The sequence below is a fragment of the Phycicoccus sp. Soil803 genome (assembly GCF_001429685.1).
In the GTDB taxonomy this organism is placed as follows: domain Bacteria; phylum Actinomycetota; class Actinomycetes; order Actinomycetales; family Dermatophilaceae; genus Pedococcus.
Genome location: NZ_LMST01000001.1, coordinates 1,431,082 through 1,486,936, shown reverse-complemented (window position 1 = coordinate 1,486,936; position 55,855 = coordinate 1,431,082). Strand labels below are relative to the sequence as shown.

Sequence of the window (55,855 nt, the reverse complement as noted above, 5' to 3'; positions counted from 1 at the left end):
CTCAGCGTCGCGGCCGTGGTGCCCGCCAAGGGTCACGCCGAGCTGCTGGACGCCCTCGCCACCCTGACCGACCGGCCGTGGCGGCTCGTCATCGCCGGCGCGCTCGACCTCGCCCCCGACCACGTCACCCGGCTCCGCGCGACGTGCGCGAGGGCGGGGATCACCGACCGGGTCCGCTTCGCCGGCCCCCTGGGCGGGGCGGCGCTCGACCGGGAGTATGCCGCGGCCGACCTCCTCGTCGTCCCGTCCCGGATCGAGACCTATGGCCTCGTGGTCACCGAGGCGCTGGCCCGGGCGCTGCCGGTGGTGGCCGCAGCCGTCGGCGGGGTCGAGGAAGCCATGGGATCGGTCCCGGACGGCGGCCGACCGGGCCGGCTGGTGCACCTCGGGGGCGCCGAGCTGGCGCTCGCCCTGCGCTCGTGGCTCGAGGACCCGGGTCTGCGCGAGCGCTGGCGGTCGGTGGCCCGGGAGCGCAGGACCACCCTGGAACCCTGGTCGGCCACGGCACGGCAGGTCGCCGACGTGCTCCGCGGGGTGGCCGCCCGGTCCTCGGGGTCGGCCAGCACCGGGCGACCCGCAGGCTCCGACGGCTCCGCCGGAGCACGCTGGTGAACCGCATGCGCACGGCATACGTAGGTCTGGGTGGAGGACCGCACCCCAGCCCACGACGCCACCCCACCCGAGAGGCCCGCACCATGACGGTGACCGAACGACCGGCCGGTCGGCCGCGAGCCGCGGACATGCTGGTCACGGCCGGGCGCCGCCTGGTCCACTCCTCGTCCCTCCGCAGGGTCGGCGGCGCGACCGTCCTCGGCGTCGTGGTCTGGCGGCTGGGCGTGCACCAGTCGCTGCGCGCAGTCGGCGCCATCGACGCCCGCGCGCTGGTCGCCGCCCTCGTCCTGACCGCCCTGACCACCGTCTGCTGCGCGTGGCGGTGGCGCCTCGTGGCCACCGCGATCGGCGCGGAGGTCCGGCTGGGCGCTGCGGTGGCCGCCTGCTACCGCTCGCAGTTCCTCAACACGGCCACCCCGGGTGGTGTGCTCGGGGACGTGCACCGCGGTGTGCAGCACGGTCGACGCACGGGCGATGCCGGCCGGGGCCTGCGCTCGGTGGTCTGGGAGCGCACCGCCGGTCAGGTGGTGCAGGCCGTGCTGGCCGTCGTGGTGCTGTCGGTACTGCCCTCACCGGTGCGCTCCGACCTGCCGTGGGTGTGGGCCGCCGCCCTCGTCGTGCTCGCCGGCCTCGGGCTCGCGCGACGCCGGCACCGGCCGGGCGGTCGGCGCCAGGTGGGCCTTAGGTCAGCCTGGCTGGTCGAGGTCCGTCGAGGGGTCCTGGCCGCTCGCACCTGGCCGCTCGTCGCCCTCGCCTCGGCGCTCGCCATCGCCGGTCACGTCCTCACCTTCCTCGTGGCCGCCCGCACCGCCGGGGTGACCGCCTCGGTGAGCCAGCTCGTGCCGCTCGCCTTCGTCGTCCTCCTCGCGATGGGTGTCCCCGCCAACCTGGCCGGCTGGGGACCACGGGAGGGCGTCGCGGCCTGGGCGTTCGGGGCGGCCGGGCTGGGTGCCGGGACGGGCCTGTCCACGGCCGTCGTCTACGGGGTGCTGGTCCTCGTCGCCGGCCTGCCCGGCGCCGCGGTGCTCGTGGTGGCGCAGGTGCGGGCGCGCCGGGGTCACGCCGACCGGCCGGCCACCACCACGGTCGCCCCACCCGCGGTCACCTCCCTGACGACGGGGGTCGCGCGTGGCTGACCGGCCCTACACCCTGCTCAGCTGCAGCATCTCCATGGACGGCTACCTCGACAGCGCCACGTCCGGTCGGCTCAAGCTCTCGAACGCTGCCGACTTCGACCGGGTCGACGCGGAGCGGGCGCGCTGCGACGCGATTCTCGTCGGCGCGACCACGATCCGCAACGACGACCCCCGACTGCTCGTCCGTTCCGCCGAGCGGCGGGCCGAACGCGTCGCCAGGGGCTGTCCCCCGTCGCCGACCAAGGTCACGGTGACCTCGGGTGCCGACCTCGACCCTGGTGCCGCGTTCTTCGCGATGGGCGACGCGGAGAAGCTGGTCTACTGCCGCAGCGAGGCCGTGGACCAGGCCCGCGGTCGCCTCGGCGGTGTCGCGACGGTGGTCGATGGCGGCGCCCCGGTGACGCTGCGGGCGGTCGGCGTGGACCTGGCCCGACGAGGCGTGCGACGCCTCATGGTCGAGGGTGGTGGGTCGGTGCTCACCCAGCTGCTCAGCAATGACCTCGCCGACGAGCTGCAGCTCGTCGTCGCGCCCCTCTTCGTGGGGGACTCGCGGGCCCGCCGGTTCGTCGACGACGCGGCGTTCCCCTGGTCGCCCGGCCGACGCGCCGACCTCGTCGAGGTGCGTCACATCGGCGACGTCGCCTTGCTGCGTTATGCGCTCTCACCCCGTTTCCACGAGGCCGACGGTGGGCAGGTACCCAACCACGGCCCTGAGCAGCACGGCCACGGGACCCAGTCGGGAGGCACGTCATGACCCTGCGCGACGTCACGGTCCGGGCCCAGGTGAGCCTTCCGCTCACCCTTGCCGACGGCTCCCGCACGACCGCTCGGGTGTTCACCTTCACCGGCCTGCGCGACGGGCGCGAGCACCTCGCGCTCGGACTGGGTGGCTGGGCAGACCGTCCGGTGGCGCCGTCCGCACTCGGGCGACCGCCGCTGACCCGGGTGCACAGCGAGTGCCTGACCGGCGACGTCCTGGGCAGTCGCCGCTGCGACTGCGGCCCGCAGCTCGACGAGGCGCTCCATCGCCTCGCCGAGGAGGGCGGGCTGCTGCTCTACCTGCGACAGGAGGGACGCGACATCGGCCTCTACGCCAAGCTCGACGCCTACGTGCTGCAGGACGAGGGTCTCGACACCTACGAGGCGAACGTCGCCCTCGGGTTCGAGGAGGACGCCCGCGACTACACCGTCGCGGCCCAGATGCTCTCGGCGCTGGGCGTGGACCGGGTGGCGCTGCTGACCAACAACACCGACAAGGTCGCCCAGCTGGAGCGGCTCGGCATCGAGGTGGCCGAGCGGGTGCCGACCGGGCTGCACCGGTCCGACGTCAACGGGCGCTACCTGGCCACCAAGCTGGGCCGGCACACCGCCTCCCCCCTCCCCGGCGACCGGTCGCCCGCGAACCCAGCCGCGTGGTGAATTGGGCCGCTCCCACGCTGGCAGACTGCGGGCATGACGTCGTGGTCCATCCAGGCCCTGGGCTGGGCAGGCTCCGCCCTGCTCATCTTCTCCCTCCTCCAGCAGCGCGTGCTGCGCTTCCGGCTGCTCAACCTCACCGCAAGCTGCACGCTGATCGTGTTCAACGCGATGCTGCACGTCTGGCCGATGGTGGGGATGAACACCGTGACGGCCGGCATCAACATCTGGATGGTCGCCAAGCTGCTCCGTGAGCGCGGCGACGAGTCCGTCTACGAGGTCGTCGCGGTCGGACCGGACGAGTCGTACCTCCAGCACTTCCTCAAGGTGCAGGGTGCCGACATCCGCAAGTACTTCCCGCAGTTCGACGCAGGAGCCCTGGGCGCGGGTCGCAGCGCGTACCTCGTTCAGCGCGGCAACGAGACCGTCGGGGTCGTCGTCGTCCGCGACGCGGGGGACGGAGTGGCCCAGGTGGAGCTCGACTACGTGACGCCGCGGTTCCGCGACTTCTCCCCCGGCGAGTTCGTCTACCGGAGCAGCGGGCTGTTCCGTGGCAAGGGGATCCGCCAGATCGTGACGCCCCCCGGCATGGTCAACCCCTACTACGCCCGGCTCGGCTTCCGCGAGGAGGGCGACCACTGGGTCGCCGACCTGGCCTGACGCACCGTCAGGAAGAGCCGGTGGGCGGTGATGACCGCGGCCGCCCAGCCGAGCCCGAGCGCCCAGCCGGCCACCACGTCGGTCAGCCAGTGGTGCCCGAGGAAGACCCGGGACAGCCCCATCGACAGGACGAACGCAGCGCCGACGACGACCGTCGTGGTCCGCGCCCACGCCGAGTCGAGCCGCCGCAGGAGCAGGTAGACGAGGACCACGGTGATGACGGTCGCGTTGAGGGTGTGGCCGCTCGGGAAGCTGGGCGAGCTCTCGTAGGGCGGCACGGCCTCCGACAGCGGTGGCCGGGCCCGCCCGATCACGGCCTTGCCGGTCGTGGTCATGGCCAGTGACCCGGCCGCTGCGATCAGCACGAGCACCAGCGGCGTCCGCGACCGCCAGCGCCACACCATGAGCAGCGTGAGCACCGTGGCGAGGACCGGCATCCCCACCGGGCCCCCGATGTCCGTGTAGAGCGTGACCCCGTGGTCGAGCCCGGGCGAGCGCCAGGCGATGGCCTGGTCGAGCACCGGCTGGTCGAGCCCGGCGATGCCGTCGGCCTCGGTGACGGCGTCGTAGACCTCGGCAGCCACCGCGGTGAGCGCCACCGCCACCGCGCCCCCGACCACAGCGGTCACGACGAGCACGAGGTGCGCGGCGCTCCACCGCGCGAGCCCGGTGGCGTGCCCCACGACCCAGCCCGCGAGGCGACGGCCAGCAGGGGTGCGCCAGTCGGTCAGGTCGCGGGACCCGATCCGCTCCTCGGCGAGGGTGTCGTCGCGCAGCATGGGGCCCATCCTCGCAAAGCCGGCCCGGCGGCATACCCCTGCGCCTGCGGTAACGCCGGTATGCCGCGTGGCTCGCTCGTCGTGCTGGGCACCACGAAGGCCCGGTCGCGAACGACCGGGCCTCGGTGGCTGAACTGGCGTGTGAACACCGCGGTGGTGGAGGTGGCGGGAATTGAACCCGCGTCCACTGACGGGAATCCAGGACTTCTCCGGGTGCAGTGCGCTGTGGATTTTCTCGGCCCCAGTGCTCGCACGCACACGTCCACTGACAGGCCCAGTCGAGTAAGAGTCCCGCGCAGTCCCCCGACATGACTGCGCAGCAAGTTCTCTAGCTGACGCCAGACACTGAGTCGAGAACTAGCTCAGGCTGACGGACTTCGGAGCTCGCTCAGGCGGCGAGGGCGAAGTCGGTGCGCTTGGAATCGGCACCTATTGGTTTGCCAGGATCGTTAACGAGATAACCGGGCATCCTCGACCCGCTTCCCCTGAAATGCCGACCAATGTCGAAACCGATCACCCCCGTGCTCCTGCGAGTGCAGGGGTGTTCACACGTCCACTGTTCAGTTGGTGCTGCTCCCACAGCCTACCGTCCAACGCCGACGGCCCCGCACGTATTTCCGCCCCGGGGCCCTCTGTCCAAGGTTTGTCCAATCCAGTGGGAGGCCGGCGTCGAACCCCACGCGCAGGGTCCGGACGTGCGGCCAGCGGTGACCGCGCTTCCGGGACCACCACACCGCAGTGGATTCCTGGAGGACAAGCATGTTCGCTCGACGCTTCACGACAGCGATGGTGACCCTCGGCCTCGCCGGCACGGCCGCCCTCGTCAGCGCACCATCCGCCACGGCGCACGGGTGGGACCACGCCGCCACGGGCACCCGCAGCCTCGCGGCGGTGCTCGCCAGGGACGGGTCCGGCTTCGACCGGAACTGGAACGACTTCGACATCGTCGACACCGCGGTCACGGCAGTGCTGACCGCCAAGCCGGGCTCGGCCGTCGGGGTCCTGGCCGACGGGACGGTCGCCCTCACGGCGTTCCTGCCCACCGACCGGGCCTTCCGCCACCTCGCGTCCGACCTCACCGGCAAGCACTACACCTCGGAGTCGGCCGTCTTCGCCGACGTCGCCTCCCTGGGCATCGACACCGTCGAGGCCGTCCTGCTCTACCACGTGGTACCGGGGGCGACGATCACCTACCGCCAGGCCCTGGCCGCCGACGGCGCGACCCTCACCGCGGCGTCCGGTGGCACCGTGCAGGTCGACGTGGTCGGCCGGTTCTTCGTCTCGGTGGTGGACGCCGACCCGAGTGACCGAAACCCCTGGGTCGTGCGGGCCAACCTCAACAAGGGCAACGCGCAGATCGCGCACGGGATCTCCGAGGTGCTGCGACCGCTCGACCTCTGAGCCGGACAGCCGACCGAGCCGCGGGCGCGACAGCGGGCACCCGCGGCTCGGTCAGCCCCCGAAGTCCTGGGTCCAGTAGTGGCCGTACGACCCGCCGGTGGCATGGCCGACGCCGAGGGCCGTGAAGGAGCAGTTGAGGATGTTCGCCCGGTGGCCCGAGCTGGCCATCCACGACCTCATCACGGCTGAGGCGGTGCTCTGCCCGGCGGCGATGTTCTCGCCGATCGTGCTGCCCCGGTAGCCAGCGGCGCGGATGCGGTCGGCGAAGGTGCGGCCGTCCTTGCTGGTGTGCGAGAAGTAGTCCTTCGCCGCCATGTCGGCGCTGTGTCGCTGCGCGGCGGTCTGGAGGGCGGAGTTCGCCCGCACCGCACGGCAGCCCGCCTTCGACCGCTGGGAGTTCACCAGCGCCAGGACCTGCCCCGCGACCCCGCCACTGGACGGCGGCGTGGGTGCGGGCGTGGGCGAAGGTCTGGGTGGCGGCTTCGGTGCCGGCTTGGGTGACGGCTTGGGGGTGGCCCGCGGCGGGCTCGTGGCCGTCCCGGTCCGCGACGCCGCCGGACGAGCCGTGCGGGTGGCCGTGGTCGGGCGGGTGGGCGGGGTGCTCGTGGTCGGCACCGTGGTGGCGGCCGTCCCTGCCGAGCTGGTGGTCGCCCCGGCCCCGGTCGGACCCCCCGCTCGTTCAGCGTCGTCGGCGCAGGCGGCCAGCGAGGTCAGGGCCAGGGCCAACGCAGCCAGGGCCGGGAGGCGGTAGATCGGGCGGTGCGAGATCGGGCGGTGCGGCGAGCGGTGAGTCAGGCGTCGTGCGGTGCCGGTCACGGGGGGATCTCCTCGAGCGGGGAGCGTGGGGCAGCGGCCGCAGCCGCGACCGGTCGCCCAACCTACGCTCCTTGGGCCTCGAAATCGTCCCTGGCGGCCACGATCCGGCCGACGTGGGCCTCGGCCCAGTCGGTGAGCACGGCGATCGGTCCCCCCAGCGAGACCCCGAGGTCGGTGAGCGCGTAGTCCACTCTTGGTGGCACCTGGGCGAACACCGTGCGGGTGAGCAGCCCGTCGCGCTCCATCGCCCGCAGGGTCTGGGTGAGCACCTTGGGGGCCACGCCGCCGACCCGCTGGCGCAGCGCCGTGAAGCGCAGCGGACCGTCGATGAGGGCGCCGATCACCAGGACCGTCCACTTGTCACCGATCCGGTCGAGCACCACCCGGGTGGGGCAGTCGGGGTCGAAGGCGTTGCCCCGCTCGAGCTCGTCGCGCTTGGTAACCATGAGGTACTTATAGCACGTTGAAGTGCTCAGTTACCAATGGTTACTGTCGCAGCGATCCACCATCCCCGCTTCGACACCACCCTTGAACGAGAGGCACCACCATGACGAAGAACACCCAGCTGACGATCGCCCTGTTCGGCGCCAGCGGCATGATCGGCTCGCGGATCGCGACCGAGGCCGTCTCGCGCGGCCACGCGGTCACCGGCTACACCCGCCGCGGCGGCCAGCTGCCGCCCGGTGTCACGGCGGCGACGGGCGACCTCGCCGACGAGACGACCGTCAAGGACGCCGCGACGACCCACGACGTCGTCCTCTCCGCGACCGGTCCGAGCCGCACCGGCGAGAGCCACGAGCCGTGGCTCGAGTCCGTGCAGAACCTCGTCGACCACGCCATCGGGGCCCGGGTGCTCTTCGTCGGTGGTGCCGGCTCGCTGCTCACCCCCGAGGGCACCCGCCTGCTCGACTCCCCCGGCTTCCCGCCGGAGTATGCCGCCGAGGCCACCTCGGGCGCGGCCGCCCTGGACCTCTTCCGCACGGCTCCCGAGGACCTGGACTGGACCTTCGTCTCGCCGGCCCCGGTGATCGCGCCCGGCGAGCGCACCGGCAGCTACCTGGTCGCCCTGGACACCCCGGCCGGCGGCTCCATCAGCGCCGAGGACTACGCCGTCGCGCTGGTCGACGAGCTGGAGCAGCCGCGCCACCGCCGCCAGCGGTTCACCGTCGCGAACTGACGCCCGCACGGCATACCCCTCTCCCGCCCGCCCTGTTGGAAGCGAAACGCCCGGAGATCCGGCAGCTTCGCTTCCAACAGAGCCGGGGAGACGACGAGCCCGTCCGCATCGCGGGCGGGCCGTCTCACTTGTCGGGACCTCACTAGGATCGGAGCCACCCTGCCCGCCCCGTGCTCCTCGAACTTCGCCGGCTCCCACCACCTCCTGGGGGCCGACCACCTGGAGGTCAAGTGTTCAGCAAGGTCCTCGTCGCGAACCGGGGTGAGATCGCGGTCCGCGCGTTCCGCGCCGCCACCGAGCTCAGCGCCAAGACGGTCGCCGTGTTCCCCTACGAGGACCGCAAGTCCGAGCACGTGCTCAAGGCCGACGAGGCCTACCGGATCGGCGAGCAGGGCCACCCGGTCCGCGCCTACCTCGACCCCGAGGCGATCGTGCGGACGGCCGTCGAGGCCGGCGCCGACGCGATCTACCCCGGCTACGGCTTCCTGTCCGAGAACCCCGACCTCGCCGAGGCCTGCGCCAACGCCGGCGTCACGTTCGTCGGCCCGCCGGCCTCGGTCCTGCACCTCACCGGCAACAAGGCGCGAGCCATCGCCGCCGCCAAGCAGGCCGGGCTCCCCACGCTCCAGAGCGCCGAGCCCAGCACCGACATCGACGCCCTCGTGGCCGCAGCCGAGGAGATCGGCTTCCCGATCTTCGCCAAGGCCGTCGCCGGTGGCGGCGGCCGAGGCATGCGACGGGTGGAGCGTCGTGAGGACCTGCGCGAGGCGCTCGAGGCCTGCATGCGCGAGGCCGAGTCGGCCTTCGGTGACCCGACCGTCTTCCTCGAGCAGGCCGTGGTCAAGCCCCGCCACATCGAGGTGCAGATCCTCGCCGACGGCGAGGGCAACGTCATCCACCTGTTCGAGCGCGACTGCTCGGTGCAACGGCGCCACCAGAAGGTCGTCGAGATCGCGCCGGCCCCCAACCTCGACCCCGAGCTGCGCGAGCGGATGTGTGCCCACGCCGTCGCCTTCGCCAAGGAGATCGGCTACGTCAACGCCGGGACGGTCGAGTTCCTGCTCTCCCCCGACGGCCGCTACGTCTTCATCGAGATGAACCCGCGGATCCAGGTCGAGCACACCGTCACCGAGGAGATCACCGACGTCGACCTGGTCAGCTCGCAGCTGCGGATCGCCAGCGGCGAGACGCTGGCCGACCTCGGGCTCTCGCAGGACACCCTGCAGATCCGCGGGGCGGCGCTCCAGTGCCGCATCACCACGGAGGACCCGGCCAACGAGTTCCGGCCCGACACCGGCCGGATCACCACCTACCGCTCCGCCGGCGGCGCGGGTGTCCGGCTCGACGGCGGCACCGTCTTCGTGGGGGCCGAGATCGGCGCCCACTTCGACTCGATGCTGGTCAAGCTCACCTGTCGCGGCCGCGACTTCCCGACGGCGGTCCGGCGCGCCCGCCGGGCCCTGGCCGAGTTCCGGATCCGCGGGGTGTCGACCAACATCCCGTTCCTCCAGGCCCTGTTGGAGGAGCCGGACTTCCAGGCCGGCCGGCTCTCGACGTCGTTCATCGACGAGCGCCCCGACCTGCGCACGGCGCGGATCCCGGCCGACCGTGGGACCAAGCTGCTCACCTACCTCGCCGACGTGACGGTCAACCAGCCGCACGGTCCGGGCCGCACCCGCGTCTCACCGCGCGCCAAGCTGCCGGCCATCGACCGGTCGACTCCCCCGCCGCCCGGTGCCCGCGACCGGCTGCTGCGCGTCGGCCCGCAGGCGTTCGCCGAGGAGCTGCGGGCCCAGGAGGCCGTCGCCGTCACCGAGACCACCTTCCGCGATGCCCACCAGTCGCTGCTGGCCACCCGGGTGCGCACCCGCGACCTGATGCACGTGGCCCCCCACGTCGCCCGGCTCACGCCCCAGCTGCTGTCGGTCGAGGCCTGGGGCGGTGCGACCTACGACGTCGCGTTGCGCTTCCTCGCGGAGGACCCGTGGGACCGGCTCGCGGCCCTGCGCGAGGCGATGCCCAACCTCCCGCTCCAGATGCTGCTGCGCGGGCGCAACACCGTGGGCTACACGCCCTACCCGACCGAGGTCACCGACGCCTTCGTCACCGAGGCGGCCGGCACCGGCATCGACATCTTCCGCATCTTCGACGCCCTCAACGACGTCGACCAGATGCGTCCGGCCATCGAGGCGGTCCGCGCCACCGGCACCGCGGTGGCGGAGGTCGCGCTCTGCTACACCGGCGACCTCACCAGCCCGGACGAGAAGCTCTACACCCTCGACTACTACCTGCACCTCGCCGAACAGATCGCCGAGGCCGGGGCCCACGTCATCGCCATCAAGGACATGGCCGGCCTGCTGCGCGCCCCGGCGGCCCGCACCCTCGTCACCGCACTGCGCGAACGGTTCGACCAGCCGGTGCACCTGCACACCCACGACACCGCCGGTGGCCAGCTGGCCACCCTGCTCGCGGCCATCGACGCCGGAGTGGATGCGGTCGACGTCGCGAGCGCGGCGATGGCCGGCACCACCTCCCAGCCGCCGATGTCGAGCCTGGTCGCCGCCACCGACGGCACCGCGCGGGCCACCGGGCTGGACCTCCGGGCGGTCAACGACCTCGAGCCCTACTGGGAGGCGGTGCGGCAGCTGTACTTCCCGTTCGAGTCCGGCCTGCCCTCCCCCACCGGTCGCGTCTACACGCACGAGATCCCCGGCGGCCAGCTCTCCAACCTGCGCCAGCAGGCCATCGCCCTCGGGCTCGGCGACCACTTCGAGGAGGTCGAGGACATGTATGCCGCGGCCAACCGCATCCTCGGCAACATCGTCAAGGTGACCCCCAGCAGCAAGGTCGTGGGTGACCTCGCGCTGGCCCTGGTCGGGGCCAAGGCCGACCCGGCGGACTTCGAGGCCAACCCCACGAAGTACGACATCCCCGACTCCGTGATCGGCTTCCTCTCGGGCGAGCTGGGTGACCCGCCCGGGGGCTGGCCCGAGCCGTTCCGCACCAAGGCGCTCGAGGGTCGCACCCCGAAGCCGCGCGTGACCGAGCTGGGCGACGACGACCGGGCCGCCCTCCAGGCCGATCCTCGGCACACCCTCAACCGGCTGCTCTTCCCGGGTCCGACGACCGAGTTCGAGAAGTCCCGGGACGCCTACTCCGACCTGGCCGTCCTCGGCACCCGCGAGTTCCTCCACGGGCTCGAGGTCGGGTTCGAGCACGAGATCGACCTCGAGCCCGGCAAGCGCCTGCTGCTCGGCCTCCAGTCGGTGTCGGACGCCGACGACCGCGGCATGCGCACCGTGATGTTCACGATGGGTGGCCAGCTGCGTCCCGTCCAGGTGCGGGACGAGCGGATCGCGGTCGACGTCAAGGCCGCCGAGAAGGCCGATCCCGCAGCGAAGGGCCAGGTGGCTGCGCCGTTCGCCGGGGTCGTCAGCCTCGCGGTCGAGGAGGGCGCGAGCGTCGAGGCCGGTGCCGTCGTGGCGACGATCGAGGCGATGAAGATGGAGGCCAACATCACCGCGCCGGTCGCCGGCTCGGTGCAGCGGCTGGCCATCGGCTCGCAGCAGCAGGTCGAGGGCGGCGACCTCATCCTCGTGATCAGCTCGTAGCCCGCCACCGCCCACACCCCGTTTGGGCCGCGGCAAACCGGGTAGGCCGGACACATCAACCCCTACCCAAAGGAGATTGCCATGGGCGCCGACGACAAGATGAAGAACATGGGTGAGGACCTGTCCGGCAAGGCCAAGGAGGCCACCGGCAAGGTGACGGACAACGAGCGCCTCGAGGCCGAGGGCAAGGCCGACCAGACCGAGGCCGACCTCAAGCAGGCCGGCGAGAAGGTCAAGGACGCGTTCAAGAACTGAGCCCGGTCGTCGGTATGCCGCGTGCGGACCTCCGCACGCGGCGTACCGGTGCGAGGCTGCAGGTTTCGTTCCAATTGGAGGGATACCTGCACGGAGGGCCGGGACATCGCCCTCCAGCGTCGGGCCGCAGGCCCTACCAGGAACCGCCCGAGCTGCCGCCTCCACCGCCGCCGGAGAAGCCGCCGCCCCCGGAGAAGCCGGAGCCTCCCGAGCTGCCGGGCGTGCTCGTGAAGGTGCCCCCAGCGGTGGTCGCGAAGGAGTCCATGTCGCGGGCGATGCCGTCGTAGTCGAACCCGCCCGAGCCGATGTACCAGAGCGGTGCCGCCATCGAGTGTCCGGCGGCCGCGGCCGCCTCGGCCACCTGGCGGAAGGTGGCCGCCCACTGCGAGGCGACCCCGAAGACGATGGCGTAGGGGAGGTAGCGGCTGAAGATGTCCTGCGCCTCCTCCCACTTGATCTGGGTGGCCTCGGCGGTCACGAGGTACTGCTTGAAGCCCTCGGACTGGGCGAGCACCGCGCTGCCCTCGGCGGTGCGGGCGGCCATCCGCTGGCCGAGGAAACCGACGATGAGGCCGGCCAGGACCAGTCCGCCGAGCAGGATGAAGGCCGGCGGGATCGGGAGGCCGGTGCCGGCCCCGAGGTCCGAGAGCGGACCGCCGAGCCACACGAAGAGGAAGAACGAGCCAACCACCAGGATCGCGCCGAGGGCCGTCCAGGTCGCGCGCTGCGACTCCGGCGAGCGACGGAACCAGCCGCGCCGCACCACTTCGTCGTACATCAGCTGCTGGACCCGGCCCAAGGTCGGCTTGAAGTGGTTCTTCAGGCTGGAGAGGGTGCGCGTGGGGCCGCTCTCGAAGAGGCCTACGAGGAGCGCCTCCTCGTAGGGCAGCAGCGCGGTCCGGGACTGCTCGGCCGTCGGGGTGGTGCGGGTCAGCCGCCAGTCCTTCCCCTGGAGGAAGCCGCCCTCCTCCTCGGCGATGGTGAGGTGGCCACGGGCGGCGAGGTCGATGATCGTGGCGGAGACGTCGATCGTGTTGGCGGTCTCGTCGATGACCGTGCCGACCAGCCCGGGCTGCACGCCGTCCGGCGGGGTGAACTGGACCGCGACGGGGCCGCTGCGGCCGCGCACCACGTGCCCCTCCTCCCCCACGACCGGGCTGAGCCCCGGGGTGAGCCCGGCGTACTGCTCGTCGCGCCCGCGGGTGTAGACGAGGGTCCCCATCAGCCCGGCCGCGAGCAGCGGGATGGTGATCCCGGCGCCGGCCGCGAGCGCGCCGAGCGCCTTCGACGTCGTCGAGGTGACGATCACGCCGTCGTCGGAGACCTGCCCTTCGTGGAGCACCGGGTCGAGCGGGCCGAACCCGTCGATCGGCAGCGACGCCAGGATGGAGACGCCCTGGCCGGCCCCGGCCTTGGGCGCGCTGAACTGGGCGCTGGCGCCCGGCGTGGCGGTGCAGCGCTCGGTCGAGCCGAACTCCCCGATGAAGCACTCGGCCCGGTCGCTCGCCCCCGGTCCGGTCACGGTGGCGCTGACGTCCTCGTAGACGTTGTCGTCGGAGGCGTCGACCAGGTTGTAGTAGACCTCCGCGTGGTCGGTGAAGCCGTTGACGTAGGCCCCGAGGTGGTAGCGCACGACGTAGGTCTGCGTGCCGCTCACCGTCTCGTCGGCCCGGCCCACCCGGATCCGCATCGCCGAGCCGTCGGTCGCGTCGGTCACCGAGACGTCGGCCGGCGCCCCCGAGGGTGAGCTGGCCGAGACCTGGGACAGCGGGTACTCGCGGAAGGTGTCCGTGCGGTCCTGGTAGCCCACGCGGACCGTGACGAACCGCTCGATGCCGTGTCGCTCCTCCCCCTGCGGGAAGTGCCAGGTGATGTTCTCGACGACGTCGAGCGAGCCGTCCTCGTTGGCCGTGATGTCGACGTGGAACCGGGTGGCCAGGTCGTCCGGGGCGGCAGCGACGGCGCTCGAGGCGCCGAGGACGAGCGCAGCGGAGGCGAGCAGCAGGGCGAGCCCCGCCCCGGCGGCATACCGGCGTCCGCCCCCGCGCACGCGCATGCCCCTAGCGTCCCTCGCCCGAGGCGCGCCGGGCCTGGCTGAGCGCGCGCTGCGTGTCACGGGTGTCCTGGCGCTCGCGCAGGGCATGCCGCTTGTCGTACTGCTTCTTGCCCTTGGCGATCGCGATCTCGACCTTGGCCCGGCCGTCCTTGAAGTAGAGCTGGAGCGGCACGATGGTGTGGCCGCTCTCGGTCGACTTCTTCATGATCTTGGCCAGCTCCGCGCGGTGCAGCAGCAGCTTGCGGCGGCGCCGCGGGGTGTGGTTGGTCCAGTTGCCGTTGACGTACTCGGGGATGTGCACGCCCTCGAGCCACAGCTCGTCGCCCCGCCAGGTCGCGTAGCCGTCGATGAGCGAGGCGCGACCCATCCGCAGCGACTTGACCTCGGTGCCCATCAGGACGAGCCCGGCCTCGAAGGTGTCCTCGATGAGGTAGTCGTGGCGCGCCTTCTTGTTGCTCGCCACCACCTTGCGACCTTGTTCCTTGGCCACTGCACGTCCTTCGGTCATCGTTGGGTCGCCGTGGTCGACAGCCGACCCCGGCGAGGCAACGCTACCTGCCGGACCGGGTATGCCGGCCAGTCGGTTTCCGTGCGGCGCGCCGGACCACCCGCCAGTCGACGGCCACCGACCTCAGAGCCAGCGTCGCGGGTCCCTCGGGATGCCGTCCTCGTAGGTCTCGAAGTGCAGGTGGCAGCCGGTCGACGAGCCCGTCGTCCCGACGTAGCCGATGACCTGGCCACGCGAGACGTTGCCGCCGCGCACGGCATACCGCTCCATGTGGTTGTAGGTGGTCACGAGGTCGACGCCGCGGACGATGCCGTGGTCGATCATGATCCGGTTGCCGTAGCCGCCGCCCCAGCCGCGCGAGATGATGTGGCCGGACGCCGCCGCCCTGATCGGGGTGCCGCAGTTGGCCGCGAAGTCGCGCCCGGCGTGCAGGCGCCAGTAGTGCAGGATCGGGTGGTAGCGCATCCCGAACTCGGAGGAGATCCAGCCCTCGGACGGGCGCGACAGGTAGCCGCCGGAGGACGAGACCGGCGGCGGCACCGGCTTGTGGTGCTTGCGCAGCCAGGCGGCGCGACGGGCCGCCGCGAGCTTCGCGGCCCTGGCCCGGGCGACGAGGACGCGCTGCAGCCTCGCCTGCTCCTTCTGCGCGGCGTCGAGCTTGGTCTTCTCGGCCTTCTTCTGGGCCTCGAGCGCCTTGGACTGGGCGGTCTGCTTGGCGGCGAGGGCGTCGAGCCTGGCCTTCGCGGCGGCCGCAGCGGAGCGGGCCTTCTGCGCCTTGGCCAGAGCGGCCTCGGCCTGCTTCTTGGCCGCCTGGACCTGCACCTTGAGCGCCTTGATGTGCGCCTCCTGGGCGGTCGCCGCGGCGCGGGCGGTGGCGAGCCGGGTGAGCGACTGGTTCTGCACGTCCATCACGGTGTCGTTCATCGCGATGCGGTTGGCGAAGTCGTCGGGCGTGGTCGCGCTGAGGGCCACGGACAGCTGGCCCATCCCCTGGTCCTGGTAGAGCTGCGCGGCGAACCGGGCCACGCGGGTGCGGGTCTCGGCCAGCTGGGCGCGGGTGGCCGCGAGCTCGTCGACCGCGCGGGCCTCGTTGGCGCGGGCGACCTCGAGCCGCACCGCCATCTCGTCGTTGTAGGCGTCGGCCCTGGACACGGCGGCAGTGGCCTGGTCGAGCGCGGCCTGGGCCCCCGGCAGAGCGGCCTGCGTGCGCCGCAGCGCGAGGTAGGCGTTCTTCAGGCTGGCCGAGGTGTCCTCGAGCTCCTCCTTGAGGGACTCGATCTCCTTGTCGACCTGCTTCTTCGCCTTGCCCGGGTCACCAGCGGCCGGCGCGGTCCCGACCGCGGACCCCAGGACGGGTGCGGCGGCCAGCGACGGGGTGGCGACACCGACTGAGCAGGCGACCGCCAGCCCGAGGGCCAGCAGGCGGACGCGGCGGGACCCGCGACCGAGGGGCAGGTGGGCGCGAGAAGGCGGGGGGATTGCGCTCATAGGCCTCATTGGTAACACAAACCACACCCGTATCCGGGGATTGGCACCTGTGAAATGTCCGATCGGCCGACTGCTCCCCCAGCAACCTTGGCCCGAGTGGGCCCGGGTCAGACGCGCAGATAGCGGCGCAGCGTGGCCCACGAGGTGAGGACCGAGACCACGAGCATGAAGCCGACCAGCCACGGAGCCACGAACCAGATGTCGTGGGCGCCGACGAGCGGGGCGTCCTGCAGCACCGCGGAGACGCGCGGGAGCAGCGAGTCCGCCGTCACCCACAGCCCGGCGATGGCCAGACCGGTGCCGGTCAGGGCGGCCAGGACGGTCTCCATGACGAACGGCAGCCGGATGGTGAAGTTCGAGGCACCGACCAGCTTCATGATCCCGGTCTCGCGCCGTCTGCTGAAGGCAGCCTGGCGGATCGTCGTGGCCATCAGCAGGATCGAGCAGAGCACCATCAGCCCGGCGAGGAACAGCGAGCCGATGGTGACGACGTTCATCACCTTGAACAGCTTGTCGAGGGTCTTCTGCTGGTCCTGGACGCGACCGACCCCCGGGGCCCCCTCGAAGGCGCTCACCACGACCTCGTACTTCTTGGGGTCGGACAGCTGGACGCGGAAGTTCTGTGGGATGTCGCCGACCTGCAGGTAGTCCGACAGCGGCGAGTTGCGGTACTGCTCCTTGAACCGGTCGAAGGCCTGCTGCTCGGACTCGTAGTAGACGTTCTTGACCAGTGGCTTCATCTCGTCGAGCTGGCTGCGCAGGGCGTCGCGCTGCTCGTCGGTGACCGCCTTGCCGTCACAGTTGACGTCGAGGGAGTCCTTGCCGCACATGAAGATCGAGACCTGGATGCGGTCGTACCAGTAGCCCTTGAGGGTGTCGACCTGTCCCTGCGCGAGGAACCCGATGCCCATCAGGTAGACCGACACCATCGTCACCAGCATCACCGAGATGGCGATGGACAGGTTGCGGCGCAAACCGATCCCGATCTCGCTGAGGATGAACTGGATGCGCATCAGCGACCACTCCCGTAGACGCCCTTGTTCTCGTCACGGATGATGTGGCCGTTGCGCAGCTCGACGACGCGCTTGCGGAGCTGGTCGACGATGTCGTCGTCGTGGGTGGCCATCACGATCGTCGTGCCGGTGCGGTTGATCCGGTCGAGCAGCCGCACGATGTCGAGGCTGGTGGTGGGGTCGAGGTTTCCGGTCGGCTCGTCGCACAGCAGGATCGGCGGCTTGTTGACGAACGCGCGCGCGATGGCGACGCGCTGCTGCTCGCCACCGGAGAGCTCGTGCGGGAGGCGCTTCTCCTTGCCCTCGAGGCCGACCATCTCCAGGGTCTCGGGCACGACCTGCCGGATGGCGTGGCCCGAGCGACCGAGCACCTGGAGCGCGAAGGCGACGTTCTGGTAGACGGTCTTGTTGGGCAGCAGGCGGAAGTCCTGGAACACCGTGCCGATCTCGCGGCGCAGGCGGGGCACCTTGCGGGCCGGCAGGCTGCCGACGTCCTGACCAGCGACCAGGACGGTCCCCTGCGTGACGCCCTCCTCCTTGAGGACCAGGCGCAGCAGGGTGGACTTGCCCGAACCGGAGGCGCCCACCACGAAGACGAACTCACCACGCTCGACCTCGAGGTTGATGTCGCTCAGCGCCGGTCGGGTCGACCGGGGATAGACCTTGCTGACGTTCTCGAAACGGATCATGCGCGGTGGGTGAGCCTCACGGGGAGATACGGGCGGAACGGGACGGAAACGGCATACGTGCGCTGGTGGCGCACGCCCACCCGAGGATAGGTCGCCAACCTTGGTATGCCGCGCAGCCCCGCCTCCTCGGCGTTGCGGCTCGCCCGGACCGAGCCGCGTCAGCCGTCGAGCTTCTGCTGCTCCTTGCGCCACCGCACACCGGCCTCGATGAAGCCGTCGATGTCTCCGTCGAACACGGCCGAGGGGTTGCCCACCTCGTACTCGGTCCGCAGGTCCTTGACCATCTGGTAGGGCTGCAGGACGTAGGACCGCATCTGGTCACCCCACGACGCCTTGACGTCGCCGGCCATCTCCTTGCGCTCGGCGGCCTCCTCGGCCTGGCGCTGGAGCAGCAGCCGGGACTGCAGCACCCGGAGGGCGGCCGCACGGTTCTGGATCTGCGACTTCTCGTTCTGCATGGAGACCACGATCCCGGTGGGGATGTGCGTCATCCGGACCGCGGAGTCGGTGGTGTTGACGCTCTGGCCGCCGGGACCGCTGGAGCGGAAGACGTCGACCTTGATCTCGTTTTCCGGGATCTCGATCGAGTCGGTCTGCTCGATCAGCGGGATGACCTCGACCGCTGCGAAGCTGGTCTGCCGCCGCCCCTGGTTGTCGAACGGGCTGATCCGCACGAGCCGGTGCGTGCCGGCCTCGACCGAGAGGTTGCCGAACGCGTAGGGGACGTTGATCTCGAAGGTGGCCGACTTGAGCCCGGCCTCCTCCGCGTAGGAGGTGTCCATGACCTGGGCGGGGTAGTTGTGCCGCTCGGCCCAGCGCAGGTACATCCGCATCAGCATCTCGGCGAAGTCGGCGGCATCGACCCCACCCGCGCCCGCCCGGATCGTGATCACGGCGGCCCGCTCGTCGTACTCCCCCGACAGCAGGGTGCGGACCTCGAGCTCGCCGACCGCCTTCTGGAGCGACACGAGCTCCTTCTCGGCCTCGATCATCGTGTCGGCGTCGCCGCCGTCCTCGGTGCCCATCTCGACGAGGGTCTCGAGGTCGTCGATCCGCTGGTCCATGCCGGTGACGCGCTCGTACTCGGAGTTGGCCCGGGACAGGGCGGAGGTGACCTGCTGGGCGGCATCCGGGTCGTCCCACAGGTCGGGGGCGGACGCCTTGGCCTCGAGCTCGGTGATCTGGGCCTGGACGGAGGCCAGGTCAGTCACCTCACGCACCGAGTCCATCGTGTTGCGGAGGTTCTTGATCTCTTGCTGGAAGTCAACGGCCACGAGACCCAACTCTATGGCACCTCGCGCACGCCCCCGACCTTCCGGTGCCGCGCAGCGACCCGGGCAGGGAGACGGGTATGCCGCGTGGCCCAGGCCACGCGGCACACCCACCTCCCACGAGCCGTGGGTCAGACGACCAGGCCGAGGATGAGGACGAAGACCAGGCCGGAGACGGAGAGCAGCGTCTCCATCAGCGACCAGGACTTGATGGTCTGGCCGACCGAGAGGCCGAAGTACTCCTTGACCAGCCAGAAGCCGGCGTCGTTGACGTGCGAGAAGAACACCGAGCCGGCGCCGATCGCGAGGACCAGCAGCGACACCTCGGGGGTGCTCATCCCGGCGGCGAGGGGCGCGAGGATGCCGGACGCCGTGACCGTCGCGACGGTGGCCGAGCCGGTGGCGAGGCGGATCAGGACGGCCACGACCCACGCGAGCAGGAGGATGCTGACGCCACTGCCCTCCACCCAGTCGGCGACCAGCTGACCGATGCCGGTGTCGACCAGGGTCTGCTTGAACCCGCCACCGGCGGCGACGATGAGCAGGATGCCGGCGATGGGCGGCAGCGACTTCTCGAGCGAGGAGGCCAGCTCCTTGGTGCCCATGCCGGCGCCACGGCCGAGGGTGAACATGCCCACGATGACCGCGATGAGCAGCGCGATGATCGGCGTGCCGAGGAAGTCGAGCACGGTGCGGACCGCGTTGCCGTCCTCGGCGAAGATGTCGGCGAGCGCCTTGCCCATCATCAGGACCACGGGGGTCAGGACCGCGAACAGCGTGACCGCGAAGGTGGGGCGCTGGAGCCTCGCCTCCGGCTCCTCACCGGTGCCGAAGAACTCGGGAGCGGGGACGTCGACCCAGCGGCCGGCGAACCGGGCGAAGAGCGGGCCGGCGATCGCGATGGTCGGCAGGGCGATGAGCACGCCGAAGGCCAGGGTGATGCCGAGGTTGGCCTTCAGCGCGTCGATCGCCACGAGCGGCCCGGGGTGGGGCGGCACCAGGCCGTGCATCGCGGAGAGACCGGCCAGCGCGGGGATGCCGACCTTGACGATCGACAGCTGCGCGCGCCGGGCCACCAGGAAGATCACCGGCATCAGCAGGACGAGGCCGATCTCGAAGAACATCGGCAGGCCGATCAGCGCACCGACGCCGGCCATCGCCCAGGGCAGGGTGCGGGGAGAGGACCGCCCGACGATGGTGTCGACGATCTCGTCGGCGCCACCGGAGTCGGCCAGCAGCTTGCCGAACATCGCGCCGAGCGCGATCAGCGTGCCGACCCCGGCCGCGGTCGAGCCGAAGCCCTTGGTGAAGCTGTCGATGGTGTCGGACATCGCCACACCGGCCACCGCCCCCACCGTCAAGGAGCCGAGGGTCAGGCCGAGGAACGGGTGGAGCTTGAACCGGGTGATCAGCACCACGATCACGGCGATGCCGAGCAGCGCCGCCGGGATCAGCCTGGCTGCCGGGATGTCGGGGACCTCGGCCGCGTCGGCCGCGGTCAGGAGGGGGTGCAACAGGGAGAGGACGTCGCTGGTCATGCGTGGTCACGCCTTTCGGGGGAGTGGCCGGCCGGTGGGGTGAGGCCGGAGGGGGCGGTGAGGATGGCGAGGGACTCGTCGACGAGCGTGTCGACCGGCTGGGCCACGTCGAGCGTGGCGCCGAGCTCGTCCGGCTGGAGCACCTCGAGCGTCGCGAACTGCGAGTCGATCAGGGCGGCGGGCATGAAATGACCCGGTCGGCCGGCGACGCGGGCGGCGAGGACGTCGCGGTCGCCGTGCAGGTGCAGGTAGACCGCCTGGGGAGCGGCCGCGCTGAGCACGTCACGGTAGGCACGCTTGAGGGCGGAGCAGCTGGCGACTCCGCCGGTGGCGGTGTGCTCGGCCAGCCAGGTGGCGATGGCCTCGAGCCAGGGCCCGCGGTCGTCGTCGTCGAGCGGGATGCCGGCCGACATCTTGGCGATGTTGGCCTCGGGGTGGAAGTCGTCGGCGTCCGCGAAGGGGACGCGCAGGCGCTGGGCGAGGGCCGCGCCGACGGTCGTCTTGCCTGACCCGGACACCCCCATCATCACGACTAGGGGCGGTGCGGGGTGTTCCGGTGCTGCAGGCATGGGCTGACTCCTGTGTCGGCTCGGGCTCGTCATCGAGGACCTGTCGACCAGAGTGACTCATCAGAACGGCTTTATCAAGACTTCGAGCCAAATAAATAATATTTAAATGACCGTCCACGTGTTCGCAGCATGTCTGGCAGGCTGGACCCATGAGCGACGCCCCCACCTCCCCTGCCGGCCACGAGGTGGGCCTGCACGCCGGCGTCCTCGACCGGCTGGGCCAGGAGATCGTGTCCGGCACGCTGGCGGTCGACTCGGTGGTGCGGATCGACCAGCTCGACGAGCGGTTCGGGGTCTCGCGGTCGGTGGTGCGCGAGGCCGTGCGGGTGCTGTCCTCGATGGGACTCGTCGAGACGCGGCGCCGACTCGGCGTGCGCGTGCTCCCCTCGGCACACTGGAACGTCTTCGACCCGCGGGTGATCCGCTGGCGCCTCGACGGGCCCGACCGGGAGGACCAGCTGGTCTCCCTCGGGGAGCTGCGCCGCGGCTTCGAACCCGTGGCCGCCGAGCTGGCCGCCGACCGCGCCACCCCCGACCAGTGCGGGGCGATGGCGGCCGCCGTCATGCAGATGACCGTGCACGCGAAGTCGGGCGACCTGGTCGCCTACCTCGAGGCCGACAAGGACTTCCACCGCACCATGCTCGAGGCCTCGGGCAACGAGATGCTCGCAGCCCTCTCGAGCGTGGTGGCCGAGGTGCTCTCCGGGCGCACCCACCACGACCTGATGCCCCGCACGCCCAACCCCGCGGCCATCCGCCTGCACGGCGAGGTCGCGCAAGCCATCGGCTCGGGCGACAGCAAGGCCGCCAGCGCCGCCATGGCCGCGATCATCGACGAGGCGAGCGCCGCCGTCCGCGAGACGAAGGGCTCGGGCCGCCGCAGCTGACGGACGGCCCCCTCCCACGCCTCACAGCTCGCAGGTGTTGACCAGGTCGCCAACTACGGGTCGGGGGCGCAGTCCGTCGGCCGGCGGCGGCACGCCGTCCTCCACCCAGGCGGTGAGGTCGTCGAACGCCGCCCGCGCGCACGGCAGGAGCGGGCGCAGCCGGTCGGGGTACGCGGCATACAAGCCGTCGGTGTGGGTGCCGTCCTCGACGCGGTAGTAGCGGTGCAGCGCACCGGAGCCCGCATCGTCGACCAGCCGGTCGTAGACGTCGGCGTCGGTCGCCGGGGGAAGGAGGGTGTCGAGGGTCCCCTGCACGGTCAGCATCGGCTTCCCGATCGCCCCGGTCAGCTGCACGGACGCCACCGCCTGCTTCACCGCGGCCGGGCGGGCGGCGTAGTCGTAGTCGGCGTCGCAGCTCGGGGTTCCGCTGGCGCAGAACGGGATCCCGGCCTTGAGGGCGCCGTCGAAGGTGGGGTCGAGCTCCTCGCGGTAGATGCGCTGCGTCAGGTCCCAGTACACCGTCTCGTGGAACGGCCAGAGGAACTCCGAGCCCGCTGCGAAGCCGGCTCCGATGATCGCGTCGTGCGCCGCCTGGTCTCCCGTCGCGGCATACGCCGGGTAGTTCCTGATCGCGGTCGGCAGGTAGGTCAGCAGGTTCGGGCCGTCGGCGCGGAACAACGTGCCCTCCCAGTCGAGCCCACCGTCGTAGAGATCGGGGCGGTTCTCCAGCTGCCACCGGGCGAGGTAGCCGCCGTTGGAGATCCCGAACAGGTAGGTGCGTTGCGGCGCTGCGGCGTAGACCTGCTTGACCACCCGCTTCGTGGCGATGGTCAGCTGGGTCACCCGCGAGTGCCACTCGGCGATCGACCCGCCCGGCGCCGAGCCGTCGTCGTAGAAGGCGACGCCGGTGTTGCCCTTGTCGGTCGACGCGAAGGCGTAGCCCTTGGCCAGCACCCAGTCGCCGATGATGAAGTCGTTGGCGTACTGCCCCCGCACCCCGGGAGCCCCGCTGATGACGAGCCCGCCGTTCCAGTCGTCGGGGATCCTGATCACGAACTGGCTGTCGTGCTTCCAGCCGTTGTTGGCGTTGGTGGTCGAGGTGTCGGGGAAGTACCCGTCGACCTGGATGCCCGGCACGCCCGAGGGGTTCGTGGTCCCGGCGGCGTGCAGGCCGGCCCAGTCGTTCGGGTTGGTGTGGCCACTGGCGACCGTGCCGGCCGTGGTGAGGTCGGCGAGGCAGGCCACCTCCTGCAGCTCGGCGCCAGGCACGGCGATCTTGGCCTGGCGCGCGCAGTGGCCGCCGTGCGGCTTGTCCGCGGCGGCCGGCGTGGCGGCGGCGAGTGCGCCCCCGAGCGCGAGCGCGAGCGTGGCGGTGAGGGCGGCGGTGCGGCGGCGTGACGTCGTTGTCAGTGGCATGCGGTCATGCAACCCCCGCGGCTTCCGCCCCTCAATGTGGGTGCCCCACACAAACCGGTGTGCCGCGTGTGCGCCACCAGCTGCCCGCTCACCTCTCTTGTACTCTACCTAGGGGGCTAGGTAGAGTACGACCATGACTTCCACTCGTGAGCCGCGGATGACGCTGGCGACCCAGCTGGTCCTGGGCGTCCTCCTGTCCGATCCGTCGAGCGACCGCTACGGCCTCGAGCTGAGTGCGGAGGCCGGCCTGCCCAGCGGGACGATCCACCCGATCCTGGCCCGGCTCGAGGGTCTCGGCTGGCTCGAGTCGAGCTGGGAGGACATCGACCCCCGCGTCGAGGGGCGGCCCGCCCGGCGCTACTACCGCCTCAGCGCCGCGGGAGCCGACTCCGCCCGCGTGGCGCTCGCCCGGGTGTCACACCGCCGGGCCACCGCCACGCTCCGGCCCGCACCGAGCGGACACTGACGTGGCCAGCGCGCACGGGGCCGGCGCGACCACGCACCGATGGCCGGCGCGGCTGGTCCGGCTGGCCGCCCGGGCCCTCCCTCGCGGCCCGCTGCGCGAGCGCTACCGCCAGGAGCTGCTGGCCGACCTGGCCCTGGTCGACCACCGCGGACGGTTCGCCCTGCAGGTGCTCCTGCAGGTCCCGCACCTGCGCCGCGCCACCACGGCCCACCCCACCGACTCACCCTTGGGGGACATCGTGGCCGCTACCAAGCCGTTCCTCTGCCGGACCAACCTCCACCACCGCTGGGAGCTCGCCGAGACCAGCGACCGCGAGGAGTACATCCGCTGCGCCAAGTGCCTGAAGGAGAAGTGGACGGGGCTCGGCGACGACCGGTCGGTGGCCTCCAACGTCATCGCCAACTACGGCAGCATCAACTGAGGCACTGGGCTGGGAGGACGCCGTGACTCGCCGGGCTGCACTGCCAGGGACCACGTGGACGCGCGTCCTGCCCTGGCCCGCACGCCTCGTGCGCCTCGCGACCCACACCCTTCCGGCGGGCACGGTGCGTGACCGGTACCGGCTGGAGTTCCTCGCCGAGCTCGCGGCCGTGCCCGGACCGCACCAGACCCGCCACGCGGCGGGGATCCTGACCCATTCCCTGGCGTTGCGCTCGGCCATCCGAGGCACGCAGGTCGCTCCCCTGGAGGAAGCCATGACCGCACCCACCAAGCCGCTGCTCTGCCGGACCAACCTCCACCACCACTGGGAGTGGGCCCACACCACGGACGGTGAGCGCTACATCCGGTGCGCACGCTGCCTCAAGGAGAAGGACTCCGGCGCCGGTGGTCGCTGGGTCGGTGGGGTCAGCATGAGTGGTGGCTACACCGGCCCCTAGCCGACGCCGTGGCGCAGGACGTCGCGGGTCAGCTCGAGCTGGCCGCGGTGCTGGGCCAGCTCCTCGTAGACGTGCAGCAGCACCTCTCCCTGCGTGGCGTACTCGTCGCGAGGGTCCGGGTTGGCCGGGGGCGCGAGGACGTCGCTGGCCCCGACCCACTCGGACAGGCTCCGCCGAAGGCGGTCGGTCTCGGCCGCGAGGTCACCGACCGCACCCGTGGCGGTGAACTCGCCCGGGCGGTCGCGCGGGACGACCACGCCGAGGTTGGTCGTGGACGCCCACGCGGCGCACATCCCGAGGCAGTGGGTCAGGATCGCGAACGGGCTGTTGGCGCCGGGCAGGTCGGGGCGCCGGTTGGCCAGGTCGTCGCCGAGGTCGACGACGATGTCGCGCATCGCCACGAGCGCCTCGTCGCAGAACCGCAGGTAGGTGTCCTTGTCGATCACGGTGCTAGCTCACCCTGTGCCCGGGATGGCGCCGGGGCCGGTCGATCACGGCTGGCCCGTCTCGAGGAGTCGGCGGAAACCGGCCTCGTCGAGGATCGGGCGCCCCAGCTCCCGCGCCTTGTCCTCCTTGGTGCCGGCGTTCTCCCCGACCACGACGTAGTCGGTCTTCTTCGACACCGAGCCGGACGCCTTGCCGCCACGCGACAGGATCGCCTCCTTGGCCGAGTCGCGGGAGAACCCCTCGAGCGATCCGGTGACCACCACCGTCATCCCCGCCAGGGTCTGCTCCACGGACTCGTCGCGCTCGTCGGCCATCACCACCCCGTCGGCCTGCCACTGCCTGACGATCTCGTCGTGCCAGTCCACCGCGAACCAGGCGGCCACCGCCTCGGCGATCACCCCGCCGACCCCCTCGACCCCCGCCAGCTCCTCGGGGCGCTCCTTGGCGGCCTCCCGCAGGGCGTCCATGCTGGCGAAGTGCTGGGCCAGGGCCCGTGCTGCGGTGGGCCCGACGTGGCGGATCGACAGGGCGACCAGGACCCTCCAGAGCGGCTGCTGCTTGGCCTGCTCGAGGTTCTCGGAGAGGCGGATCCCGTTGGCGGACAACACCTTGCCGTCGACCACGGCCTCCTCCGGGTCGGTCTTCTTGGCCGCCCGGGTGAACAGCGGCACCGTCGCGAGCCGGGCGCGCCCCGCCTCGCCGGCCAGCCCGAACAACCCGCTCTCGTCCTCCAGCACCCCGGAGTCGAGCAGGGCGCCGGCGCCCTCCCAGCCCAGCGCCTCGATGTCGAACGCACCCCGCCCGGCCAGCCCGGCCAGGCGCTCCCGCAGCTGGGACGGGCAGGTCCGGGAGTTGGGGCAGCGGATGTCCTTGTCGCCCTCCTTCTCGGGCGCCAACGGCGTGCCGCACGAGGGGCACTCGGTCGGCATGACGAACGCGCGCTCGCTGCCGTCGCGCAGGTCGACCACCGGGCCGAGGATCTCGGGGATGACGTCGCCGGCCTTGCGCAGCACCACCGTGTCGCCGATCAGGACCCCCTTGCGGTGCACCTCGTCGGCGTTGTGGAGGGTCGCCCGCTCGACCGTCGACCCCGCGACAACGACCGGCTCCATCACCCCGAACGGGGTCACCCGGCCGGTGCGCCCGACGTTGACGAGGATGTCGAGGAGCTTGGTGTTGACCTCCTCGGGCGGGTACTTGAAGGCGATCGCCCAGCGCGGCGCCCGCGAGGTCGAGCCGAGCCGGCGTTGGATCGAGATCTCATCGACCTTGATGACGATGCCGTCGAGCTCGTGCTCGACGCTGTGCCGCTCCTCGCCGTACTGGTCGATGAACTTCTGCACCTCCTCGATCGAGTCGAGCACCCGGTAGTGGGTCGAGATCGGCAGCCCCCACTCGCGGAACAGGTCGTAGGCCTCGGACTGCCTGGTCAGCTCGAAGCCCTCGCGCAGCCCGATGCCGTGCACCAGCATCCGGAGGCCACGACTGGCGGTGACGCGGGGGTCCTTCTGCCGCAACGACCCCGCGGCGGTGTTGCGGGGGTTCGCGTAGGGAGCCTTGCCGGCCTCGACCAGGCTGGCGTTGAGGTCGCCGAACGCCTCGACCGGGAAGTAGACCTCGCCCCGGATCTCGACGCGCGCCGGGTGGTCGGACCCGGCCAGCTGGTGCGGGATGCCCTCGATGGTCTTGACGTTGTTGGTGACGTCCTCCCCCGTGCGGCCGTCGCCCCGGGTCAGCGCCCGCACCAACCGCCCGTTCTCGTAGAGGAGGTTGACCGCGAGCCCGTCGATCTTGAGCTCGCACAGGTAGTGGTAGCCGGTCGAGCCTGCGTCGCGGGCGACCCGCGCCGCCCACGCGGCGAGCTCCTCGGGGGAGAAGCAGTTGTCGAGCGACAGCATCCGCTCGAGGTGGTCCACCGCGGTGAAGTCCGTGGAGAACACCGCTCCGCCCACCTGCTGGGTCGGGCTCTCCGGCGTGCGCAGCTCGGGGAACTCCTCCTCCAGCGCGTTGAGCCGTCGGATCAGCAGGTCGTAGTCGCCGTCGCTGATCGTCGGCGCATCCTTCACGTGGTAGGCGAACTGGGCCGCCGTCGCCTGCTCGGCCAGGTCGGCCCACTCGTGCCGGGCGGCGTCGGGGGCAGGGGTCGGGGTGGGGCCGGAGGTGTCGCCGGCGGTGGTCGCGGACGCGGTCGTCGAGTCGTTCTCACTCACGGCGCCCATCCTGCCGCACACCCCTGACGCCGCGCCCCCGCGCGCCCGGAGGCCGGGCCTTGGGACGGTGGCAGGCGGCATACCCGAACCCGTAGCCAAACCGCCCGCGCACCGGAGAGGATGGCTGGGAACCGGACCCCCAGCGTCGAGGAGCCTGCGTCATGACCAATCTCGCCACCAACCTGGTCACCACCGCCCGGGAGCGGCCCGACCAGGCCGCCATCAAGTTCATGGGCAACGACATCAGCTACGCCCAGATCCACGGCATGGCGGCGAAGGTGGCTGGGTCCCTCAAGGCGGCTGGCATCGAGCCCGGCGACCGGGTGGCGATCATCCTCCCGAACGTGCCGGCCTTCCCCGTGGTCTTCTTCGGCTCCCTGCTCGCCGGCGCGATCGTCGTGCCGATGAACCCGCTGCTCAAGGCCGGTGAGATCGACTTCTTCTTCACCAACTCCGGCGCCAAGGTCGCGTTCGTCTGGCCTGACTTCGTCGCCGAGGCGACCGAGGGGGCCACGAACTCGGGCACCCGCATCATCACCTGCGGGCCGATGGGTCCCGTCGAGGGCGCCCTCGAGGACGGGGACCCGATCACCGAGCCGGTCGAGCGGGACGACGAGGACACCGCCATCGTGCTCTACACCTCGGGCACCACCGGCCGCCCCAAGGGCGCCGAGCTCACCCACCGGAACGTCCACCTCAACGCCCACCGCAGCGCGGTCGAGATCCAGGGCACCACCCCGGACGACGTCGTGATGGGCTGCCTTCCGCTGTTCCACGTCTTCGGCCTGGTGGTGGGGCTCAACGCCGCCGTCATCGCCGGCGCGGCGCTGGCCCTGATCCCCCGGTTCGACCCGGCCGAGGCGATCAAGGTGATCGGCAACGAGAAGGTCACCATCTTCATGGGCGTGCCGACGATGTATGCCGCGATCCTCAACCACCCCGACTCCGACGCCCTCGACGCGACCTCGCTGCGTACCTGCTGCTCGGGTGGCTCGGCGATGCCGTTGGAGGTCATGAAGGCCTTCGAGTCGAAGTTCGGCTGCATGATCCTGGAGGGCTACGGGCTGTCCGAGACCTCACCGGTCGCGTCGTTCAACATGCCGACCATGGAGCGCAAGCCCGGCACCATCGGAGTCGCCATCCCCGGCTGCGAGATGAAGCTCGTCGACCTCGACGGCAACGACGTGCCGCCCGGCGACGGCGTCGGGGAGATCGCGATCCGCGGCGACAACGTCATGAAGGGCTACTGGCAGAACCCCGAGGCGACCGCCGAGGCGATCCCCGACGGCTGGTTCCGCACCGGCGACCTCGCCACCGTCGACGACGAGGGCTACTTCACGATCGTCGACCGCAAGAAGGACATGATCCTGCGCGGTGGCATGAACGTGTACCCGCGGGAGGTCGAGGAGGTGCTCTACACCCACCCCGACGTGCTCGAGGCCGCCGTGGTCGCGGTGCCGGACGACCTGCTGGGCGAGGACATCGGCGCCGCGGTCGCCCTGCGCCCGGGCGCCACGGCGACGCTGGACGAGGTGCAGGCGTTCGTCAAGGAGAAGATCGCGGCCTACAAGTACCCGCGCCACCTGTGGCAGGTGGACGAGCTCCCGAAGGGACCGACCGGCAAGATCCTGCGCCGCGAGGTGCACAAGCCGGCCGACGCCTGACGGCTCAGCGGCGCTTGGCCGGCAGGCCGATGGTGACGGCCGAGACCAGCACGATCGCGGCGCCGAGCAGCTGCGGCCAGGCCAGGTGCTCGTCGAGGACGACGACGCCGAGCAGCACCGAGACCACCGGGATGAGGTAGGTGACCGTCGTGCTGACGGTGGCCCCTGCCCCCCGGACGACGTCGAACTGGAGCATGTAGGCCAGGCCGGTGCCGACGACCCCCAGGGCCACCACGCACAGCAGGGGCAGCAGCACTCCCCCGCCCCCGACGTCGACGTGGCCGGACCACGGAGCGGCGTAGGTGTCGCGCGACACCAGCCACCACACGAGGAGCACGGGCACCATCAGGGCCGACCCGACGAGCAGCAGGGCGGTGGGCATCGAGAGCCCGCCGAGGTCTGCGCCCCCGAGGAAGCGGCGGTTGTAGGTCCAGCCGAGGCCGTAGCACGCGCCGGCGACGAGGGTCATCCCGAAGCCGAGCAGGTCGGGACGGCCCATCGACTCCCACGGCTGCATGATCACGACGACGCCGAGGAAGCCGATGACGACGGCGGCCAGCTTGCGCGGGGAGAGCCGATCGCTCGGCAGGAAGATCAGGGCGAAGAAGACGGCAGCAAGAGGCGTCGTCGCGTTGCCGATCCCGGCCAGCGCCGAGGAGACGCGGACCTCGCCCGCGGCGAAGAGGCTGAACGGCAGCGCCGTGAGGAAGACGCCGGACACCGCGAGGTGGCCCCAGACCCGGCGCTCCCGGGGCAGCCGACCACCGGTGAGGGCCAGCAGGGCGAGCAGGGTCGCGGTGCCGGCGAAGATCCGCAGCCCGGAGATCTGCAGCGGGGCCATGGTCCGCAGCCCCACCTTCATGAGCAGGAAGCTGGAGCCCCAGATCAGGGCGAGCAGGAGGTACTTGGCCTGCCAGGGCACCCGCGTCGTCGACGTCCCGGCAGGGGGGACGACGGTGGCGTCGGATGGGCTCGCGGCAACACTGGCGCTCATGGGCGGGTCAACTCTCGGCTCGTTCGGACCATTCCGCGGCCACGTCGACCGCTGCGCGTTGAACGCGCCAGGCCCCGTCCGGTGTGAGTCCGGCGAGCCCACAGGCGGGGGTGGCGGTCAGGGCCCCGAGGCCCTTGGGTGACATGCCTGCGTCGGTCCAGCCGCGTGTGACGAGGTCGGACGCCCCGCGGACAGTGCCGCTGGCATCGGTCGGGAGGCACCCGGCATACAGGGCCACGCCGTCCTCGACCGTGGCGGCGATGGACTCCCACCGCGCGGGTGAGAGGGCGGTGACGTCGAGCGCGACGGCGCCGACGCCGGTGGCGCGCAACAGCGGCAGCGGTATGCCGGGGTCGCAGCAGTGCACGACTGTCGCCGTGCCCTCGGGCACCGCGGCGAGGACGTCGCGCAGGCCGGTCATCGCGGTCTGGGGGTCGACGGCACGCAGGTGGCCGTAGCCGGACACGGTCGGGAGCCGGCCGGCGAGGACCGCGGGCAGCGACGGCTCGTCGACCTGGAGGACCACCGTCGCGCCCGGGACGAGCCGCTGCACCTCGGCGACGTGCTGGCGCACCCCTTCGGCCAGCGAGCCGACCAGGTCACGCAGCGCGCCTTGGTCGGCCAGGGACTTCTCGCCACGGTTGAGCTCGATCCCGGCGGCGAGGGTCCACGGCCCGGTGACCTGGACCTTGAGGTCGCCGACGTAGCCGTCGAAGACCTCGGCCAGCTCGTCGAGGTCCTGGTGCCACAGCGCGGCCGCGCGCGACGAGTCACGCCCGGGCCGGTCGACGAACCGCCAGCCACCCGGCTGGAGGTCGACGTGCAGGTCGACCAGGAGGGCCGCGGCGCGCCCGATCATGTCGGCGCCAGGACCCCGCGCGGGCAGCTCTGGAAGGTAGGGCAGGTGGCCGTCGCCGAGGATCTCGCGCACCCCCCGGAGGGCCTCGCTGACATCGGTGCCGGGAAGGGATCCGATGCCAGTTGCGCGAGCCACGCCCTGAGCGTAGCCAGCCCCACCGACACCACCACGGGCGGCAGGGGAACTGCGTCATTTGACTGGGGTGTCCATGGTTCGCCGTCGTTAGCCTTGGTGGGTCCCGGTTGGTGAGGGACAGGTGCGACGCAGGGTGACCCGGGCCTCAGCGCCCCAGGGGAGCACGCCCAGGGACCGGGCGGCTCCCGACCGTCCCATCCCTTCGCCCAGGGGAGCGAAGCCATGACCCTGTCCACCATCGCCGCCGGTTCTGCGTCCGTCCCGGTCAGCAAGCTCGGCCAGAACGCCGCCCTCGCCAAGGAGGTCCAGGCCCGGCTCGCCGCCCTGGGCTGCCTCGACCCGCCCGCCGACGGCCAGTTCGGGTCCGCCAGCAAGCTCACCCTGGCGCGCTACGCCAAGCTGCGGGGCTTCGCCTTCAAGGAGCACCTGACCCCGCAGATCGCCAAGGGGCTGCTGACCGACAAGGCCGACGTGATCCTGCCGCTACGACTCGGCAACGACTTCGCCAGCCGGATGGTCCGCTACATGCAGGCTCAGCCCAAGCCGTTCTTCGTCGCGCGGCTCCCCGGCTTCCTGAACATCGTCTACGTCGAGGGGGCCGACAAGAGCGGGCGGCACAACGCCGACACCTTCAACGTCTTCAACGACCGCCGGACGGTGTTCCACTTCGACAAGACCGGCAAACCGGTCATGGACCTCAACGTCCTGTGCACCACCGAACCGGGCAAGTTCTTCACCGACACCCCGATCAACCCCGACGGTGCCGCCCGGATCGCCTTCGGCCAGTACAAGTCCTGGACCATCGGCCTCCACCACCCGGAGGCCCAGCCTCCGCGAAGGCACAAGGCACTCGTCCAGTCCGCCAAGGTCCACATCTTCCGCGACAAGAACAAGGACGGCATCCGGCCCGGGGACAAGGAGTTCATCGTCGGCAGTGGTGCCGGCATCAACCAGCACTCCGGTCACAACCAGTCCCCCTCGAACATCGGCAGGCTCAGCGCCGGGTGCCTGGTCGGCCAGAACGACGACGAGCACAAGAAGTTCATGAAGCTGCTCGAGGGCGACCCACGGTTCATGGCCAACCACGGCTACAAGTTCATGACGACGGTCATCGCCGGGGACGACCTGGACAGGAAGGTGCCCTGACCGGCGGTGTATCACCGGCGACCGGTCGCTCCTCTTCCCCACCAGGGACCACCTGAGAGGAGCGACCATGTCCGAGCAGCGTCGCCTTGCCGTCATCGTCGTGCGCAACGACTCGTCGACACCACAGCCGAACCTGGCCGACGTGATGGACCTGGTGCTGTTCAGCCCCAGCTCGATCGCGCGCTACTTCCGGGAGAGCGCCGAGGACTACTTCCAGTTCGCCAGGCTCGACTTCTTCGGGTCCTACGACGTCACCCTGCCGATGGCACCCAGCAGCCGGGACGTCGGGATCGAGGCGGCGCGCAACGCCGCGGCCGGTGCGGGGGTCGACCTCAGCCCGTACGACGGCACCGTGGTCTTCGCCTTTCCCGGCACCGGGTACGACGCCGGCGCCTACGGCTCCTCGGCGTTCCTGCCGGCGACCGCCGACTTCACCTTCTTCTGCCACGAGGTGGGCCACGTCCTCGGCCTGGACCACAGCTACGGCATCTTCACCACCGGAGCGGACTGGATCGACAACAACCAGCCCGACTACTTCCCGGTGTACGGCGACCCGTACGACCTGATGTCCTCCGCCACCTTCGGCGCCTCCGACCCGACGACGACGCGACCGGCGGCCGACGTGCCGACCGCCCACCCGTCGTGGGGCGCGGCCCCGCCGCACATCGCGCGCGCCCTGCTCCACCACCAGAAGCCGGCCGCGCTCGAGGACAAGGGCCGCGTCGTCCACGTCAACGAGTCGCAGGACGTCACGACCACGCTCTACCCGGTGGGGACGGCGACCGACGGCAAGCCCGAGCTCGTCGTGTTCCACCCGACGGGCGAGGACGCCGCCGGGCACGGACGGGTCTACGTCGAGTACCGCCAACCCTTCGACCACAACGCCTACTCCCGCTGGGACGAGGGACTGGCCGACACCAACGAGCCCGGTGCGCGGGACCGGTGCGGCGTCATCGTCCACACGATCGTCGACCAGCCGGGAGTGACGCCCGGGCCTGTCGTCTGGTACGCGGGCCGCATCGTGTTCCCCACTCCCGACACCGACGTCGCAGTCGACACCCCGCTCGGGCAGGTGCACGTGGGTGTCACGCAGGAGTTCGGCCAGACCACGCGGCCCGGCTTCGTGCGCGTGCGCGTGCGGCGGCACAGCGCCCCGTCGCTGACCGTCCGCACGGCGAGCGCCGACACCACCGCCGTCATCTCGACCGAACGCCGCCCGCACCCCGGTTGGGAGTGGGCCGGCGACTTCACGTGGGAGACCCGCGAGACCGTGCGCGTGACGACCTACACGCCGGTCACGGTCGGCATCGGCGGGACCTCACCGATCGACGCGGAGTCCAGTGTGGTGGTGAGCTGGTTCGTCGGCGGCACCCAGGTCTTCGGTCCGAGCTCGTCGATCCCGGTCACACTGCCGGACGGGCGGGTCGTGACGCTCGAGACGACCCTGCACCCGACCACGCGGGTCCTCACCATCACCAACCACCCCGCGGACGGCGACATCGACGTCCCCGTGGTCGCCCGGGCGTCTGCGGCCGACGGGACCGGGGAGGTCTTCGCCACGAGCGCCTACTCGGTGCAGGCCCGGACCAGTGGCTGGGGATCCGACTGGGACCGGTTCATGGACTTCTGGTACCGCATCACCCACCCCGTGCCGCGGGAGCGGATCGGCCCGCCGGACCCCGGGGACCCGCTCAAGCGGTTCGACCCCCTCGCCGAGGTGGCGCGACAGCAGCTCGAGCGCGTGCGGGAGGCGTATGCCGAGCTCGCGAGGGTGAGCCCGGCGGTGGCCGAGAACGTCCGCTCGGTGATGGCCGACCAGGAGCGGATGCTCCAGCCGCAACGACTCAGGGCCGTCAGCGTCGAGCGACGGGTGGGCTAGCAAGCGTCGCTCAGGTGGCGTCGAACGCCGCCAGCAGCCGCTTCGGCGCCACGCCGCGCCAGCCGTCCTCGACCAGCTCCTCGACGTGCGGCCAGTCGATGTCGTCGACGTCGAGGTAGACCCCCACCCAGCCTCGGTGCCCGACGTACGGGGGACGGAAGTAGCGCTCGGGCTCAGCGGCGACCAGGGCCGTCTGCACCCCGTCGGGAGCGGCGACCCAGATGGCCGTCCGGTCGTCGTGGTGCTCCTGCGCGGCCATCACGAAGGTCTTCTTCCCACCCGCGAACCAGCAGGGCTCACCGTGCGACTCCCGCTGCTCGGTCCCCGGGAAGGCCAGGCACAGCGACCGCACCCGCGCGAGCGGCGACCCGGCCCGGATCTCGCGGCGCGGCATACGACCTAGCGCTCCAGCCAGGTCGACGCGATGGTGGCCGATCCCACCACGCGCGTCCCCTCATAGAGGACCACGGACTGTCCCGGCGCGACCCCGCGGAGCCGGCCGGAGAGCCGCACCTCGACATCGTCACCGTCTGCCCAGGCCTGGGCCGGCACCTCCTCGCCGTGCGCTCGCACCTGCGCCCCGACCTCGACCACACCCTCGGGCGGCGGTCCGCACCAACGCGCGTGGTCACCGCGAATCGCGTTGACCCCCAACAGGTCTGACGTGCCGATCAGCACACGGTTGGCGGCGGCGTCGACCTGCACGACGTAGCGCGGGTCACCGTCGAGCGCAGACCGGTCGAGACCCAGACCCCGCCGCTGCCCGACGGTGTAGGCGTAGGCGCCCTGGTGCGACCCGACCACCTCACCAGACTCCGCGTCGACGATCTCGCCGGGCTGCTCCCCCAGCCGCGACGTGAGCCACCCGCGGGTGTCGCCGTCGGCGATGAAGCAGATGTCGTGGGAGTCGGGCTTGCTCGCGACGTAGAAGCCGCGCTCCTTGGCCTCCGCCCGGATGTCCGGCTTGGTGGTGTCGCCGAGGGGGAAGAACGCGCGGGCCAGCTGGTCGGCGTCGAGGACCCCGAGCACGTAGGACTGGTCCTTGGCCATGTCGACCGCGCGGTGCAGCTCGCGCCCGCCGTCGGGCCGCTCGAGGACCTGCGCGTAGTGGCCAGTGGCCACCGCGTCGAAGCCGAGCGCGAGCGCCTTGTCGAGCAGCGCCGAGAACTTGATCTTCTCGTTGCAGCGCAGGCACGGGTTGGGGGTCCGCCCTGCGGAGTACTCGGCGACGAAGTCCTCCATGACGTCGCGCTTGAACCGCGCGGCCATGTCCCAGACGTAGAACGGGATCCCGAGCACGTCGGCGACCCGCCGGGCGTCGCCCGCGTCCTCGATGGTGCAGCAGCCACGGGCGGACTCCCGCAGGGTGGCAGCACTCTGTGACAGCGCGAGGTGCACGCCCACGACCTCGTGCCCGGCGTCGAGCATGCGTCCCGCCGCGACGGCGGAGTCGACGCCGCCGGACATCGCGGCGACGACCCGCATCAGCCGGCCCACCCGCTGGCCCGACGCGCCCGGTCGATGGCGGCGGGCAGCGCCGCAAGCACCGCGTCCACGTCGGCGTCCGTCGAGGTGTGGCCGAGCGTCAGGCGCAGGGCACCCTTGGCGGACTCCTCGGGGATCCCCATCGCCAGCAACACGTGCGACGGCTGCGGCACGCCGGCCTGGCAGGCCGAGCCCGTGGAGCACTCCACGCCTGCGGCGTCGAGGAGGTAGAGCAGCGAGTCACCCTCGCAGCCGGGGACGAGCAGGTGGGCGTTGCCCGGCAGGCGGTGTATGCCGTCGCCGGCCTCCCAGGCGCCGGTCACGGTCACGTCGTAGCCCAGCGCCATCGCCTCGCGGACCAGCCGGTCGCGCAGAGCCACGAGTCGCGGGGCCTCCGTGGGGACGGTCTGCACCGACTCCTCCATGGCCACCGCGAAGGCTCGGATGGCCGGGACGTCGAGGGTGCCGCTGCGGATCTGCCGCTCCTGTCCCCCGCCGAAGCTCTGCGGCACCACCACTGCGTCACGACGCACCAGCAGCGCGCCCACCCCGAGGGGACCGCCGACCTTGTGGCCGGTGACCGTCATCAGGTCGGCCCCGGAGGCGGTGAAGTCGACCGGGAGGTGCCCAGCCGCCTGGACGGCGTCGGTGTGGAACGGCACGCCGAACTCGTGGGCCAGCGCGGCGAGGTCGGCCACCGGTTGGACCGTGCCCACCTCGTTGTTCGCCCACATCACCGTGACGAGCGCGACGGAGTCGGGGTCCTGCTCGATGGCTGCGCGCACGGCCCCGGTGGTGATGAAGCCGGCCGGGTCGGGGTCGACCCAGGTGACCTTCGCGCCCTCGTGGGAGACCAGGTGCTCCACGCAGTCGAGGACGGCGTGGTGCTCGATGGAGCTGCAGACGATGCGGATGCGGGCGGGGTCGGACTCGCGGCGGGCCTCGAACGTCCCGGCCACCGCCAGGTTGTCCGACTCGGTGCCACCGGACGTGAAGACGACCTCCGACGGACGGGCGCCCAGGGCCTTCGCCAGCCGCTCGCGCGACTCCTCCACGACGCGGCGCGCCATCCGGCCCGAGGTGTGCAGGGACGACGCGTTGCCGGTGGTGGCCAGCTGGTCGGCCATCGCCGCGATGGCCGATGGCAGCATCGGCGTGGTGGCGGCATGGTCGAGGTAGGCGGTCACTGGCGAAAGTTTACGCGTCAACCGCTCAACCTTCCGCGCGAGTCCGCGTCGGGGTCCGGCGAGGGCATCGGCTACGTCGAGTGAGCACCCCACGCTCCGGAGGCGCTGATTCCTGACCGTCCCTTTACCTACCTGCACGTAACCGCCCGGGCGCACCTTCGTTGCACACGGCATACCGACCATCGCCGTAGCTGGTCAGTCACGCTGGCCAGCGCCGAAGGGAAACCCATGCACACCGTGAAGAGAACCCGGACCGTCGTCGCGACGGCCGCCACGGCGGCCCTCGCCGCCGTGGCCCTCGCCACGCCCGCGTCCGCGGGTCTGCTGTCCTCAGGCCTCGCGTCGAAGGGCACGGGCCTCGCGCCGGTCCAGCCCTGGCTGGCGTCCCAGCTGGGCGTGCTCAAGGCCGCGACCCCGACCACCGTCCTCGTGCACGGCACCGACCTGGCCTCGGCCACCAAGGCGGTCCAGGCCGTCGGCCTGCGCAAGGTGACCTCGTTCGACAAGGTCGGCGTGGTCGTGGCAACCGGCCTGCCCGCCCAGGTGCAGGCGGTGCGTGCGCAGCCGGGCGTCACCTACGTCGAGGGCAACCGGCCCATCGAGATGCTGCTGTCGACCTCCAACAAGGCGACCCGCGGCGACGAGGCGCGCAACACCCTCACCGGCGCGAACGGCACGGCCCTCGACGGCAAGGGTGTCTCGGTCGCCGTGATCGACTCCGGCGTCGACCCGACCCACCCGTTCCTCCAGAACGCCGACGGCACCAGCGCCGTCGTCAAGAACCTCAAGATGGTCTGCGAGCCCCTGACCGAGAGCACCTGTGCCCCGGTCGACGCCGGCTCGCTCGACACCGACCTGGTCTCGGGTGGCGGTCACGGCATGCACGTCAACGGCATCGTCGCCGGTCGCGACGTCACCCTCGCGGACGGCACGAAGATGCACGGTGCCGCACCGGGCGCGAGCCTCGTGAGCATCAGCACGGGTGCGGTCCTGTTCATCATCGGGGCCGACGCGGCGCTCAACTGGGTGCTCGAGAACCACAACGCTCCCTGTGGCGCAGGGGTCTCCGCGGCCACCTGCCCGCCGATCAAGGTGACGTCGAACAGCTACGGACCCACCGGCGGTGGCGCGTTCGACCCGAACTCGGCCACGGTCAAGATCCAGCGTGAGCTGGTCAAGGAAGGCGTGGTGAGCGTCTGGGCCAACGGCAACGACGGCGGCGACGGCTCCGAGGACCTGTCCAACCCGCCCGGCAAGGACCCGACCCCCGGCATCCTCTCGGTCGCCTCGTTCTTCGACCAGAACACCGGCACCCGTGACGGCACCGTCTCCGACTTCTCCAGCCGCGGCAAGGCCGGCGACAAGTCGACCTACCCGGACATCTCGGCGCCGGGTGAGGACATCACCAGCTCGTGCCGGATCTACCTGCCGATCTGCTCCACGGGGCTCGACCCGCAGGAGGGCGGCGACTACAACACGATCAGCGGCACCTCGATGGCCACCCCGCACATCTCGGGCATCGTCGCGCAGCTGTTCCAGGCCAACCCCGCAGCCACCCCGGCGCAGATCGAGGCGGCCCTGGAGTCCACGGCCTACAAGTACACGGACGGTGCCCCGTACGAGTCGGGCACCAACGGCACGACGAGCTTCGACAAGGGCCACGGCCTGGTCGACGTCGTCGCCGCCGCCAACGCTGTTCGCTGACAGCCCAGCGCAACAGCGCGGCGTCTTCGGAGTCCCGTGAGGGGGGTTCCGAAGACGCCGACACCGCCGCCACGCGACCCAACCCCGCAGGCAGGCGGCGCGAACGCCCCGGACCCCCTGTCCGGGGCGTTCGCCTTGGCACGAGACGCGAAGCGCCCCGGACCACAGATGGTCCGGGGCGCTTCGTCGGTATGCCGGGTGGCCGACGCGCGAGCGCCGGCCGGAGCGGTCAGCCCTTGGCTGCGTTGACTGCCTCGGTGGCCTGCGGGAGGACCGTGAAGAGGTCACCCACGACACCGAAGTCGACGAGCTCGAAGATCGGGGCCTCCTCGTCCTTGTTGATCGCGATGATCGTCTTGGACGTCTGCATGCCGGCACGGTGCTGGATGGCGCCGGAGATGCCGCACGCGACGTAGAGCTGCGGCGACACCTGCTTGCCGGTCTGGCCGACCTGCGAGGTGTGCGGGTACCAGCCGGCGTCGACGGCGGCGCGCGAGGCGCCGACCGCCGCACCGAGGGAGTCGGCGAAGGTCTCGACGGGCGAGAAGTCGCCGCCGGTGCCGCGACCACCGGAGACCACGATCGCGGCCTCGGTGAGCTCGGGACGGCCGGTGGCCTCCTTGGGCTTGGACTCGGTCACCTTGGCGCCCTTGGCGGCGTCGGAGATGGTCGGCTCGAAGACCTCGTCGGCGGCCGCACCGGCTGCCTCCTCGGGCGTCGCCGAGTTGGGCTTGACCGTGATGATCGGGGTGCCCTTGGTGACGGTGGCCTTGACGCTGTAGGACCCGGCGAACACGGACTGGGTCGTGGTGACCCCGCCACCGTCCCCGGCCTGCACGTCGACGGCGTCGGTGATCAGACCGGAGTCGGTCTTGATCGCCAGGCGGGCCGCGATCTCCTTGCCGGCCGAGTTGCTCGGGATGAGCACCGCGGCGGCGGAGGTCTTCTCGACCAGCTGCGCGAGCAGCTCGGCCTGCGGGGCCACCAGGTAGTCGGTCACGTCGGCGTCCTCCACGCGGTAGACCTTCTCCGCGCCGAACCTGGCCAGCGTCTCCTTCGCGGCGTCGAACCCGTCGCCGACGAAGACGGCACTGGGCTCGCCGAGGCGGCGGGCGATGGTCAGCAGCTCCGAGGTGGTCTTGCGGACGGTGCCGTTCGCGTGGTCGACCAGGACAAGTACTTCAGCCATTTGCGGTCTCTCTCCCTATGTCTTTGGTGGCCGGACCGAGCTCAGACGAACTTCTGCGCGGTCAGGAACTCCGCGAGCTTGGTGCCGCCGTCGCCGTCGTCGGTGACGATCTGGCCCTGCTCGCGCGGGGGGCGCTTGGTGAACGACTCGACCTTGGTCCAGGCGGCGTCGAGGCCGACCTGCGAGGCGTCGATGCCGAGGTCGGCCAACGCCCACTCCTCGACCGGCTTCTTCTTCGCGGCCATGATCCCCTTGAACGAGGGGTAGCGCGGCTCGTTGATCTGGTCGGTGACCGACACCAGCGCGGGCAGCGTGGCGACGATGGTCTCCGACGCGGCGTCACCGTCGCGGCGGATCGTCACGGTCGAACCGTCGACGGACAGCTCGGAGGCGAAGGTCACCTGCGGCAGCCCGAGGCGCTCGGCGAGCATCGCCGGGACGACGCTCATCGTGCCGTCGGTGGAGGCCATGCCGGTGATCACGAGGTCGGGCGTGCCGGTCTTCTTCACGGCCTCGGCCAGGACCAGCGAGGTGGCCACGGCGTCGGAGCCGTGGATCGCGTCGTCCTTGACGTGGACCGCCTTGTCGGCGCCCATCTGCAACGCCTTCTTCAGCGCGTCGGCGGCCTGGTCGGGGCCGACGGTGACCACGGTCACCTCGCCCTCGCCGGCTTCCACCAGCTTCAGGGCCTCCTCGACGGCGTACTCGTCGAGCTCGGACAGCAGTCCGTCGACGCCCACCCGGTCGGTGGTGTTGTCGGACTCGTTGAACGTGCGGTCGGACTGTGCGTCCGGCACGTACTTCACGCAGACGACGATGTTCATGTGCTGATCGTCCCCTTCTTGGAATGGCTACTGGGATCGACCGTGGTGATCGACGATTGGGTCAGGTGCCATCCTTACAGCCCGTGCCCGGAATCGACACGCCACCACCGCGTGACGCTCACCACGGGGCCCGCTCGACCAGCCGAGAGAGGTGATGGTGGCCACACCGCTGACGATCACCGGCGAGCGAACCGTGCCCGGGGTGGCCTCCGAGAACTACTGGTTCCGACGCCACGAGGCCGGGTATGCCGCCGTGCCCGGCTGGGTGCCGTCGATCCCCGCCGTCGTGCTCGACGCCGGCTGCGGCGAGGGGTATGCCGCGGGCCTCCTCGACGCCGCCTGGCCGGGAGTGCGCGTGGTCGGCGTGGACTACGACGCGGCGACCACCGCCCACGCCGGGCGGACCCACGGGGGTGAGCGGGCGGCATACCTGCGGGGTGCGCTGACGGCGCTCCCCCTGGCCGCCGGCGCCGTCGACGTGGCGGTCTCGCTCCAGGTGCTCGAGCACATCTGGACGCCCGGCCACTACGTGCGCGAGCTGGCCCGGGTCACCCGCGACGGAGGGGTGCTGGTCGTCTCCACCCCGAACCGGCTCACCTTCTCCCCCGGGCTGGGTCGCCGGGAGAAGCCGTCGAACGTCTACCACTGCCGCGAGTACGACGCGGCGGAGCTCGGCGACGAGGTGCGCCGCTGGCTGCCCGGCGCTGCGGTCGAGGTGGTCGGGCTCGGCCACGGTGAGCGGCTGGAGCTCTGGGAGTCGGCGCGGGGCTCGGTCGTCGCCGCCCAGCAGGACCGGGACCCCGGGGCGTGGGACGACGACCTGCGCGCGACCGTGGAGTCGGTGACGGCGCAGGACTTCGTGCTCGGCGACCCACAGGACGCGAGCCTCGACCTGTTCGCCGTGGTGCGGCTGCCCTAGCCTCCGCGACGGGGCGCGGTCAGCCGTCGTCGACGGTGCGCCGGCCGGACTTGAGCTGACCGCGACGCTTCTTGGCGTCGACCCGGCGCCGCTGCGAGCCCTTGGTCGGCCGGGTCGGCCGACGGGTCGGCGGGTCGGGGGCGGCCGCCTCGCGCAGCATCATCACGAGGCGCTGCCGCGCGACCACGCGGTTCTGGCGCTGGGACCGGTGCTCCGACGCCACGACGAGCAGCCGGCCGCCGACGAGCTTCGGCGCCAACCGCTCCAGCAGGCGCTCGCGGGTAGCGTCGGGCAGGGCCGCGACCGCTCGGGACACCGACGGGTCGAAGTCGAGCTCGACCCGGCTGTCCGTCGTGTTGACGCCCTGACCACCGGGCCCGGACGAGCGGGAGAACCGCTCGACCAGCTCGCCGGCGTCGATGACCAGGCCGTGGCGCAGGCCGGGACCCGCGGGCACGCGCAGGGGCGCCCCGGGTTGCGGTCTGCCGCCAGGAGCCGCGATCACGGCAGGAGGCGCAGCTCGTTGCCGTCGGGGTCGGCCAGGGTCGTGCCGCCGCCCTCCCGGCCCGCCAGGTCCCAGTCGCCCACCCGCGTCGCCCCCAGTGACAGGAGGCGGTCGACCTCCGACTCGTGGTCGTCCGTGGTGGCCAGCAGCAGGCGCTGGCGGTTCGTGGTGGGCTTGGGGGCCAGTGGCGGACCTCCCCAGGCGAGCTTCGTCCCACCCGCGGGCGACTGGATGGCGGTCTCCTCGTCCTGGTCCCAGACCAGCGGCCAGCCGAGCACCTCGCTCCAGAAGACGCCCACGTCGCGGGTCCCGTCGCAGGCCAGCTCGCCGAGGAAGCCGCAGCCCGCGAGGAACGAGCTGTCCGGCGGGATGACACAGAGCTCGTTGCCCTCGGGGTCGGCCAGGACGACATGCCCCTCCTCCGGCAGCTGGCCGACGTCGAGGTGGCTGGCCCCGAGGCCGATCGCCTCAGCCACGACCCGCTCCATGTCGCCCTCGTCGGTGCTCGTGAGGTGGAGGTGGATCCGGTTGGGGCCGGTCTTCTCGCTGGGGCTGGCCACGAACCGCAGACCCACCTGGGTCTGGTCCCCTGCCAGGAGCAAGCCGCCGGCACGCTCCTCCACCGGTCGGTCCAGCACCGATCCCCAGAAGCGGGCCAGCTCGGCAGGACGGTGCGCGTCGAAGTCGACGGCCACCAGGGTGGAGGACATGCCCGCACCGTGTCATGGGCCCGACGAGGGGGCAACCGGATTTGGCTGGCGGCTGGGCTGCACGGGCCTGCGCCTGTCGGTGCGCGGGACTAGGGTCGCGGCCGTGGGAGACGTCGACGACGATCTCGACCCGGCCCTGGTGGCCCGGGTCGCCGCGATCTGCCTCGCGCTGCCCGAGACCCACGAGCAGGACGCCTGGATCGGCGTGCGGTGGCGGATCCGCCAGCGCACCTTCGCCCACCTCGCCCACGTCGACCCGCGCGGCGGCTCGGTCTTCGGGCTGGCCGCGCGACTGCGCAGTCCGGCCGACGTCATCACGTTCCGCTCCTCCGGCGCGGAGCTCGACGCCCTGGTCCACTCGGGGCTGCCGTTCTACAAGCCGGACTGGAGCCCCCACGTCATCGGCATGGTGCTCGACGACGACACCGACTGGGACGAGGTCGCCGAGCTGCTGTCCGACAGCTACTGCCTGATGGCCCCGAAGAAGCTCGCCCGCCTGGTCCAGCCACCTGCCTGACCCCTCCGATGCCCCGGGCAGTGCGGCAGACTGGTGGCTTGTGACTCCACCCGTGCCGGGCGCCTTCTGCCTCGTCCTGCACTCCCACCTGCCCTGGCTCCCGGGACACGGCGTGTGGCCGCTCGGCGAGGAGTGGCTCTTCCAGGCCTGGGTGGAGTCCTACCTGCCCCTGGTCGCGGAGCTGGACTCGCTGGCGGCCGAAGGCCATCGTGACGTGCTGACCCTCGGGGTCACCCCCGTGCTCGCCGCCCAGCTCGACGACCCCCGGATGCGCCGGGACGCCGCGACGTGGGCGGGGCTGTGGGGCCTGCGGGCCCGTGAGATGGGGTTCGACCCCGACCCGCACCGCCGGTCGACCGCCGAGCGGGAGTATGCCGGTGCCACCGGTGCCGCACGCCTGCTCGGGTCGCGCTGGAGTGCCGGCGGGTCGCCGGTCCTGCGGGGGCTGCGCGACCAGGGCGTGGTCGAGCTGCTGGGCGGCCCGAGCGCCCACCCGTTCCTTCCCCTGCTGATGCCGGAGCTGGCGGCGCTCGCGCAGCAGGCGGGCCTGGCCGACAGCGCGTGGCGACTCGGCGAACGGCCCCGCGGCATCTGGTCACCCGAGTGCGGGTGGCACCCGTCGCTCGCGCAGGCGTTCACCGACGCCGGCGTCGGCCACTTCGTCGTCGACGAGCAGACGGTGCGCGACTCCGGCGGCCACCCGCATGCCGCGTGGCGGGTGGCCGGGACCGACGTGGTGGCCGTGCCCCGCAACCTCGAGGTCACCAACCTCATCTGGTCCTCGCGCAGCGGCTACCCCGCCTCACCCGCCTACCGCGACTTCCACGCCCGCGAGGAGTTCACCGGCATCCGGTTGTGGGCGATCACCGAGCCCGATGTGGACGTGGGGCGCAAACGGCCCTACGACCCCGACGAGGCTCGCGGCCAGGTGGACCACGACGTGGCGCACTTCGTCGACGCCGTCCGCGACCAGCTGCTGCACGCGCACGAGGTGCGCGGCGAGCCGGGACTGGTCGTCGCGGCCTACGACACCGAGCTCTTCGGGCACTGGTGGCACGAGGGGCCGGCGTTCCTCGGCAAGGCGATCCGTGCCCTGCGGCGCGCGGGGGTCACGGTGACCACCGTCGAGAAGGCGATCGCCCTGGGTCACGTCGCCGGCGACCTCGACCTGGCTCCGGGCTCGTGGGGCGCGGGCAAGGACTACTCGGTGTGGGACGGCCCGGCGGTGCGCCAGATCGCGCACGAGAACGAGTGGCTGCAACGGCGCTGGCTCGACGTGCTCGGCCGCGAGCGCGCCGCCGGTCGCCTCGACACCCGCCGACCCGACCTCGACCAGCTGCTGCAGACCTTGTGGCACGCGCTGTCGAGCGACTGGGCCTTCCTCGTCACGCGTGGGCAGTCGGTCGACTACGCCCGACGCCGGGCCGAGGAGCACCGTCGCGACTTCCACCTCCTCGCCCAGCTCATCGAGGACGGCCGCCGCGACCAGGCGCTCGACGAGGCCAGGCGACAGGGCGTGCAGGACAACGCATTTCCCGCCCTGGACGCCCGCCTCGGGTGACTCCCGAGCAGGGCGTCGCGCACGTGACAGGGCGGTGGCGCGGGCGCGCGTCAGCCGCTCACTCGCGGGTCTTGACGACCCGCCCCGGTATGCCGGCCACGACCGACCGCGGCGGGTAGTCACCGCGGGCGACGGCCGAGGCCGCGACCACGCTCTGGTCGCCGAGGTCGGTGCCGCGCGTGACGACGACCTTGGTGCCGAGCCAGACGTCGTCACCGATGCGCACCGGCGTCTTGACGATGCCCTGGTCCTTGATCGGCACCTCCAGCGAGGTCGTCACGTGGTCGAAGTCGCAGATGTAGACGTCGTCCCCGAACAGGCACGCCTGCCCGATCGAGATGTCGATCCAGCAGTTGATGGTGTTCCGGATCCCGATGACCGACTTGGCACCGATCCGCAGCGTGCCCTCGTGGGCGCGGACGCGGGCGTGCGCACCGAAGTGGGTGTACGCGCCGACCACGAGCCGGCCGTAGCCTTCCCTGACCTCGAACCGCACGTCCGGGCCGATGAAGCAGGGCCCCTCGAACCGCAGCGACGGGTACCGCGCACTCGCCCGCGCCATCCGCAGGTAGCTCAGCAGGTGGTGCCGGGTGAAGGCCCGGTTGGTCGTCGCCCAGACCACCCAGCGGACCCACGCCAGCGGCCGGGGCAGGCCGGAGGGACCGCGCTCGCCGTGGTCGGCCGGCGACATGTCCGCATTGGCTGCAGAGGTCACGGGTGGCTCGTCTCGGTGGGGTTCGGTCAGCCGGGCTTCACGCCGGTGATGCCGACGTTGTAGAAGAGCCGGGCCGGCACCGCCTTGGCCAGCACGCGGTCGACGGCCGACAGCCGCTTCCACGAGCCGTAGGCGAACATCGCCCAGCCCCAGCCGAGCGCACCGGGCTTGACGGCTGCCTCGAACGTGCGGATCGGCCATCCCAGGAACGCCGCGGTGAGCTCCTCGGTCTGGGTGCGGACGCCGACGGCACCCGCGCGCAGCGCCGTCCGGGCCAGCTCGTCCGGGTCGAAGGTGTGCAGGTCGACGACGGCCTCCAGGGCCGCGGCGCGCGACGACTCGTCGAGCTCCTCCTGGTCCTTGGCCCACCTGTCGCGCAGCGCCGGGAGCCGGGTGACGGCCGTGGTCGCCTGCCAGGTCACCCGGCCGAGCCTGCGGGCGTACCAGTCGCCCACCCTGGTGGGCTCCCCCGCGACGACGAACCGGCCGCCGGGCTTCAGCACCCGCAGGACCTCGCGGAACGCCGCCTCGACGTCGGGGATGTGGTGGATCACGGCATGACCGACGACGACCTCGAAGGTGTTGTCGTCGTAGGGAATTCGCTCGGCATCGGCGACCCTGCCCTGCACCGTGAAGCCCAGCGCCTCGGCGTTCGCCTTGGCGGCCTCGACCATCCCGGGCGACAGGTCGGTGACGTGCACCTCGTCGAGGATCCCGGCCTGCTTGAGGTTGAGCGAGAAGAACCCGGTGCCGGCGCCCAGCTCGAGGGCCGTCCCGTACGGGAGCGGGTCAGGCGTGCCGGTGATGGCGTGGAACCGGTCGCGGGCGTAGTCGACACAGCGCTCGTCGAACGAGATCGACCACTTGTCGTCGTAGGTCTGCGCTTCCCAGTCGTGGTAAAGCACCTGGGCCAGCTTGTTGTCGGCGTAGGCGGCGGAGACCTGCTCGGCGGTGGCCGCGCGCACCGGGCCGGCCGCGCTCGTCGGCGTGGACGACATGGGTCAGGCGCCCTCGAACTTCGCCTTGCCCGGACCGTTCTCGACGAACGACCGCATGCCGATCTCCCGGTCCTTGGTGGCGAACAGGCCGCTGAACAGCATCCGCTCGATCTCCAGCCCGGTCTCGAGGTCGGTCTCCAGGCCCCGGTCGATGGCTTCCTTGGCAGCGCGGATCGCGTAGGCGGGACCGCCGACGTACGGCGCGAGTCGCGCCTTCGCGGCGGCATACACGTCCTCGGCCTCGACCACCTCGTCGACGAGCCCGATCGCGAGCGCCTCGTCCGCGGAGACGAACCGTCCGGAGAACACGATGTCCTTGGCCTTGGCCGGGCCCACCAGACGAGCCAGCCGCTGGGTGCCGCCGGCGCCGGGGATGATGCCGAGCAGGATCTCGGGCTGGCCGAGCTTGGCGTTCTTGGCCGCAACCCGGAAGTCGCAGGCCAGGGCGACCTCGCAGCCACCGCCGAGCGCGTAGCCGGTGATGGCGGCCACGGTCGGCTTGGGGATGCGGGCCAGCGTGCGGGTGAAGTCCTGGAGGGCACCGGAGTGGTCGGCCATGTCCGTGTAGGACATTCCCTCCATCTCCTTGATGTCGGCACCGGCGGCGAAGACCTTCTCGCCGCCGTAGAGGACGACCCCGGCGACGTCGCGTCGCTGGCCGGCCTCGATCGCCGCCGCCGACAGGGCGGACTGGACCTCGGCGTTGAGGGCGTTCATCGGCGGGCGGTTGAGCCGGATCGTGGCGATCCCACCCTCGACCTCGAGCGAGACCACGTCCGTGGGGGTGCCGTCGCTCATGCCGGGCCTCCCCCGGGCGCGGGCTGGCCCGCGCCGGGACCGGTGTCCTCGCCGCCGCCCATGATCCGCTCGTGCCACATCTGCACACCCGCGAGGACGAGCTGGATGGAGACGTTGACCAGGGCCGGGACGTCGCTGTTCTGGTCGACGATGTGCTCGCTCGTCACGACCAGGGTGTCGTTGGCCAGCCCGGCCTTCACGACGTTCATCTGCAGGGTGATCTCGTTGCAGGTGGCCAGGCGGGTCAGCGGGTCGCTCGGGACCGCGTCGCTGATCGCCCACTGTCCGAAGACGCGCATGATCTGGAAGTCGCCCTCGGTGCAGCGCACGAACAGCTGCTGGTCCTGCACCGTGAAGGCGACGTCGCCGTCGTTGTCCACGTTGGGCGCCAGTGACTGGTCGATCAGGGCGTCCAGGACCCGTCCGCGCAGGGGGTGTTCGTTCGCGGGCGGGGGGAAGTTGGGCAGCGAAGTCGGATCCGTCATGTGCCCAACCGTAACCACTGCCTAGGCTGAGGGCCATGTCGCCCGCCACGCGCCTGCGTGACCTTCCTCCCACCCTCGGCATGACGCTCGTCGAGGGCGGTGCCGAGTTCGCCGTCTATGCAGGTCACGCCGATTCGGTGGAGGTCTGCCTCTACGACGCGGACGACCTGGACGGCAGCTCGGAGCGTCGGCTGCCCCTCACCGAGCGCACCCACGGCATCTGGTTCGGCTTCCTCCCGGGGGTGGGTCCGGGCCAGCGCTACGCCCTGCGGGCCGACGGGCCGTGGCGCCCCGCCGAGGGCCTGCGCTACAACCCGGCCAAGCTGCTGCTCGACCCCTACGCCCGCGCCATCGAGGGTGACGTCGCCTGGACCCCCGAGGTGTTCGCCCACCGGGTCGACGAGCGGCTCAAGGGCGACGACCTCGTGCGCAGCCCCACCGACAGCGCGGGGTCGGTGCCGCGGTGCGTGGTGGTCGACGGGGGCTTCGACTGGGGCGGCGACGCGCCGCCGCACACCCCGCTGGCCGAGACCGTCATCTACGAGGCCCACGTGCGCAGCCTCACGATGCAGCACCCCGAGGTGCCCGAGCACCTCCGAGGCACGTATGCCGGTCTGTGCCACCCGTCGGTCATCGCCCACCTGAAGGCCCTGGGCGTCACCGCGGTCGAGCTGCTCCCCGTGCAGGCCTTCACGTCCGAGCCCGAGGTGGTGCAGCGCGGCCTGACCAACCACTGGGGCTACAACACCCTCGGCTTCTTCGCCCACCACGCGAGGTACGCCTCCACGACCGACCCGCAGGGCGCGCTCGAGGAGTTCAAGGGCATGGTGCGGCTGCTCCACGCCGAGGGCATCGAGGTGCTCCTCGACGTCGTCTACAACCACACCGCCGAGCAGTCCGGACGCGTCGGCGCCTCGTTGTCGTGGCGGGGCCTGGACAACCGGGCCTACTACCGGCTCGACGAACGCGGCCAGGACATCGACGTCACCGGCTGCGGCAACACCCTCGACCTGCGGCACGCGATGGTCTGCAAGATGGTGCTCGACTCCCTGCGGTACTGGGTCAACGAGTGCCACGTCGACGGCTTCCGCTTCGACCTCGCCGTCGCGCTCGGGCGTGGCCAGAACGACGACTACGACCCCAACCACCCCTTCCTCGTCGCCCTGCGCACCGACCCCGTGCTGTCCCGGGTCAAGCTCATCGCCGAGCCCTGGGACGTCGGCATCCACGGCTGGCGGACGGGTCAGTTCCCGCCCCCGTTCGCCGAGTGGAACGACCGGTTCCGCGACTCGGTGCGCACCTTCTGGCTCGACGACCTCAAGGCCCAGGCCGCCGGTCACCACCAGGGCCACGGGGTGCGCGAGCTGGCCACCCGGATGGCCGGGTCGCAGGACCTGTTCGGGTCTCGCGACCGCGGACCGGTCGCGTCGGTGAACTTCGTCGCCGCCCACGACGGCTTCACCACCAGCGACCTGACCCGCTACAACTCCAAGCACAACGGGCCCAACGGCGAGGGCAACCGCGACGGCAGCGACAACAACCGCTCCTGGAACCACGGCGTCGAGGGCCCGGACACCGGCCTCGCGGATCCCGAGGTCGAGGAGGTGCGGCGGCGATCGGTGCGCAACCTGCTGGGCTCCACCCTGCTCGCCACGGGGGTGCCGATGCTCAACGCGGGCGACGAGTTCGGCCGCAGCCAGAGCGGCAACAACAACCCGTACTGCCAGGACAACCCGACGTCGTGGTTCTCGTGGGGGCTCGAGCCGTGGCAGCAGGACCTGCTCGCGACGACGCGGTTCCTCACCCGGCTGCGGGCCGACCACCCGGTCCTGCGCCAGCGCACCTTCTTCACCGGTCGCGAGGTGCACGAGGACGGCTCGACCGACCTCGCGTGGTTCGACATCGAGGGCGAGCCGATGGAGAACGGCCGGTGGGAGGACCCGTCGACCCGCACCCTGCAGATGCTGCTCAACGGCGCCTGGGTGGGCCACGCCTCCGTGCTGGTCGTGCTGCACGGCTCCTCCGACCCCGGGAAGGTGACGCTGCCAGCCGTTCCCGGCCTCACGGCATACCAGCTGTTGTGGGACTCGACCGACGAGCGCCCGGGACCGCCCGGCGACCCGACGCCCCCGGGTCCGGTCGAGGTCGGACCGACCTGCATCCGGGTCTACCGGGCGACCGACGCCACCTGACCGCGCGCAGCCCCGTCGCCTGGCTGCGCTCAGCCGGCGGGTGTGCCGAACCAGGTCGTGAGGGCCTCGTCGAGCCCGGCTGCCGTCCCCTCGCCCACCCACGCCACGTGGCCGTCGGGTCGGACCAGGACTGCCGTCGGCGCCGTGACGGCCCCGACGACGGGCAGCACCCAGGGGCCGGGGCTCTCGGCGTCCACCCGCTTGACCCGGTCCGCCAGCCGGGCGGTCTCGAGGCTGCCCGGCTCGCCGAGGTCGAGCAGGAGGGGGCGGGCGTCGTGGAGCAGCTCGAAGACGCTGCGGGGGCCGTCGGCGGTGACCAGGTCGAGGTCGGGCATGCGTCGTCCCAGCAAGGGGTGTCCCTCGCCGAGGTCGTGGGCCACGTCGAGTCCGGACAGGAGGCCGGCGAGCTGGCTGCGTGGCTCGTCCGAGCGCAGCACGTCGGCGAACGTCGCCCGGAGGGCGTCGGTGCGCGCGTCGCTGCGCTGCAACAGCGCCTGGGTCACGACGTTGCTCAGGACGCGAGCCGTGGCTGGGTGGCGCTCGGCGACGTAGGTGTCGAGGAGCACCTCGGGTGAGTCGCCCTTGGCCACCTGGGCCAGCTTCCAGCCGAGGTTGACCGCATCCTGCACACCCAGCCCGATCCCCTGGCCGCCGGTCGGCGGGTGGATGTGCGCGGCGTCCCCCGCGACCAGCACCCGCCCGCGCCGGTAGTCGGCCGCCTGCAGGGCCGCGTCGGTGAACCGGGAGATCCACGCGGGGTCGTGGATCCCGAAGTCCGTGCCGTAGACGTCGGTGAGGGCTGCGCTGAGGTCGGCGAGGGTGGGCTCGGTGGCGTCGCCCAGCTCCCGCTCGGTCACGACCATGCCGAAGGTGGTGCCCTGGACGAGGTTGATGCCGTGGATCCCCACGTCGTCGTGCCGGATCCCGGTGGGTGGCTCCTCCGAGAGCTGGGCCTCGGCGATGAGGTGGCTGCGGGTGGCCCGTGCACCGACGAGCTCGATGCCCACCGCCTTGCGGACGACGCTGCGACCGCCGTCGGTACCGACGAGGTAGCCGGTCCGCCGCCGGGTGCCGTCCGCGAGGAGGACGTCGACCCCGTTGTCGTCCTGGCGGAGTCCGGTGACCTCCACGCCGAAGCTGATCGGGACCCCGAGCTCGTCGATCCAGCCGCGCAGGATGTCCTCGACGTGACCTTGCGACAGGCCGAGCGTGTAGGGATGGCGCGTGGGGAGGCTGGCCACGTCCAGCGGGATGCCGGCGAAGCTCATCGCCTGGAAGGTCTGGCCCTCGGCGAGGAAACGGTCGGCGATGCCGCGCTGGTCGAAGACCTCGATCGTCCGCGAGTGGAAGCCTCGGGCGCGGGTGCCCACCAGCTCAGGGGTCGGGCGACGCTCGAGGACGAGGACCGGCACGCCGGCCAGCGCCAGCTCTCCGGCCAGCATCAGGCCGGTCGGCCCGGCACCGACGATCGTCACGTCGTTCATGTCGCCCCCTCGCCCGAGTCGCCGTCGGTCATGTCGCCGTCGGTGATGTCGCCGTCGGTCCGGTCGCCGTCGATCATGCCAGCCCGGGCCATCGGCTCTTCCTCAGTGGGCGGGGAGCCCCACCGGCAGTGCAGGGACCTCGTCGGCCTCTGCCGCACCCTTCGCCTGGTGACGCAGGAACGGCGTCTCCACGACGAACCAGGAGGCCAGCGCCAGGGCCACGCTGACGGCCGTGATCGTGGTGGCGCTGACCCACAGCGGCAGGTCCCGCGACGCCACGCTCAGGGCCACCGGGAAGCTCCACAGGTAGAGCCCGTAGCTGATCCGCCCGGTCGCCACGAGGGGTCGCCAGGTGAGCAGTCGCGAGGTGCTGCGTGCGGCGTACGCGACCAGCACCACGGAGGCGACCGTGACGAGGGGCAGCAGCCAGGCGAGGGCGGACACCGGTCGCGCCGCACACAGGACCGCCACCAGCACCGCGCTCCCCGCCGCAGCCAGTCTCAGGCGGCCCACGGGGGCGCTCGCGAGGGCGAACGCCAGGGCGCAGCCGAGCACGATGGCATCGGCGCGAGTGTCCGGTCCGAAGTAGATCCGCTCGACCGGGGCCCCACTCGACGACAGGAGCACGCGCCAGGAGACGACCAGTGCGGCCACGGCAGCCAGGATCACGGCAGGTCGCCGGCGTCGCGCCACCACCGGGAGCAGGAGCGGCCAGAGGAGGTAGAACTGCTCCTCCAGCGAGAGCGTCCAGGTGTGCACGAGGTTGCCCAGGTTGTGACCGGCGGCGCCCGCGATGTTCGAGGCGTAGCCCGCCGCCAGCACGACGTCCAGCAGCGACTGGTGCGACACCAGGAGGTAGGCACTCACGCCGATGAGGAGCAGCGCCAGCGCGGGGAGCAGGCGCCGCGCGCGCCGCAGGTAGAAGCCGCGGAGGTCGATCCGACCGGTCGCGTCGTGCTCGGCACGGAGGATCGAGGTGATCAGGAAGCCCGACAGGACGAAGAACAGGGTCACCCCGACGGTGCCACCCTGCGAGAAGTACGGGAGGCCCGCGTGCTGGGCGAGGACGAGCAGGACTGCGACGCCGCGCAGCCCGTCGAGTGCCGGCCGGTAGCCCAGCGGTCCCCCTCGTGTCATGGGCGCAAGTGTGACCGGCCGCGGGTGGTCTCCGAATCCGCCGAATGGGCCAATCACGCCGCCCCTACGCCGCGCGCCGGCGCCCGTGCCAGCGCTCGCACTGCGCTCGAGTCGAGGTCGGTGCCGTGGGTGAGCCAGTGGTCGTAGGCGCCGGGGGTCAGGTCCCAGTGCACCCCGTCGTGGGTGAGCTGGGCGTGGTAGCCCTTCTTGTGGACGATGGTGTGGTGTCGCCCGCACAANGGTGTGCGTCGCACCAGGTCGCGGGGACCGAACAGTCGGGGAAGGTGCAGCCGCGGTCGCGTAACCACAAGGCCCGGGCCTGGGCGGAGGTGAAGAGCCGGAACCGTCGGCCGAGGTCCAGGACCTGCCCGGCCTTGCTGAGCACGACCGGGAGGATCCCGGCGTCGCAGGCGATCTTGCGGGCGGTCTGCGGCGGCAGCAGGGTCCCGGCCTCACCGGACCCGACCACGGTGGCGGCGTGGGTGCGGGCGGTCAGGTCCTCGAGGGTGACGGTCACGAACAGCTGCGCCTTGTCGGTGGTGGCGACCCCGTCGGCGGACGCGACGCCGCGGCGGACGACCTCGAGCAGGGCATCCATCCGGCGTTGCCCGGACGGGCGCCGGTCCGGCTCCCCACCAGCGGGGCGGGGCGCGGACAATCCTTGGACGGCGGCCTCGATCACGGTCTTGGCTTCGGTGTCGACGACCATCGTGTACTCGAACAGCCCGGCCCCGTCGGCGAACGGCTGCGACAACGACCGCCGCTCCCCCGCCCGGTCGTGCTCGCCCTGCAGCTCCCCGACCGCGCCGTGCTTGGCGACCAGCCGTTCCCGCAGCCCGCGGACGTCCTTGGGCCGACCCCACGACGCCACCTCGACCAGCCCGCCCATCACCGGGCCGTGCGCCCCGGGGGCCAGCCGCGGGGCGAGCCGGTCGAACTCCTCGACCACCACGACCGCGGTCACCAGCGGCACCCGCGCGTCGCGCACCGCCGCCACGAGGGCGGCATACCGGTCATCGGTGGCGGCCTCCGCGACCCGGACGACCCGGGCGGACCCGCCCGCCCGCAGGGCCGGGCAGTGGTCCAGCAGCCACGCGGACCCGCCGGACCGGCCCGCCCCGGTCTCACCCCGCTCGGTGGCCTCGCGGAGCACGTCGACCCGGGCCGCGTCGGCGCGGACGGTCAGCTGGTCGAGCAAGCCCGCGAACTCGCCCAGCCCGACACCGTCGGCGGACCACAGCTCGGCCTCGATCCCGGTCAGCGCGGCGCACGCGTCCTGGACAGCCGTGCGGCGCTGTTCGAACGTCATCCCCCGATCCATGCCACCGAACCTACCGGCCGGGTCTGACAGCCCACCGGCTACGAAACCTGTTGGGACACAACCTGATTCGCGACACAGGGCAGCGCAAGATCCGGCGCCGANCCCCCCCCCGGGAGTAGCCCACGAGCCGCCCGCCAGGCGATGCCAACCACCCTCCTGAGCGCGACGGTGGAGCGCCGGTGGTCCAGCTCCTCCGCCGGTCGTGACCACGAAGACAGGTATGCCGCGTGCGGACGTCCGCACGCGGCATACCTCACTGCCGTGCTGGGGTCAGGCGTTGGCGACCAGGCCGAGCTCGCTGGTGCTGGCCAGGCCGGCGTGCTTGGGCAGCACGCGGACCGTGTAGCCGAACGAGCCGGTGCGGGCCAGCGCGAGGTCACCGGCGAAGTGGTGGCGACCACCCTCGTAGGACTCGACGAACTGGAGCGACTCGCTGACCACGTCGCGCAGCTCGTCGGAGTCACGCGCGGTGCCGTGCACGACCTGGACGTCGACCTCGTCGGGCTCCAGCCCACCGAGGGAGACGTAGGCGTTGACGTGCAGCGTCTCGCCGATCTCGGGGCTGTCACCGACGCCCGAGGACTCGACGTGGTCGACGCGGACGGTCGGCCACGCGGCCTTGACCTTGGCCTTGTAGGCGGCCAGGTCGCGGGCGCCCTCGAAGGTCTCGCCGTTGAGCGCCCAGCCGGCGCGGGCAGCGGGCCCGTAGAGCTGGGTCGTGTAGTCGCGCACCATCCGGCTGGCCAGGACCTTCGGGCCCAGCGTCGCGAGGGTGTGCGTGATCATCGAGATCCAGTTCTGCGGGAGGCCCTCGGCATCGACGTCGTAGAAGCGCGGCGCCACGGAGTTCTCGATGAGGTCGTAGAGCGCAGCGGCCTCGATGTCGTCGCGACGCTCGGCGTCCTCGACGCCGTCAGCGGTCGGGATGGCCCAGCCGTTCTCGCCGTCGAACCACTCGTCCCACCAGCCGTCGAGGATCGACAGGTTGAGGCCACCGTTGAGGGCGGCCTTCATGCCGGAGGTGCCACACGCCTCGAAGGGACGCAGCGGGTTGTTCAGCCAGACGTCGCAGCCCGGGTAGAGGTACTGCGCCATGGCGATGTCGTAGTTCGGGAGGAACACGATGCGGTGGCGGATCTCCGGGTCGTCGGCGAAGCGCACCATCTGCTGGATGAGCTGCTTGCCGGTCTCGTCGGCGGGGTGTGACTTGCCGGCGATGACGAGCTGGATCGGGCGCTTCTCGTCGAGCAGGAGGCGCTTGAGCCGGTCGGGGTCGCGCAGCATGAGCGTGAGCCGCTTGTAGGTCGGCACCCGGCGGGCGAACCCGATGGTCAGCACGTCGGGGTCGAGGATGTCGTCGACCCAGCCGAGCTCGGCCGGGCTGGCTCCGCGCTTCTTCCAGGAGGAGCGGGTGCGGCGGCGGGCCTCCTTGACCAGCTGCTCACGCATCTCGCGCTTGGTGGACCAGATGGCCTCGCGGGGCACGTCACCGATGCGGTCCCAGGCGTTGTCCCGCTCGATGTCGGTGGTGCCGAGGTGCTTGGCCGCGACCTCGTAGACCTTGCGGTCCACCCAGGTGCCGGCGTGGACACCGTTGGTGACGCTGGAGATCGGGACCTCGTCGTCGTCGAAGCCCGGCCACAGCCCGTCGAACATCCCGCGGCTGACGACACCGTGCAGCTGGGAGACGCCGTTGGCGCGCTGGCCGAGGCGCAGACCCATGACGGCCATGTTGAACATGCCCGCCTGACCGCCCGGGTAGTCCTCCGCACCGAGGGCGAGGAGCCGCTCCACGGGGACGCCCTCGACGGCGCGGTCGCCGCCGAAGTGCCGGGTGATGAGGTCGGCCTCGAACCGGTCGATGCCGGCCGGCACGGGGGTGTGGGTGGTGAAGACGGTGGCGGCGCGGACCGCCTCGAGGGCCTCGTCGAAGGTGAGCCCGGCCGACTTCGTCAGCTCGTGGATCCGCTCGACACCGAGGAAGCCGGCGTGGCCCTCGTTGGTGTGGTAGACGTCCGGGGTCGGCGCGCCGGTCAGTCGCGACCACAGGCGCAGGGCGCGGACGCCGCCGATGCCGAGCAGCATCTCCTGCTGCAGGCGCTGCTCGCCACCGCCGCCGTAGAGGCGGTTGGTGATGTTGCGCGCGGC

At 71.7% G+C, this 55,855-nt stretch carries 53 protein-coding genes and 1 other RNA gene (2 of these 54 running past the window's edge); 22 read left to right on the top strand and 32 right to left on the bottom strand.

Annotated features, from left to right (window positions below; translation table 11 throughout):
- The 5 genes from ASG95_RS06825 to ASG95_RS06805 form a co-directional block, all read left to right on the top strand.
- Positions 1-612 carry the 3' portion of a glycosyltransferase family 4 protein gene (locus tag ASG95_RS06825; RefSeq protein WP_082592399.1) on the top strand. It extends 543 nt beyond the left edge of the window, so only the last 612 of its 1,155 coding nucleotides appear in the window; its start codon lies beyond the left edge, outside the window; the stop codon is at positions 610-612.
- Between the two features lie 83 nt (positions 613-695).
- On the top strand, positions 696-1,748 hold the full coding sequence (locus ASG95_RS06820) for a lysylphosphatidylglycerol synthase transmembrane domain-containing protein (RefSeq protein WP_235543525.1): 1,053 nt from the start codon (positions 696-698) through the stop codon (positions 1,746-1,748).
- Positions 1,741-2,502 (top strand): dihydrofolate reductase family protein, encoded by a 762-nt coding sequence (locus tag ASG95_RS06815; RefSeq protein ID WP_082592398.1) that lies wholly within the window; start codon positions 1,741-1,743, stop codon positions 2,500-2,502. Before ASG95_RS06820 ends, ASG95_RS06815 begins: the two co-directional genes overlap by 8 nt.
- A complete protein-coding gene (gene ribA, locus ASG95_RS06810) occupies positions 2,499-3,167 on the top strand; it encodes a GTP cyclohydrolase II (protein ID WP_056923718.1) in 669 nt (222 codons plus the stop codon). Before ASG95_RS06815 ends, ribA begins: the two co-directional genes overlap by 4 nt.
- A gap of 33 nt (positions 3,168-3,200) precedes the next feature.
- On the top strand, positions 3,201-3,824 hold the full coding sequence (locus ASG95_RS06805; RefSeq protein WP_057376977.1) for a hypothetical protein: 624 nt from the start codon (positions 3,201-3,203) through the stop codon (positions 3,822-3,824).
- On the opposite strand, the gene ASG95_RS06800 is transcribed toward ASG95_RS06805, so the two are convergent.
- Positions 3,767-4,603 carry a phosphatase PAP2 family protein gene (locus tag ASG95_RS06800; RefSeq protein WP_157581775.1) on the bottom strand — a complete coding sequence of 279 codons (837 nt, stop codon included), beginning with the start codon at positions 4,601-4,603 and terminating at the stop codon, positions 3,767-3,769. The two genes, ASG95_RS06805 and ASG95_RS06800, sit on opposite strands and share 58 nt — an antisense overlap.
- 154 nt (positions 4,604-4,757) lie before the next feature.
- Positions 4,758-5,124: a transfer-messenger RNA gene (ssrA, locus tag ASG95_RS20775) on the bottom strand.
- Between the two features lie 238 nt (positions 5,125-5,362).
- Here ssrA and ASG95_RS06795 point away from each other — a divergent pair.
- Positions 5,363-6,004 carry a fasciclin domain-containing protein gene (locus tag ASG95_RS06795; RefSeq protein ID WP_057376975.1) on the top strand — a complete coding sequence of 214 codons (642 nt, stop codon included), beginning with the start codon at positions 5,363-5,365 and terminating at the stop codon, positions 6,002-6,004.
- Between the two features lie 51 nt (positions 6,005-6,055).
- On the opposite strand, the gene ASG95_RS22005 is transcribed toward ASG95_RS06795, so the two are convergent.
- Positions 6,056-6,370 (bottom strand): CAP domain-containing protein, encoded by a 315-nt coding sequence (locus tag ASG95_RS22005; RefSeq protein WP_235544165.1) that lies wholly within the window; start codon positions 6,368-6,370, stop codon positions 6,056-6,058.
- On the opposite strand from ASG95_RS22005, the gene ASG95_RS22000 reads away from it, so the two are divergent.
- Positions 6,318-6,755 (top strand): hypothetical protein, encoded by a 438-nt coding sequence (locus ASG95_RS22000; RefSeq protein WP_235544263.1) that lies wholly within the window; start codon positions 6,318-6,320, stop codon positions 6,753-6,755. The genes ASG95_RS22005 and ASG95_RS22000 overlap by 53 nt on opposite strands.
- Before the next feature lie 127 nt (positions 6,756-6,882).
- On the opposite strand, the gene ASG95_RS06780 is transcribed toward ASG95_RS22000, so the two are convergent.
- Positions 6,883-7,266, bottom strand: a complete 384-nt coding sequence (locus ASG95_RS06780; RefSeq protein ID WP_057376972.1) for a helix-turn-helix domain-containing protein — start codon at positions 7,264-7,266, stop codon at positions 6,883-6,885.
- 101 nt (positions 7,267-7,367) lie between these two features.
- Here ASG95_RS06780 and ASG95_RS06775 point away from each other — a divergent pair, with 101 nt between their 5' ends.
- The 3 genes from ASG95_RS06775 to ASG95_RS20765 all read left to right on the top strand — a co-directional run bounded on the left by ASG95_RS06775 (position 7,368) and on the right by ASG95_RS20765 (position 11,863).
- Positions 7,368-7,997, top strand: a complete 630-nt coding sequence (locus tag ASG95_RS06775) for an NAD(P)-dependent oxidoreductase (protein ID WP_235543523.1) — start codon at positions 7,368-7,370, stop codon at positions 7,995-7,997.
- A gap of 230 nt (positions 7,998-8,227) precedes the next feature.
- Positions 8,228-11,608 (top strand): pyruvate carboxylase, encoded by a 3,381-nt coding sequence (locus tag ASG95_RS06770; RefSeq protein ID WP_057376971.1) that lies wholly within the window; start codon positions 8,228-8,230, stop codon positions 11,606-11,608.
- Between the two features lie 81 nt (positions 11,609-11,689).
- Positions 11,690-11,863, top strand: a complete 174-nt coding sequence (locus ASG95_RS20765) for a CsbD family protein (protein ID WP_082592397.1) — start codon at positions 11,690-11,692, stop codon at positions 11,861-11,863.
- Positions 11,864-11,996: 133 nt separating this feature from the next.
- On the opposite strand, the gene ASG95_RS06765 is transcribed toward ASG95_RS20765, so the two are convergent.
- From ASG95_RS06765 to ASG95_RS06730, 8 genes are all read right to left on the bottom strand, one after another.
- The gene (locus ASG95_RS06765; protein ID WP_057376970.1) at positions 11,997-13,919 is read right to left on the bottom strand and encodes a DUF2207 domain-containing protein; all 1,923 of its coding nucleotides are present in this window, start codon (positions 13,917-13,919) and stop codon (positions 11,997-11,999) included.
- Positions 13,920-13,923: 4 nt separating this feature from the next.
- Positions 13,924-14,409 carry an SsrA-binding protein SmpB gene (smpB, locus tag ASG95_RS06760; protein ID WP_200961977.1) on the bottom strand — a complete coding sequence of 162 codons (486 nt, stop codon included), beginning with the start codon at positions 14,407-14,409 and terminating at the stop codon, positions 13,924-13,926.
- A 141-nt stretch (positions 14,410-14,550) separates the two neighbouring features.
- On the bottom strand, positions 14,551-15,915 hold the full coding sequence (locus ASG95_RS06755) for a M23 family metallopeptidase (RefSeq protein WP_057376968.1): 1,365 nt from the start codon (positions 15,913-15,915) through the stop codon (positions 14,551-14,553).
- A gap of 107 nt (positions 15,916-16,022) precedes the next feature.
- A complete protein-coding gene (ftsX, locus tag ASG95_RS06750; protein ID WP_056923729.1) occupies positions 16,023-16,928 on the bottom strand; it encodes a permease-like cell division protein FtsX in 906 nt (301 codons plus the stop codon).
- Positions 16,928-17,617 (bottom strand): cell division ATP-binding protein FtsE, encoded by a 690-nt coding sequence (gene ftsE / locus ASG95_RS06745; RefSeq protein WP_056923730.1) that lies wholly within the window; start codon positions 17,615-17,617, stop codon positions 16,928-16,930. Before ftsE ends, ftsX begins: the two co-directional genes overlap by 1 nt.
- A 158-nt stretch (positions 17,618-17,775) precedes the next feature.
- On the bottom strand, positions 17,776-18,891 hold the full coding sequence (gene prfB, locus ASG95_RS06740) for a peptide chain release factor 2 (RefSeq protein ID WP_056923731.1): 1,116 nt from the start codon (positions 18,889-18,891) through the stop codon (positions 17,776-17,778).
- 128 nt (positions 18,892-19,019) lie between these two features.
- Entirely contained in the window at positions 19,020-20,426 is a 1,407-nt protein-coding gene (locus tag ASG95_RS06735) for a GntP family permease (RefSeq protein ID WP_056923732.1), read from the bottom strand.
- Positions 20,423-20,995, bottom strand: a complete 573-nt coding sequence (locus ASG95_RS06730; protein ID WP_200961884.1) for a gluconokinase — start codon at positions 20,993-20,995, stop codon at positions 20,423-20,425. The genes ASG95_RS06735 and ASG95_RS06730 overlap by 4 nt, the downstream gene beginning before the upstream one ends.
- A 149-nt stretch (positions 20,996-21,144) precedes the next feature.
- On the opposite strand from ASG95_RS06730, the gene ASG95_RS06725 reads away from it, so the two are divergent.
- On the top strand, positions 21,145-21,882 hold the full coding sequence (locus ASG95_RS06725) for a FadR/GntR family transcriptional regulator (RefSeq protein ID WP_057376967.1): 738 nt from the start codon (positions 21,145-21,147) through the stop codon (positions 21,880-21,882).
- Positions 21,883-21,903: 21 nt separating this feature from the next.
- On the opposite strand, the gene ASG95_RS06720 is transcribed toward ASG95_RS06725, so the two are convergent.
- Positions 21,904-23,298: a tannase/feruloyl esterase family alpha/beta hydrolase gene (locus ASG95_RS06720; protein WP_057376966.1), complete on the bottom strand. Its 1,395-nt coding sequence runs from the start codon at positions 23,296-23,298 to the stop codon at positions 21,904-21,906.
- A 133-nt stretch (positions 23,299-23,431) separates the two neighbouring features.
- Between ASG95_RS06720 and ASG95_RS06715 the strand changes: the two genes are divergently transcribed.
- Genes ASG95_RS06715 through ASG95_RS06705 form a run of 3 tightly spaced genes read left to right on the top strand, consistent with a single transcriptional unit; the run spans position 23,432 to position 24,642 of the window.
- A complete protein-coding gene (locus tag ASG95_RS06715) occupies positions 23,432-23,764 on the top strand; it encodes a PadR family transcriptional regulator (RefSeq protein ID WP_235543521.1) in 333 nt (110 codons plus the stop codon).
- A gap of 1 nt (position 23,765) precedes the next feature.
- Positions 23,766-24,185, top strand: coding sequence for a hypothetical protein (locus tag ASG95_RS21210; RefSeq protein WP_057376964.1), 420 nt, complete (start codon positions 23,766-23,768; stop codon positions 24,183-24,185).
- Positions 24,186-24,207: 22 nt separating this feature from the next.
- Positions 24,208-24,642: a hypothetical protein gene (locus tag ASG95_RS06705; RefSeq protein WP_157581773.1), complete on the top strand. Its 435-nt coding sequence runs from the start codon at positions 24,208-24,210 to the stop codon at positions 24,640-24,642.
- Here ASG95_RS06705 and ASG95_RS06700 read toward each other — a convergent pair.
- Together ASG95_RS06700 and ligA are read right to left on the bottom strand one after the other, a co-directional pair.
- The gene (locus ASG95_RS06700; RefSeq protein WP_057376962.1) at positions 24,639-25,088 is read right to left on the bottom strand and encodes a DUF664 domain-containing protein; all 450 of its coding nucleotides are present in this window, start codon (positions 25,086-25,088) and stop codon (positions 24,639-24,641) included. The two genes, ASG95_RS06705 and ASG95_RS06700, sit on opposite strands and share 4 nt — an antisense overlap.
- 45 nt (positions 25,089-25,133) lie before the next feature.
- Entirely contained in the window at positions 25,134-27,308 is a 2,175-nt protein-coding gene (gene ligA / locus ASG95_RS06695; protein ID WP_057376961.1) for an NAD-dependent DNA ligase LigA, read from the bottom strand.
- Positions 27,309-27,460: 152 nt separating this feature from the next.
- Between ligA and ASG95_RS06690 the strand changes: the two genes are divergently transcribed.
- Positions 27,461-28,963 (top strand): long-chain fatty acid--CoA ligase, encoded by a 1,503-nt coding sequence (locus ASG95_RS06690; RefSeq protein WP_057376960.1) that lies wholly within the window; start codon positions 27,461-27,463, stop codon positions 28,961-28,963.
- 4 nt (positions 28,964-28,967) lie between these two features.
- Here ASG95_RS06690 and ASG95_RS06685 read toward each other — a convergent pair whose 3' ends face one another.
- Positions 28,968-29,957 carry a DMT family transporter gene (locus ASG95_RS06685; RefSeq protein WP_057376959.1) on the bottom strand — a complete coding sequence of 330 codons (990 nt, stop codon included), beginning with the start codon at positions 29,955-29,957 and terminating at the stop codon, positions 28,968-28,970.
- A gap of 7 nt (positions 29,958-29,964) precedes the next feature.
- The gene (locus ASG95_RS06680) at positions 29,965-30,951 is read right to left on the bottom strand and encodes a methionine synthase (protein ID WP_057376958.1); all 987 of its coding nucleotides are present in this window, start codon (positions 30,949-30,951) and stop codon (positions 29,965-29,967) included.
- Between the two features lie 222 nt (positions 30,952-31,173).
- Here ASG95_RS06680 and ASG95_RS06675 point away from each other — a divergent pair, with 222 nt between their 5' ends.
- Together ASG95_RS06675 and ASG95_RS06670 are read left to right on the top strand one after the other, a co-directional pair.
- On the top strand, positions 31,174-32,097 hold the full coding sequence (locus ASG95_RS06675; RefSeq protein WP_057376957.1) for a peptidoglycan-binding protein: 924 nt from the start codon (positions 31,174-31,176) through the stop codon (positions 32,095-32,097).
- Between the two features lie 67 nt (positions 32,098-32,164).
- Positions 32,165-33,976, top strand: coding sequence for a hypothetical protein (locus ASG95_RS06670; protein ID WP_057376956.1), 1,812 nt, complete (start codon positions 32,165-32,167; stop codon positions 33,974-33,976).
- 10 nt (positions 33,977-33,986) lie between these two features.
- Here the strand turns inward: ASG95_RS06670 and ASG95_RS06665 are convergent, their stop codons facing one another.
- From ASG95_RS06665 to ASG95_RS06655, 3 genes are read right to left on the bottom strand one after another with little or no spacing between them, the layout of a single operon-like run.
- Positions 33,987-34,370, bottom strand: a complete 384-nt coding sequence (locus ASG95_RS06665; protein WP_057376955.1) for an MmcQ/YjbR family DNA-binding protein — start codon at positions 34,368-34,370, stop codon at positions 33,987-33,989.
- A gap of 5 nt (positions 34,371-34,375) precedes the next feature.
- Positions 34,376-35,461, bottom strand: coding sequence for a tRNA 2-thiouridine(34) synthase MnmA (gene mnmA / locus ASG95_RS06660; protein WP_057378774.1), 1,086 nt, complete (start codon positions 35,459-35,461; stop codon positions 34,376-34,378).
- Positions 35,461-36,648, bottom strand: a complete 1,188-nt coding sequence (locus ASG95_RS06655) for a cysteine desulfurase family protein (RefSeq protein WP_200961883.1) — start codon at positions 36,646-36,648, stop codon at positions 35,461-35,463. Before ASG95_RS06655 ends, mnmA begins: the two co-directional genes overlap by 1 nt.
- A 228-nt stretch (positions 36,649-36,876) precedes the next feature.
- On the opposite strand from ASG95_RS06655, the gene ASG95_RS06650 reads away from it, so the two are divergent.
- The gene (locus tag ASG95_RS06650) at positions 36,877-38,352 is read left to right on the top strand and encodes a S8 family serine peptidase (protein WP_057376954.1); all 1,476 of its coding nucleotides are present in this window, start codon (positions 36,877-36,879) and stop codon (positions 38,350-38,352) included.
- Between the two features lie 229 nt (positions 38,353-38,581).
- Here ASG95_RS06650 and ASG95_RS06645 read toward each other — a convergent pair whose 3' ends face one another.
- Both ASG95_RS06645 and ASG95_RS06640 read right to left on the bottom strand, forming a co-directional pair.
- On the bottom strand, positions 38,582-39,541 hold the full coding sequence (locus ASG95_RS06645; protein ID WP_057376953.1) for an electron transfer flavoprotein subunit alpha/FixB family protein: 960 nt from the start codon (positions 39,539-39,541) through the stop codon (positions 38,582-38,584).
- A gap of 41 nt (positions 39,542-39,582) precedes the next feature.
- On the bottom strand, positions 39,583-40,365 hold the full coding sequence (locus tag ASG95_RS06640; RefSeq protein ID WP_057376952.1) for an electron transfer flavoprotein subunit beta/FixA family protein: 783 nt from the start codon (positions 40,363-40,365) through the stop codon (positions 39,583-39,585).
- 157 nt (positions 40,366-40,522) lie between these two features.
- On the opposite strand from ASG95_RS06640, the gene ASG95_RS06635 reads away from it, so the two are divergent.
- Positions 40,523-41,284 (top strand): bifunctional 2-polyprenyl-6-hydroxyphenol methylase/3-demethylubiquinol 3-O-methyltransferase UbiG, encoded by a 762-nt coding sequence (locus ASG95_RS06635; protein ID WP_200961882.1) that lies wholly within the window; start codon positions 40,523-40,525, stop codon positions 41,282-41,284.
- A 19-nt stretch (positions 41,285-41,303) separates the two neighbouring features.
- Here the strand turns inward: ASG95_RS06635 and arfB are convergent, their stop codons facing one another.
- Both arfB and ASG95_RS06625 read right to left on the bottom strand, forming a co-directional pair.
- Positions 41,304-41,747 (bottom strand): alternative ribosome rescue aminoacyl-tRNA hydrolase ArfB, encoded by a 444-nt coding sequence (gene arfB / locus ASG95_RS06630; RefSeq protein WP_057378772.1) that lies wholly within the window; start codon positions 41,745-41,747, stop codon positions 41,304-41,306.
- A gap of 38 nt (positions 41,748-41,785) precedes the next feature.
- The gene (locus ASG95_RS06625) at positions 41,786-42,499 is read right to left on the bottom strand and encodes a VOC family protein (RefSeq protein WP_057376950.1); all 714 of its coding nucleotides are present in this window, start codon (positions 42,497-42,499) and stop codon (positions 41,786-41,788) included.
- Between the two features lie 103 nt (positions 42,500-42,602).
- On the opposite strand from ASG95_RS06625, the gene ASG95_RS06620 reads away from it, so the two are divergent.
- The gene (locus ASG95_RS06620) at positions 42,603-43,016 is read left to right on the top strand and encodes an MmcQ/YjbR family DNA-binding protein (protein WP_235543519.1); all 414 of its coding nucleotides are present in this window, start codon (positions 42,603-42,605) and stop codon (positions 43,014-43,016) included.
- 40 nt (positions 43,017-43,056) lie between these two features.
- On the top strand, positions 43,057-44,577 hold the full coding sequence (locus ASG95_RS06615; RefSeq protein WP_200961881.1) for a 1,4-alpha-glucan branching protein domain-containing protein: 1,521 nt from the start codon (positions 43,057-43,059) through the stop codon (positions 44,575-44,577).
- Positions 44,578-44,635: 58 nt separating this feature from the next.
- On the opposite strand, the gene ASG95_RS06610 is transcribed toward ASG95_RS06615, so the two are convergent.
- The 4 genes from ASG95_RS06610 to ASG95_RS06595 are packed head-to-tail and all read right to left on the bottom strand — an operon-like array spanning position 44,636 to position 47,573.
- Positions 44,636-45,292 (bottom strand): acyltransferase, encoded by a 657-nt coding sequence (locus ASG95_RS06610; RefSeq protein WP_235543517.1) that lies wholly within the window; start codon positions 45,290-45,292, stop codon positions 44,636-44,638.
- Positions 45,293-45,318: 26 nt separating this feature from the next.
- Positions 45,319-46,290: a class I SAM-dependent methyltransferase gene (locus ASG95_RS06605; protein WP_057376947.1), complete on the bottom strand. Its 972-nt coding sequence runs from the start codon at positions 46,288-46,290 to the stop codon at positions 45,319-45,321.
- A gap of 3 nt (positions 46,291-46,293) precedes the next feature.
- A complete protein-coding gene (locus ASG95_RS06600; protein WP_057376946.1) occupies positions 46,294-47,088 on the bottom strand; it encodes an enoyl-CoA hydratase/isomerase family protein in 795 nt (264 codons plus the stop codon).
- Positions 47,085-47,573 (bottom strand): hypothetical protein, encoded by a 489-nt coding sequence (locus ASG95_RS06595; protein ID WP_056922757.1) that lies wholly within the window; start codon positions 47,571-47,573, stop codon positions 47,085-47,087. The genes ASG95_RS06600 and ASG95_RS06595 overlap by 4 nt, the downstream gene beginning before the upstream one ends.
- A 35-nt stretch (positions 47,574-47,608) precedes the next feature.
- Between ASG95_RS06595 and glgX the strand changes: the two genes are divergently transcribed.
- Positions 47,609-49,765: a glycogen debranching protein GlgX gene (gene glgX, locus ASG95_RS06590; protein ID WP_057376945.1), complete on the top strand. Its 2,157-nt coding sequence runs from the start codon at positions 47,609-47,611 to the stop codon at positions 49,763-49,765.
- 29 nt (positions 49,766-49,794) lie between these two features.
- Here glgX and ASG95_RS06585 read toward each other — a convergent pair whose 3' ends face one another.
- The 4 genes from ASG95_RS06585 to glgP all read right to left on the bottom strand — a co-directional run.
- Positions 49,795-51,249 carry an FAD-dependent monooxygenase gene (locus ASG95_RS06585; protein ID WP_057376944.1) on the bottom strand — a complete coding sequence of 485 codons (1,455 nt, stop codon included), beginning with the start codon at positions 51,247-51,249 and terminating at the stop codon, positions 49,795-49,797.
- A gap of 102 nt (positions 51,250-51,351) precedes the next feature.
- The gene (locus ASG95_RS06580) at positions 51,352-52,386 is read right to left on the bottom strand and encodes an acyltransferase (RefSeq protein ID WP_057376943.1); all 1,035 of its coding nucleotides are present in this window, start codon (positions 52,384-52,386) and stop codon (positions 51,352-51,354) included.
- A gap of 240 nt (positions 52,387-52,626) precedes the next feature.
- On the bottom strand, positions 52,627-53,695 hold a 1,069-nt coding region (locus tag ASG95_RS22330; RefSeq protein ID WP_369820359.1), incomplete at its 3' end, for a DUF222 domain-containing protein.
- A 282-nt stretch (positions 53,696-53,977) separates the two neighbouring features.
- On the bottom strand, positions 53,978-55,855 hold the 3' portion of the coding sequence (gene glgP, locus ASG95_RS06570; protein ID WP_057376941.1) for an alpha-glucan family phosphorylase. Its footprint extends 702 nt past the window's final position; the window shows 1,878 of its 2,580 coding nt (coding positions 703-2,580); its start codon lies beyond the right edge, outside the window; its stop codon occupies positions 53,978-53,980.

What these genes read in the sequence shown, in the direction of transcription:
- ASG95_RS06820 (WP_235543525.1), top strand. Translation starts at nt 696, where the DNA reads ATGACGGTGACCGAACGACCGGCCGGTCGGCCGCGAGCCGCGGACATG.
- ribA (WP_056923718.1), top strand. Translation starts at nt 2,499, where the DNA reads ATGACCCTGCGCGACGTCACGGTCCGGGCCCAGGTGAGCCTTCCGCTC.
- ASG95_RS06805 (WP_057376977.1), top strand. Translation starts at nt 3,201, where the DNA reads ATGACGTCGTGGTCCATCCAGGCCCTGGGCTGGGCAGGCTCCGCCCTG.
- ASG95_RS06800 (WP_157581775.1), bottom strand. Translation starts at nt 4,603, where the DNA reads ATGCTGCGCGACGACACCCTCGCCGAGGAGCGGATCGGGTCCCGCGAC.
- ASG95_RS06795 (WP_057376975.1), top strand. Translation starts at nt 5,363, where the DNA reads ATGTTCGCTCGACGCTTCACGACAGCGATGGTGACCCTCGGCCTCGCC.
- ASG95_RS22000 (WP_235544263.1), top strand. Translation starts at nt 6,318, where the DNA reads ATGTCGGCGCTGTGTCGCTGCGCGGCGGTCTGGAGGGCGGAGTTCGCC.
- ASG95_RS06780 (WP_057376972.1), bottom strand. Translation starts at nt 7,266, where the DNA reads ATGGTTACCAAGCGCGACGAGCTCGAGCGGGGCAACGCCTTCGACCCC.
- ASG95_RS06775 (WP_235543523.1), top strand. Translation starts at nt 7,368, where the DNA reads ATGACGAAGAACACCCAGCTGACGATCGCCCTGTTCGGCGCCAGCGGC.
- ASG95_RS20765 (WP_082592397.1), top strand. Translation starts at nt 11,690, where the DNA reads ATGGGCGCCGACGACAAGATGAAGAACATGGGTGAGGACCTGTCCGGC.
- ASG95_RS06765 (WP_057376970.1), bottom strand. Translation starts at nt 13,919, where the DNA reads ATGCGCGTGCGCGGGGGCGGACGCCGGTATGCCGCCGGGGCGGGGCTC.
- ASG95_RS06755 (WP_057376968.1), bottom strand. Translation starts at nt 15,915, where the DNA reads ATGAGCGCAATCCCCCCGCCTTCTCGCGCCCACCTGCCCCTCGGTCGC.
- ftsX (WP_056923729.1), bottom strand. Translation starts at nt 16,928, where the DNA reads ATGCGCATCCAGTTCATCCTCAGCGAGATCGGGATCGGTTTGCGCCGC.
- ftsE (WP_056923730.1), bottom strand. Translation starts at nt 17,617, where the DNA reads ATGATCCGTTTCGAGAACGTCAGCAAGGTCTATCCCCGGTCGACCCGA.
- ASG95_RS06735 (WP_056923732.1), bottom strand. Translation starts at nt 20,426, where the DNA reads ATGACCAGCGACGTCCTCTCCCTGTTGCACCCCCTCCTGACCGCGGCC.
- ASG95_RS06730 (WP_200961884.1), bottom strand. Translation starts at nt 20,995, where the DNA reads ATGCCTGCAGCACCGGAACACCCCGCACCGCCCCTAGTCGTGATGATG.
- ASG95_RS06725 (WP_057376967.1), top strand. Translation starts at nt 21,145, where the DNA reads ATGAGCGACGCCCCCACCTCCCCTGCCGGCCACGAGGTGGGCCTGCAC.
- ASG95_RS06720 (WP_057376966.1), bottom strand. Translation starts at nt 23,298, where the DNA reads ATGCCACTGACAACGACGTCACGCCGCCGCACCGCCGCCCTCACCGCC.
- ASG95_RS06715 (WP_235543521.1), top strand. Translation starts at nt 23,432, where the DNA reads ATGACTTCCACTCGTGAGCCGCGGATGACGCTGGCGACCCAGCTGGTC.
- ligA (WP_057376961.1), bottom strand. Translation starts at nt 27,308, where the DNA reads ATGGGCGCCGTGAGTGAGAACGACTCGACGACCGCGTCCGCGACCACC.
- ASG95_RS06690 (WP_057376960.1), top strand. Translation starts at nt 27,461, where the DNA reads ATGACCAATCTCGCCACCAACCTGGTCACCACCGCCCGGGAGCGGCCC.
- ASG95_RS06685 (WP_057376959.1), bottom strand. Translation starts at nt 29,957, where the DNA reads ATGAGCGCCAGTGTTGCCGCGAGCCCATCCGACGCCACCGTCGTCCCC.
- ASG95_RS06675 (WP_057376957.1), top strand. Translation starts at nt 31,174, where the DNA reads ATGACCCTGTCCACCATCGCCGCCGGTTCTGCGTCCGTCCCGGTCAGC.
- ASG95_RS06670 (WP_057376956.1), top strand. Translation starts at nt 32,165, where the DNA reads ATGTCCGAGCAGCGTCGCCTTGCCGTCATCGTCGTGCGCAACGACTCG.
- ASG95_RS06665 (WP_057376955.1), bottom strand. Translation starts at nt 34,370, where the DNA reads ATGCCGCGCCGCGAGATCCGGGCCGGGTCGCCGCTCGCGCGGGTGCGG.
- mnmA (WP_057378774.1), bottom strand. Translation starts at nt 35,461, where the DNA reads ATGCGGGTCGTCGCCGCGATGTCCGGCGGCGTCGACTCCGCCGTCGCG.
- ASG95_RS06650 (WP_057376954.1), top strand. Translation starts at nt 36,877, where the DNA reads ATGCACACCGTGAAGAGAACCCGGACCGTCGTCGCGACGGCCGCCACG.
- ASG95_RS06645 (WP_057376953.1), bottom strand. Translation starts at nt 39,541, where the DNA reads ATGGCTGAAGTACTTGTCCTGGTCGACCACGCGAACGGCACCGTCCGC.
- ASG95_RS06640 (WP_057376952.1), bottom strand. Translation starts at nt 40,365, where the DNA reads ATGAACATCGTCGTCTGCGTGAAGTACGTGCCGGACGCACAGTCCGAC.
- ASG95_RS06625 (WP_057376950.1), bottom strand. Translation starts at nt 42,499, where the DNA reads ATGTCCTCCACCCTGGTGGCCGTCGACTTCGACGCGCACCGTCCTGCC.
- ASG95_RS06605 (WP_057376947.1), bottom strand. Translation starts at nt 46,290, where the DNA reads ATGTCGTCCACGCCGACGAGCGCGGCCGGCCCGGTGCGCGCGGCCACC.
- ASG95_RS06600 (WP_057376946.1), bottom strand. Translation starts at nt 47,088, where the DNA reads ATGAGCGACGGCACCCCCACGGACGTGGTCTCGCTCGAGGTCGAGGGT.
- ASG95_RS06595 (WP_056922757.1), bottom strand. Translation starts at nt 47,573, where the DNA reads ATGACGGATCCGACTTCGCTGCCCAACTTCCCCCCGCCCGCGAACGAA.
- glgX (WP_057376945.1), top strand. Translation starts at nt 47,609, where the DNA reads ATGTCGCCCGCCACGCGCCTGCGTGACCTTCCTCCCACCCTCGGCATG.
- ASG95_RS06585 (WP_057376944.1), bottom strand. Translation starts at nt 51,249, where the DNA reads ATGAACGACGTGACGATCGTCGGTGCCGGGCCGACCGGCCTGATGCTG.
- ASG95_RS06580 (WP_057376943.1), bottom strand. Translation starts at nt 52,386, where the DNA reads ATGACACGAGGGGGACCGCTGGGCTACCGGCCGGCACTCGACGGGCTG.